The 45,620-nt window shown below is 29.1% G+C and carries 39 protein-coding genes; 35 read left to right on the top strand and 4 right to left on the bottom strand.

Going from position 1 to position 45,620, the window contains the following annotated elements:
• Positions 1-367: 367 nt before the first annotated feature.
• The 6 genes from tig to yihA all read left to right on the top strand — a co-directional run bounded on the left by tig (position 368) and on the right by yihA (position 7,464).
• Entirely contained in the window at positions 368-1,654 is a 1,287-nt protein-coding gene (gene tig / locus BUB51_RS02280) for a trigger factor (protein ID WP_073195086.1), read from the top strand.
• A gap of 24 nt (positions 1,655-1,678) precedes the next feature.
• Positions 1,679-2,263 carry an ATP-dependent Clp endopeptidase proteolytic subunit ClpP gene (clpP, locus tag BUB51_RS02275; RefSeq protein WP_035163694.1) on the top strand — a complete coding sequence of 195 codons (585 nt, stop codon included), beginning with the start codon at positions 1,679-1,681 and terminating at the stop codon, positions 2,261-2,263.
• A 19-nt stretch (positions 2,264-2,282) separates the two neighbouring features.
• Positions 2,283-3,560 carry an ATP-dependent Clp protease ATP-binding subunit ClpX gene (gene clpX / locus BUB51_RS02270; protein WP_073195084.1) on the top strand — a complete coding sequence of 426 codons (1,278 nt, stop codon included), beginning with the start codon at positions 2,283-2,285 and terminating at the stop codon, positions 3,558-3,560.
• Positions 3,561-3,663: 103 nt separating this feature from the next.
• The gene (locus BUB51_RS02265) at positions 3,664-4,479 is read left to right on the top strand and encodes a CPBP family intramembrane glutamic endopeptidase (protein ID WP_073195083.1); all 816 of its coding nucleotides are present in this window, start codon (positions 3,664-3,666) and stop codon (positions 4,477-4,479) included.
• A gap of 53 nt (positions 4,480-4,532) precedes the next feature.
• Positions 4,533-6,887: an endopeptidase La gene (gene lon, locus BUB51_RS02260; protein WP_073195081.1), complete on the top strand. Its 2,355-nt coding sequence runs from the start codon at positions 4,533-4,535 to the stop codon at positions 6,885-6,887.
• Positions 6,877-7,464: a ribosome biogenesis GTP-binding protein YihA/YsxC gene (gene yihA, locus BUB51_RS02255; protein ID WP_073195079.1), complete on the top strand. Its 588-nt coding sequence runs from the start codon at positions 6,877-6,879 to the stop codon at positions 7,462-7,464. Before lon ends, yihA begins: the two co-directional genes overlap by 11 nt.
• 563 nt (positions 7,465-8,027) lie before the next feature.
• Here the strand turns inward: yihA and BUB51_RS02250 are convergent.
• A complete protein-coding gene (locus BUB51_RS02250; protein ID WP_073195077.1) occupies positions 8,028-8,888 on the bottom strand; it encodes a DMT family transporter in 861 nt (286 codons plus the stop codon).
• A gap of 162 nt (positions 8,889-9,050) precedes the next feature.
• Here BUB51_RS02250 and BUB51_RS02245 point away from each other — a divergent pair, with 162 nt between their 5' ends.
• Positions 9,051-9,437 (top strand): ATP-binding protein, encoded by a 387-nt coding sequence (locus tag BUB51_RS02245; protein ID WP_159430371.1) that lies wholly within the window; start codon positions 9,051-9,053, stop codon positions 9,435-9,437.
• Positions 9,438-9,511: 74 nt separating this feature from the next.
• Here the strand turns inward: BUB51_RS02245 and BUB51_RS02240 are convergent, their stop codons facing one another.
• Both BUB51_RS02240 and BUB51_RS02235 read right to left on the bottom strand, forming a co-directional pair.
• Positions 9,512-9,718: an ATP-binding protein gene (locus BUB51_RS02240; RefSeq protein ID WP_073195075.1), complete on the bottom strand. Its 207-nt coding sequence runs from the start codon at positions 9,716-9,718 to the stop codon at positions 9,512-9,514.
• Positions 9,719-9,781: 63 nt separating this feature from the next.
• Positions 9,782-10,666, bottom strand: a complete 885-nt coding sequence (locus tag BUB51_RS02235; RefSeq protein WP_073195073.1) for a helix-turn-helix transcriptional regulator — start codon at positions 10,664-10,666, stop codon at positions 9,782-9,784.
• Positions 10,667-10,879: 213 nt separating this feature from the next.
• Between BUB51_RS02235 and yiaY the strand changes: the two genes are divergently transcribed.
• From yiaY to BUB51_RS02085, 25 genes are all read left to right on the top strand, one after another.
• Positions 10,880-12,034: an L-threonine dehydrogenase gene (gene yiaY, locus BUB51_RS02230; protein ID WP_073195071.1), complete on the top strand. Its 1,155-nt coding sequence runs from the start codon at positions 10,880-10,882 to the stop codon at positions 12,032-12,034.
• A 148-nt stretch (positions 12,035-12,182) separates the two neighbouring features.
• Positions 12,183-12,728, top strand: coding sequence for an HD domain-containing protein (locus BUB51_RS02225; protein WP_073195069.1), 546 nt, complete (start codon positions 12,183-12,185; stop codon positions 12,726-12,728).
• Between the two features lie 18 nt (positions 12,729-12,746).
• A complete protein-coding gene (locus BUB51_RS02220) occupies positions 12,747-13,145 on the top strand; it encodes a secondary thiamine-phosphate synthase enzyme YjbQ (RefSeq protein ID WP_073195068.1) in 399 nt (132 codons plus the stop codon).
• A 59-nt stretch (positions 13,146-13,204) separates the two neighbouring features.
• A complete protein-coding gene (locus tag BUB51_RS02215; RefSeq protein WP_073195066.1) occupies positions 13,205-14,092 on the top strand; it encodes a hypothetical protein in 888 nt (295 codons plus the stop codon).
• 216 nt (positions 14,093-14,308) lie between these two features.
• Entirely contained in the window at positions 14,309-15,988 is a 1,680-nt protein-coding gene (locus tag BUB51_RS02210) for a formate--tetrahydrofolate ligase (RefSeq protein ID WP_073195065.1), read from the top strand.
• Positions 15,989-16,003: 15 nt separating this feature from the next.
• A complete protein-coding gene (locus tag BUB51_RS02205) occupies positions 16,004-18,049 on the top strand; it encodes a urocanate hydratase (protein WP_073195063.1) in 2,046 nt (681 codons plus the stop codon).
• A 67-nt stretch (positions 18,050-18,116) separates the two neighbouring features.
• Positions 18,117-19,013: a glutamate formimidoyltransferase gene (ftcD, locus tag BUB51_RS02200; protein WP_073195062.1), complete on the top strand. Its 897-nt coding sequence runs from the start codon at positions 18,117-18,119 to the stop codon at positions 19,011-19,013.
• A 4-nt stretch (positions 19,014-19,017) separates the two neighbouring features.
• Positions 19,018-20,298: an imidazolonepropionase gene (gene hutI, locus BUB51_RS02195; protein WP_073195059.1), complete on the top strand. Its 1,281-nt coding sequence runs from the start codon at positions 19,018-19,020 to the stop codon at positions 20,296-20,298.
• Positions 20,283-20,900, top strand: a complete 618-nt coding sequence (locus BUB51_RS02190) for a cyclodeaminase/cyclohydrolase family protein (protein ID WP_073195057.1) — start codon at positions 20,283-20,285, stop codon at positions 20,898-20,900. Before hutI ends, BUB51_RS02190 begins: the two co-directional genes overlap by 16 nt.
• A 259-nt stretch (positions 20,901-21,159) precedes the next feature.
• Positions 21,160-22,548, top strand: a complete 1,389-nt coding sequence (locus tag BUB51_RS12695; RefSeq protein WP_083599479.1) for an S-layer homology domain-containing protein — start codon at positions 21,160-21,162, stop codon at positions 22,546-22,548.
• 341 nt (positions 22,549-22,889) lie between these two features.
• Positions 22,890-23,105 (top strand): hypothetical protein, encoded by a 216-nt coding sequence (locus BUB51_RS02165; RefSeq protein ID WP_073195055.1) that lies wholly within the window; start codon positions 22,890-22,892, stop codon positions 23,103-23,105.
• Positions 23,106-23,278: 173 nt separating this feature from the next.
• A complete protein-coding gene (locus BUB51_RS02160; protein ID WP_073195050.1) occupies positions 23,279-24,343 on the top strand; it encodes a radical SAM protein in 1,065 nt (354 codons plus the stop codon).
• Positions 24,340-25,131, top strand: coding sequence for a PqqD family protein (locus BUB51_RS02155; protein WP_073195048.1), 792 nt, complete (start codon positions 24,340-24,342; stop codon positions 25,129-25,131). Before BUB51_RS02160 ends, BUB51_RS02155 begins: the two co-directional genes overlap by 4 nt.
• A gap of 108 nt (positions 25,132-25,239) precedes the next feature.
• Entirely contained in the window at positions 25,240-26,658 is a 1,419-nt protein-coding gene (locus BUB51_RS02150) for a methyltransferase (RefSeq protein ID WP_073195047.1), read from the top strand.
• 50 nt (positions 26,659-26,708) lie between these two features.
• Positions 26,709-28,397, top strand: coding sequence for an ABC transporter ATP-binding protein (locus BUB51_RS02145; RefSeq protein ID WP_073195045.1), 1,689 nt, complete (start codon positions 26,709-26,711; stop codon positions 28,395-28,397).
• 1 nt (position 28,398) lies between these two features.
• Positions 28,399-28,731: an SdpI family protein gene (locus BUB51_RS02140; protein ID WP_073195044.1), complete on the top strand. Its 333-nt coding sequence runs from the start codon at positions 28,399-28,401 to the stop codon at positions 28,729-28,731.
• A gap of 139 nt (positions 28,732-28,870) precedes the next feature.
• Positions 28,871-29,278 (top strand): hypothetical protein, encoded by a 408-nt coding sequence (locus BUB51_RS02135; RefSeq protein WP_073195042.1) that lies wholly within the window; start codon positions 28,871-28,873, stop codon positions 29,276-29,278.
• Positions 29,279-30,136: 858 nt separating this feature from the next.
• Positions 30,137-31,525 (top strand): S-layer homology domain-containing protein, encoded by a 1,389-nt coding sequence (locus BUB51_RS12690; RefSeq protein WP_083599476.1) that lies wholly within the window; start codon positions 30,137-30,139, stop codon positions 31,523-31,525.
• Positions 31,526-31,858: 333 nt separating this feature from the next.
• Positions 31,859-32,062 (top strand): SdpI family protein, encoded by a 204-nt coding sequence (locus BUB51_RS13665; protein WP_083599475.1) that lies wholly within the window; start codon positions 31,859-31,861, stop codon positions 32,060-32,062.
• Between the two features lie 5 nt (positions 32,063-32,067).
• Entirely contained in the window at positions 32,068-32,202 is a 135-nt protein-coding gene (locus BUB51_RS13545; protein ID WP_278293804.1) for a hypothetical protein, read from the top strand.
• A 230-nt stretch (positions 32,203-32,432) separates the two neighbouring features.
• Complete coding sequence (locus tag BUB51_RS02105) at positions 32,433-32,690, top strand: PqqD family protein (protein WP_073195039.1); 258 nt, start codon at positions 32,433-32,435, stop codon at positions 32,688-32,690.
• A 45-nt stretch (positions 32,691-32,735) separates the two neighbouring features.
• Positions 32,736-34,097 (top strand): radical SAM/SPASM domain-containing protein, encoded by a 1,362-nt coding sequence (locus BUB51_RS02100; RefSeq protein ID WP_073195037.1) that lies wholly within the window; start codon positions 32,736-32,738, stop codon positions 34,095-34,097.
• A gap of 291 nt (positions 34,098-34,388) precedes the next feature.
• A complete protein-coding gene (locus BUB51_RS02095) occupies positions 34,389-36,134 on the top strand; it encodes an ABC transporter ATP-binding protein (protein WP_073195036.1) in 1,746 nt (581 codons plus the stop codon).
• Between the two features lie 27 nt (positions 36,135-36,161).
• Positions 36,162-36,422: a radical SAM protein gene (locus tag BUB51_RS02090; protein WP_073195034.1), complete on the top strand. Its 261-nt coding sequence runs from the start codon at positions 36,162-36,164 to the stop codon at positions 36,420-36,422.
• A 122-nt stretch (positions 36,423-36,544) separates the two neighbouring features.
• Positions 36,545-37,729, top strand: coding sequence for a YibE/F family protein (locus BUB51_RS02085; protein WP_073195032.1), 1,185 nt, complete (start codon positions 36,545-36,547; stop codon positions 37,727-37,729).
• A 63-nt stretch (positions 37,730-37,792) separates the two neighbouring features.
• Here the strand turns inward: BUB51_RS02085 and adhE are convergent, their stop codons facing one another.
• Positions 37,793-40,384 carry a bifunctional acetaldehyde-CoA/alcohol dehydrogenase gene (gene adhE / locus BUB51_RS02080; RefSeq protein WP_073195030.1) on the bottom strand — a complete coding sequence of 864 codons (2,592 nt, stop codon included), beginning with the start codon at positions 40,382-40,384 and terminating at the stop codon, positions 37,793-37,795.
• A gap of 513 nt (positions 40,385-40,897) precedes the next feature.
• On the opposite strand from adhE, the gene BUB51_RS02075 reads away from it, so the two are divergent.
• From BUB51_RS02075 to BUB51_RS02065, 3 genes are read left to right on the top strand one after another with little or no spacing between them, the layout of a single operon-like run.
• On the top strand, positions 40,898-43,975 hold the full coding sequence (locus tag BUB51_RS02075) for an AAA family ATPase (RefSeq protein WP_073195028.1): 3,078 nt from the start codon (positions 40,898-40,900) through the stop codon (positions 43,973-43,975).
• A complete protein-coding gene (locus BUB51_RS02070; RefSeq protein ID WP_242945534.1) occupies positions 43,968-44,837 on the top strand; it encodes an aminotransferase class IV in 870 nt (289 codons plus the stop codon). Before BUB51_RS02075 ends, BUB51_RS02070 begins: the two co-directional genes overlap by 8 nt.
• A 14-nt stretch (positions 44,838-44,851) precedes the next feature.
• Complete coding sequence (locus BUB51_RS02065) at positions 44,852-45,352, top strand: D-glycero-alpha-D-manno-heptose-1,7-bisphosphate 7-phosphatase (RefSeq protein WP_073195026.1); 501 nt, start codon at positions 44,852-44,854, stop codon at positions 45,350-45,352.
• Positions 45,353-45,620: the final 268 nt, after the last annotated feature.

Raw genomic sequence — 45,620 nt, 5'->3', positions numbered from 1 at the left:
GTCTACAGGCTTCCCAGTTATTCAAGTAAATGTTAAAAAATAAAATTTTAGTAAAAACAAATTTTTTACTGGAAATTTGATGCGAAATCTCTGCAGAAATGAGACAATAATAGACATTGAAAAAATTTTTATGATATAATATAGTGGTTCAAGATAGTAGTGTGAGACTGTAATTAAACGATTCTGCCTATATCCATTACGGAAATTATATCTGAAACTATCTATAATAGTTTTTATAGTAATTATTAATAAAAGAAATATAAATTCCTATGGATTATAAAATGGCATTATAAGGCAATAATTACTAATTGAGGACAGAAAATAAAAACTACATAATAATAATTAAAAGGGACGAGGAGGAACGATAATGAATTCAGAAATCATTAAAAAGGAAAATTATAATGTAACTCTAAAAATTGAAATCGATGAGAAAAAATTTAAAGAAGGAGTTCAAAAAGCTTATTTAAAGAACAGACATAAGTTCAATATACCGGGTTTTAGAAAAGGTAAAGCTCCAAGAAAGATTATAGAGGCTAGATACGGAGAAGGAATATTTTATGAAGATGCTATAAACATTGTTTTTCCTGAAGCATATAATGAAGCAATAAAACAGCATAATCTAAAGCCAGTAGATAGACCAGTGATTGATATAGAGCAAATTGAAAGTGGTAAGCCTGTAGTATTTACAGCAGAAGTAATAGTTAAGCCAGAAGTTAAGTTAGGCGATTATAAAGGTATAGAAGTTGAAAAGATAGAGTATAATGTTACAGAAAAAGATGTTGAAGATGAATTAAAATCAATGCAGGAAAGAAATGTTAGATTAGTAGAAGTAACAGACAGACCAGCAAAAGAAGGAGATATATTAACAATCGATTATGAAGGATATGTAGATGGAGAGAAGTTTGAGGGAGGTACTGCATATAATCAGATATTAGAAATCGGTTCAGGCAAATTTATACCTGGTTTCGAAGAACAATTGGTTGGAAAGAATAAAGATGAAGAATTTGAAATAAATGTGAAGTTCCCAGAAGAATATCATGCAAAAGATCTTGCTGGCAAAGATGCTACATTTAAAATAAAGATACATGAAATTAAAGAAAAAGATTTACCTGAATTAGATGATGAATTTGCAAAAGATGTTAGTGAATTTGATACTTTAGATGAATTAAAAGAAGATATTAAGAAGAGATTAGAAAAACAGGCTAAAGATATAGAAAAAGCTGAAAGAGAAAATAAAGTGATAGAAAAAGTTATAGAGGCAGCAGAAGTTGATATACCAGAGGTAATGATTGATAACGAAGTAGATTATCAATTAAGAAATTTTGAGTTTACTTTAAGATATCAAGGATTAGATTTAAATAAATATTTAGAGTTGACAAATACTAAAGTAGAAGATTTAAAAGAAAAATTCAGACCAGAAGCTGAAAAGACAGTAAAAACGGAGTTAGTTTTAGAAGCGATAGCTGAAAAAGAAAATATAAAAGAAACAGAAGAAGATTTAGACGAAGAATTAAAGAAAATTGCTGATGGATACGGACAGGATTTTGAAAAATTTAAGAAAAATATTAGAGAAGAAGAGTTAGAATACATTAAAGAGGGTATAATTAGAAGGAAAACAGTTGAGTTTTTAGTGGAAAATGCTAAATTCCAGTAATCTTTTTAACCGGGAGGGATAATGATGGCATTAGTGCCAATTGTTGTTGAGCAGACTAATAGAGGAGAAAGGTCGTATGATATCTATTCTAGACTATTAAAAGAGAGGATTATCTTTATAACTGATGAAATTAATGATGCAACTGCGAGTTTAGTAGTAGCTCAATTATTATTTTTAGAAGCAGAAGACCCTGATAAAGACATTCAACTTTATATAAATAGCCCGGGGGGTTCTATAACTGCAGGTTTTGCAATTTATGATACAATGCAGTATATTAAGCCTGATGTTTCAACAATATGTATAGGAATGGCAGCCAGCATGGGAGCATTTTTACTTGCGGCTGGAGCTAAAGGTAAGAGATTTGCACTTCCTAATGCTGAAGTTATGATACATCAGCCTTTAGGAGGAACTAGAGGTCAGGCTGAAGATATTAGAATACATGCTGAAAGAATAATTAAAATGAGAGAGAATATAAATAAGATTTTAAGTGAAAGAACAGGGCAATCATATGAAAGAATTTCAAAAGATACAGATAGAGATTTTTTCATGTCAGCATATGAAGCAAAGGAATACGGATTAATAGATGATGTAATAACTTTTAGGAAATAACATTAAGAGAGGTGTCATAATGTCAAGATTTGATCAGAAACAGCTTAAATGTTCTTTTTGCGGAAAAACTCAAGACCAAGTAAGAAGACTAATTGCAGGACCTAATGTATATATTTGTGATGAATGTGTTGAGCTATGCCAAGAAATAATAGATGAAGAATTTGAAGAAATAATGGAGTTCGATTTTAATGAACTTCCTAAGCCAAAAGAAATAAAGGAAATATTAGACCAATATGTAATCAAACAGGATAGGGCAAAAAGAGCATTAGCTGTTGCGGTATATAATCATTACAAACGTATAAATAGGAGAACTGCTGATCAAGATGTTGAATTACAAAAGAGTAATATTGTATTAATTGGTCCTACAGGTTCTGGTAAGACACTGCTTGCTCAGACTCTTGCTAAGATATTAAATGTTCCTTTTGCTATAGCTGACGCTACTTCTTTAACTGAAGCAGGGTATGTTGGAGAAGATGTTGAAAATATTTTGCTTAAACTAATACAAGCAGCAGATTATGATATTGAAAGAGCAGAAAAAGGTATTATTTATATAGATGAAATTGATAAAATAGCAAGAAAATCTGATAATCCATCAATTACTAGAGATGTTAGTGGTGAAGGTGTTCAACAAGCACTTCTTAAAATTTTAGAGGGAACAATTGCTAGTGTGCCTCCTCAAGGGGGAAGAAAACACCCTCATCAAGAGTTTATACAAATAGATACTACTAATATCTTGTTTATAGTTGGTGGAGCATTTGATGGGATAGAAAACATAATACAGAAAAGGATAGGTAAGAAGTCTATGGGCTTTGGAGCCGAAATACAGAGCAAGCAAGTGAAAGATGTAGGAGAACTGTTAAAACAGATTGAGCCTGGGGATTTATTAAAATATGGACTTATTCCAGAATTTGTGGGAAGAATACCAGTTATAGTTACATTGGAGCAGCTTGATAAAGAGGCTTTAAAAGATATTCTTACTAAACCTAAGAATGCTATTGTTAAACAATATAAAGAACTATTTAAAATGGATGATGTTGAGCTTGAATTCGATGATGAGGCGTTAGAAGTAGTGGCTCAAAAAGCTATTGAAAGAAAGACTGGTGCTAGAGGTTTAAGGGGTATTTTGGAAGAAATTATGTTAGATATTATGTATGAAATACCTTCTAGAAGTGATATTAAAAAATGTATTATTACTAAAGATACCATTTTAAATAGATCTAAACCTACTTTTGTTTTAGCAGAAAAGAAAAAGAGAAGGGCTAGGAAAAAACAAGAAAACAAAGAGTCTGTATCATAAAATGTCCGCTTATGCGGACATTTTTCATATTTAAGACTTATTTATAATTGAAAGATATATTATTTTTGATAAAATATTATTGTATACTTCTGGGGGGATTTGTGTGGATGTATTGTCGTATCTGAAGTTTATTTTTTCAATACTTTTAATAATAATTCTTCTAAAACAATATGTCGAAATGTGGATTCTTTTGGACAAATTAAATCGAAAAGTGTTAAAATATATGCTACCTATTTGTGAAATTCTTCTTCTGTTTTTTTATGATGGGCTTTTCTTATTCCCTTCTGTTGTGGTATTCTTAATTTTGATATATAAGTTTAATATATTGGATAATAATATGTTCAAAACTTTTTATCCTATTAATAAGCATAAATTTAGCATAAATATTAGTTCTATTTTACAGATTATATTTTTATCACCATTTTTATTTTTTATATTTCAAGCAATAATTAGTTTTAGTTCGAATAATGGTGGGAATAATTTAATTTATCAAAAACAACTTATTGACTATCTAACGTTTTTTGTATTAACATCTATAATAGCCCCAATAGTAGAAGAGTTTACTTTTAGAGTTTTGATATATGATAATTGGCTTTCAAGTTTATTTAATAAAAAGATTGTTGCCGTATTAATTTCTTCTGTCATTTTTGCATTTACTCATTTTGATTATAAAACATATATTTATACATTTATAACAGGTGCATCGTTATGTTTTATCTATGATATTTATGGGTATTTATGTTCAGTAATTTTACATATGCTTTTTAATACATATTCTTTTCTAGGCATGTTAGGCGTTAATATAGAGTGGAAAAAATTATTTATAGCATCTTTTATTTTGCTAGCTATATCAGCTATAAACTATAATGGGAATTATGGATTAAAAATTTTGCGGAAAAGAAAGAATATAGTTAGATAGATATAAGTTGCGACTATATATTATTCATTTGTATATTTAAAGGAGTTGATATTATGGAAGAAAATAAGGTAGTAAACAGAAAAAGAGTAATACCTCTTATCCCGTTAAGAGGACTTTCTGTATTTCCATATATGGTAATGCATTTTGATGTTGGTAGAGATAAATCTATTAATGCTTTGGAACAGGCTATGGTAAATAATTCACTTATTTTTCTGACATCTCAAAAAGAAGCTAAAGTAGATATGCCGTCATCAGAAGATTTTTACCATGTAGGAACAGTGTGTAAAATTAAGCAGATGCTAAAACTACCAGGAGATGCTATTAGAGTCTTAGTTGAAGGAATTAATAGAGGGAAAATCACAGAAATTTTAAAGGAAGAACCATATTTTGAGGTTGAGATAGAGGAGTTTATTTATGATACTGAAAAGGAAAAAGATATAGAAATAGAAGCTATGATGAGGCTTGTATTAGAAGCCTTTGAGGAGTATGTCAAAGTTGGTAATAAGGTTTCTCCAGATGTAGTGATTACAGTTTCTGAAATTAATGAACCGGGAAGATTAGCAGATGTTATAGCATCTTATATTCAATTAAAACCGGAGGATAAACAGAAAATACTAGAAGCATTCGATCCTTATAAAAGATTAGAAACTCTATACATAATCTTAAAGGAAGAAATAGAAGTATTGGAAATTGAAGAAAAGATATATCAAAGAGTCAGAAAACAGATAAATAAGTTGCAGAAAGAATATTATCTTAAAGAGCAGTTAAAAGCTATACAGAGAGAATTGGGAGAAGACGACGGAATAGAATCCGAAGTTGAGGAGTATAAAAAGAAAATAAATAAAATAAAAATGCCAAAAGAAGTAAAAGAAAAGGCATTAAAGGAAGTGGATAGATTATTGAAATTATCTCCTGCATCAGCGGAAAGTGGTGTTATAAGAAATTATTTAGAATGGATTATTGAGCTTCCTTGGGATAAGAAGACTAAAGATAGAATTGATATTAAAAAGTCTAGAGAAATATTAGATGAAGATCATTATGGGCTTAAAGATGTTAAAGAGAGAATTCTTGAGTACTTGGCTATAAGACAGTTGGCAAAGAATATGAAAGGACCGATTTTATGTTTAGTCGGACCTCCTGGAGTTGGAAAGACTTCAATTGCCAAATCTATAGCTAGGTCTTTAAATAGGAAATTTGTCAGAATGTCTCTTGGTGGAGTAAGAGATGAAGCAGAAATTAGAGGACATAGAAGGACGTATGTAGGAGCTATACCGGGTAGAATAATATCCTCAATGAGAAAAGTAGGTTCAAAAAATCCTGTATTTTTATTTGATGAAATAGATAAATTGAGCAGTGATTTTAGAGGAGATCCAGCATCGGCATTATTAGAAGTTTTAGACCCTGAACAAAATAATACATTTACCGACCATTATTTAGAAGTACCCTTCGATTTATCAAAAGTTATGTTTATAACAACAGCGAATACGACATCTACAATTCCAAGACCATTACTTGACAGAATGGAAGTTATAAGGATATCTGGTTATACAGAAGAAGAAAAGGTACAGATAGCAATGAGGTATTTACTGCCTAAGCAGATGAAAGAACATGGATTGAAAAAAGAGAACTTAGTAATATCAGAAAATACTATAAGAGATATTATAAATAAATATACAAGAGAAGCTGGTGTTAGAAATCTTGAAAGAAATATAGCTAATATATGTAGAAAAGTTGCTAAAAAGATAGTAGAGGATAATGTAAAAACTGTAAGGGTAAATAGCAGCAATTTGCATAAATATTTGGGTATACCTAAATTTAGATATGAAAAGGCAGCTGATGAGCATCAGGTGGGAATAGCAACGGGATTAGCTTGGACTGCATTTGGTGGAGAAACTTTATCTATTGAAGTCAACTGCATGAATGGAACAGGTAAATTGCAGCTTACAGGACAGCTTGGCGATGTGATGAAGGAATCAGCAATGGCGGGCATAAGTTATATCAGATCAAAGGTTAGCGAATTAGGTATAGAAGACGATTTCTATAAAGAAAAGGATATACACATTCACGTTCCAGAAGGAGCTATTCCTAAAGATGGACCATCAGCAGGTATAACAATGGCTACTGCTGTAATATCTGCATTATCGAACATTCCAGTTAGAAGTGATGTAGCCATGACAGGCGAAATTACTTTAAGAGGTAGAGTATTGCCTGTAGGTGGAATAAAAGAGAAGGTTTTAGCAGCACACAGAGCAGGTATTAAAAAGGTTATTTTACCTTTTGATAATAAAAAAGATATGGAAGAAATACCTGATAAGGTTAGGAGAAAATTAAAATTTGTATTAGTTAAGAATATGGATGAAGTATTAGAAAATGCTCTAGTGAAAAAGGATGATGGAAATGAAAATTAAAGATGTGAAACTATTAATTACAGCAGTAAATGAGAATCAATATCCAAGTGAAGGGGTAGCAGAAATAGCTTTAGCCGGAAGGTCTAATGTAGGAAAGTCTTCGCTTATTAATGCTTTGATTAATAGAAGAAACTTTGCGAGGACTAGTTCTCAGCCAGGGAAAACACAGACAATAAACTTTTACAGTATAAATGAAGAACTAAGATTAGTAGATTTACCCGGATATGGATATGCTAAAGTTTCGGTAAAAGAGAGAGAAAAATGGGGAAAAATGATAGAAAATTATTTAGTAAATAGAAAATCATTAAAAGAAGTTTTTCTTCTTTTAGATATCAGACATGCTCCGGGTGAGCACGATAAGATGATGTATAATTGGATAAAATCATTTGGGTATAAAGGAATAATTATAGCTACCAAAGCAGATAAAATTGCTAAAGGTAAGTGGCAAAAGCATATATCGATAATAGCAAAAGAGTTAGGAGTAGAAGATAAAAATTCAATAGTACCATTTTCTGCAACTAAAAAGGTTAATGTAGATAAGGTATGGGAGATTATTGAAAATATTTTGGTAGAGTAAATTATTAAATAATAGTTTTTATGTAAATAAAATCAGACACCTTCTGAGAAAACATTAGAAGGTGTCTGATATAATTTAATCGTTATTTTTTTATCGATATTGTAATTATTTAAAAAATTCAAAACTGATTCTGCTATTGCATATTGTTGTTCAAAGGATACAGGTTCTTTATCGTTTATTATTGTTACTTTAACTAATATATTGCCGTATGAGAAGATATACTCATTTATTTTTTTATATGTAGATGAAGGAATAGGAATAGGAATATCCCCTACACTTTTTATATATACTAGATCTTTTTCCAATTGAGCATTAGTGTTATTAAAATATATTTTTTATACATAATATCACCTATTATCTATTTTACTATAGGGGATTCTGTATAAGTAAATATAAAATACCAATTATTCTTCTGAATTTCATAATTTTGGAAATTAATTTTGAATTCATAGAACCCCCCAATTTGAAATTTATGTATTTTAATATAATATTAAAATAATTTAACGCTGATGTAAATAATAAACAAAACAACATATTTGTGATTGATGTAAAATTAAATATTTTTATTTAGCTTTACTAAACTTTGTTTCGCTAACAATCATTCCTGTAAGAATGAGTATACTGCCTAAAATTGCTCTGGCTGTCATAACTTCGTGAAGAAATATATAAGCAAAAATAGCAGAAAAAATAGGTTCTGCTGTATATATTAAAGCAGCATGTGTGGGAGATGTAAATTTTTGCACAGTATTTTGAACTATGTATGCTACAGATGTAGCTAAAATTCCAGTGATAAATATGGCTATCCATACATCTGTAGATTTAGGAATGATAAAATCTTCTATAGATAGAGAGAAAATTAAACTTAATATCCCGACTATACCTATCTGTGTAATAGCTAAAGCTATTGGGTCAACTTCTATTGTATATTTTCCAACTAGTATTATCTGAAAAGCAAATGCAACAGCACATATTAAAGTATAAAAATCTCCTATATTGAGAGATAAATTTGAGTTAAGAGTCATAAATCCAAGTCCAAGCATTGCTAATAATACACCGATTACGGTCGGCATATTTGGTGTTCTTTTTAGAATAATTGCGGAAAAAATTGGTACTAAAACTACGCAAAATCCAGTTATAAAACCGGATTTAGATGCTGTTGTATATGTTAAACCAACAGTTTGGAATGCATATCCAGCAAAAAGAACTATACCTATAATAGACCCTAAGAATAAAGTTCTTTTATTTAAATTTTTCATATTTTTAAAGAATATCAAAGAAGAAGCGATAAAAGCAACGAAAAATCTAATGGCTAAAAAATTGTATGTAGAAATATCTTTAAGAGCATTTTTAGTTGTTACAAAAGTAAAACCCCAGACAATTGTTACTAATAAAAGAGCTAAATCTGCTTTAAGTTGCTTTGACATATTGACCCCTCCTAAAAGCTTATATGGTACATTATATCATAAAAATTTAGAATTTTATTTTATAATAACCAAATTTTAAAACTTTGATTAACTGCTTGTCTATATGGGTATAATAGTTTTGGCAAAGTTATTAGTAAAAATAATTAGATGGGTGTGGTTATATTGGACCTAATAATTAATAAAACTATTTCAAGTGATTTGTATAGAGTTAAAAATATTTTAGATGAAATAATTAATAAAGTTAATATGGTTATCTATGATGAAAATATAATGTTTGATGTAAAACTTATCTTAAACGAACTTGTAGTAAATAGTATTGTTCATGGGAATAAGCAAGATAAATGTAAGATAGTCAATGTTTATATAAAAATACAGGATGAATTAATTAGGATTGAAGTAACCGATGAAGGTAAAGGTATTAATTATAATATCGATGAGTATGATCCTATGAATTTAAAAATTAATGGAAGAGGACTTGTAATAGTCAATGGATTAAGTGATGAATTTTATATTGAAAAAAATAAAGTTATATCTATTAAATATATTTGAAATAGAACTGAGTGATTAGAGTAGATTGGTTAAAAGGCTAATATAGGCTTAGCATAGATGCTAAGCCGGTTATTTTATTTTTCGACCATTTCAACAGCCCTGTGAGGACAATAATTTACACATTTACCACAGCCGATACAAATATCGGGATCTACTTCGGGAGTAGATGCTTTAAAAAATCCTACTCTTTTTTGTTTAACAGCGTTAACTGGACATACTCTAACTACAGGACAAAATGGTGATTGGTCGCATTTGCTTGGGTTAATTACTGCTTTTTTCATAGGTTATTCCCTCCTTACACATACCCCGTACAGGTATATATTATAACATATGATATAAAAGATTTAAAGAGAGAAATTAGAATATGAATTATTTAAATTTAAGTTTTTCTGATAAAAAGTTTTCTTATACTGTTTTGGAGTAATACCGTATTTATTTTTGAATAATTTTATAAAATGAGAAATGTTTTCATATCCGACACTGTATGCTACTTCTGTAACGTTATGTTCTTTTAAAAGTTCTTTTGCTTTTGATAGCCTAATATTTTTCAAATAGTCTTTTGGTGAAATTCCCATTATTTTTTTGAAATACAAAGAGAAGTTCGACTCGGACATATTTAAGTTCCATGCTATATTTTTTATATTTATAGGTTGATTATAATTTTCTTCCATGTATTTGACAGCTTTGTAAACTGGATTTTTATATTCCGTATTTAATATTAGGCTGGCACCTTTTATTTTAAATAGGTTATAAATAACTTCTTGAGCGTATAAATCGATTAGGAATTTTTTGTTTTTATCGCTACTATTATAGAGGTTTATGATTTTGGATATGCCTTTTTTTATTTCATTGTTATTATTAGAGATAAATAAATTGTTTTGAATTAATTTACCCGTTTCTATTTTAAAATCTATAGATATTTTGTTACTTATATCGTAGATTAGATTATTATTAAGTTCTAAAACTACTGCTTTAGTAGGCGTATCTATTTCCATTTCAACGCTAGAGTATGGAGGCAACAATATAAATTGATTACTGTTGTATTTAAAAGTCTGATTGTTATTAACCTTAACCTTTTTTTCACCTTCGATAATTGTACAGAGCCTGTTGTATTCATATGACTTATATTTGTCTTTATACTTATCGGAAAAATTATAGTAAAAAATTCTCAAGTATTCTGTTTCAAATCCGTCTATGCTTTCTAAGTTCCTATCAAAGCTGGTTAACACTATTTATCACCTCTATTGCTGCAATTTCGGTAGGTTAAATTATATCATAAAATAAATTCTATGTTAATTATTCGCCAATATACGATTATTATGTGTATTTTTAAAAATTTAGATTATTTTTTAAAATTTTGAGTTAGTTTTTTTAATAATGAATATTGTATTATCAAATTATAGAAAATATTTTTAGAATAATAGTTTTCGAGGAGGATAAAGATGGATAAGACATTCAGATTTTTTATGCCACCTGTGAGTTTAATGGGACCTGGTTGTTTAAAAGAAGCAGGAGCAGAAATAAAGTCTTTAGGGCTTAAAAAAGCTCTAATAGTAACTGATAAAGTACTAGTAGAGATTGGATTAGTAAATAAATTAACAGAAGTACTAGATAAAGAGGGAATAGAATACGTTATTTACGATGGTACTCAACCTAATCCAACTGTAAAAAATGTAGAAGATGGATTAAAATTGTTGAGAGAAAATAATTGTGATTTTATTATATCTTTTGGTGGAGGTTCTCCTCATGATTGTGCTAAAGGTATAGGTTTAGTTGCTACAAATGGAGGTTCAATTAAAGATTATGAAGGTGTAAATAAATCAACTAAACCAATGTTGCCTTTAGTGGCAGTAAACACAACTGCTGGAACAGCAAGTGAGATGACAAGATTTTGTATCATAACAGATGAAGAAAGACATATAAAAATGGCTATTGTTGATTGGCGTACGACACCTAATTTAGCAGTAAACGATCCTCTATTAATGTTAGAAATGCCTAAATCATTAACTGCTGCTACAGGAATGGATGCTTTAACACATGCAGTAGAAGCCTATGTGTCAACAGAAGCTACTCCTATAACAGATGCTTGTGCATTAAAGGCGATTGAATTGATTTCTCAGTATTTGAGAAAAGCGGTTGAAAATGGTCAAGATCAAGAAGCGAGAGATAAAATGGCTTATGCTGAATTTTTAGCTGGTATGGCTTTTAATAATGCAAGTTTAGGCTATGTTCATGCTATGGCTCACCAGCTAGGAGGATTTTATGATTTACCACATGGAGTATGTAATGCAGTATTATTACCTCATGTTCAAGAATATAATGCTAAAGTAGTACCTGAAAGATTAGCAGATGTAGCTAAAGCTATGGGAGAGAGTATAGAAGGTTTATCAGCAGAAGAAGCAGCTAAAAAAGCAATAGAAGCAATTAAAAAATTATCTGCTGATGTAGGTATACCATCAGGCTTGAAAGAATTAGGAGCTAAGGAAGAAGATATTAAGACACTTTCAGAAAATGCATTAAAAGATGCATGTGGACTTACAAATCCAAAACAGGCGAGTTTAGAAGAAATTATGGAAATATATAGAAAAGCGATGTAGTAAAAATAAAATTGAGACAATGAACCAAAAAAGATGAATTAGGTTCATTGTCTTATTTTTTTCTAAGTTTAAACAATTAATTTGCATTTTTACGGGTATTATGGGTATTATCTAATATATAAATATGCAATAAGGAGCGATAATTATTATGATTGAGCGAGCTATTGAAGTAGCAGCTAAGGCTCATAAAAATCAAACTAGAAAATGTACAGATATTCCATATATTACACATCCATATACAGTAGGCATGATGCTTTTAAAAGAAGGATTGTCTGAAGAGATAGTTGCTGCTGGAATTTTACATGATACCGTAGAAGATACATCTATTACATTAGAATTTATACAAAAGGAATTTGGCAATAAAGTAGCTAAAATTGTAGAGGGGTGTTCAGAACCTGATAAAACACTATCATGGGAAGATAGAAAAAAGCATACTATTGAATATTTAAAAACAGCTTCATTTGAAGAACAGGTTGTTTCATGTGCAGATAAATTGCATAATATTAGTACCATGTATGAATCATATAAAAAAATGGGCGAAAAAATATGGCAGCGATTTAAAAGAGGGAGAGATAAACAAGAATGGTATTATAGAAGTCTAGTGGACGTATTGTGCACAGAAGAAAATTTAAACAGCTGTATAATTCTTTTTGAGAAGTTTAAGAGGATGGTTGACAAGATGTTTGATAAATAATTTTGAGGGGTGATTTTTTTGATAGAGACTTTACAGATAAAGACAGAAAATCATACAGAATTTGTAGATATAACAGAAAGAATACAAGAGATAGTAATAAATTCAAAAGTCAAAAATGGTGTTTGCTATATTTTTGTACCACACACAACGGCAGGGATAACAATAAACGAAAATGCTGACCCTGATGTAAAGTCTGATATGTTAATGGAGCTTAATAAGATAGTACCATTTGATGACAATTATAAACATATCGAAGGAAATTCTTCAGCACATATAAAAGCTAGTTTGTTGGGTTTTTCAGAGACAGTTTTCATAGAAGATGGGCAGTTATTATTGGGTACATGGCAAGGAATATATTTTTGTGAATTTGATGGTCCGAGGGTTAGAAGGGTTTATGTAAAAATTATTGAAGATTAGTTAATAAAAAACATTAAAAATAGGATAATTAGGATATACTAACTCTGAGGTGATTTAAGTTGAGAAAGACATTAAAGTTTAAAAGAATAATTTTTGTCTTAATACTTATTTTAATAATTTTGCCGGTTAGTATATCCTGTAGCAAACAACAAGAAAAAACGCTGCCTAAGACAAATGATAAAATACCTAATTCACTGAAAGCTATGGTAGAAGATGTAGATAATATATTTAATGAAATAGAAAAGATAAAAGAAGAAAAAGAGAATATGATTAAATATAAAAAAATAGAAGAGAAAAAAGAAGAAGAGGAAAAATATAGACAGCAGAAAGACGAAAAGCAAGATGAGTCAAAAGACAAGATGGGGCAATTGGAGAAAAAAACTGAAGAAGTAAAAAAAGAGACAGATATGGAAGAGAAAATAGAAAAAGCGTGGGAAGGGGTAAACAAAATAATCGTTAATGTCCATAAAAAATGGAATGATTATGAACTAGACGTTGTAAAAGATGGTATAAGAGAAGAAGATATAAGGAAGTTTGAAGAAGCTCTTGATAATTTGACAATATCAGCAAAAGATAAGAATGAAATTAAATCTTTATTTAATGTAAATAGTGTAACTTTGCATATTTCGAATTTTTTAAATGTGTATAAGGGAAATCCTGATGGTGAGATTGTAAAACTGAAATATAATATTAGACAGATACATTTGTATGGAGAAATTAATGAATGGGATAAGGCTATAGATATGTCTAAGTATTTAGAACCTATTTTTGAAAGACTTAGCCAAAAAATAAAATTAGATAAAAAAGATGAAAAACTTAGAGAAAAACTAATAATATCTATACGTGATTTAAAAAGTGTAATAGATAAAAGAAATATTGAATTATTAAAGATTAAGAGAGATATAGCACTTCAAAATTTAGATAATCTAAAAGAGGCAGCTAAATAAATTAGGATATTTTAAAAACGTTTCGCATAGGCGGAACGTTTTCTGTTATTTGCAGTAAGTTATTGGATTGTTTTTTTAAAATTAGACGAATTAGAGACGATAAAATATTATAATAATAACTAAAGATGGATAAGCAAAATCTTAAAGGATTTTGTCTATATTTATTACGATTATATGTAATTTAATAAAGAACTATAAAAAGGAGAGGGTGGGGAAATGGTTAAAGTACCAAGCGATATCGAAATTGCACAGAATGCTAAAATGCAGCCAATCACAGAGGTTGCAAAAAAATGCGATATTTTAGAGGATGAATTAGAACTATACGGAAAGTATAAGGCAAAGGTATCATTAGATGTATTAAAAAGGTTAGAAAATAAACCGGACGGAAAACTTATATTAGTTACAGCAATAAATCCAACTCCAGCAGGAGAAGGAAAAACTACAACAAACATAGGATTAAGCATGGGATTAAACAGGATAGGTAAGAAAGCTATAACAACACTTAGGGAGCCTTCATTAGGTCCTTGTTTTGGTGTTAAAGGAGGAGCAGCAGGTGGAGGATATGCTCAAGTAGTTCCAATGGAAGATATAAACTTACATTTTACAGGAGATATCCATGCAATAACTACAGCACATAATTTATTGGCAGCATTACTTGACAACCATCTACATCAAGGGAACAAATTAAATATAGACCCTAGAAGAATTGTTTGGAAAAGGGTACTTGACATGAATGACCGTGCATTAAGAAATATCGTAGTAGGATTAGGCGGAAGAGCAAACGGAGTTCCTAGGGAAGATGGATTTGATATAACTGTTGCTTCTGAAATTATGGCAATCCTTTGTTTAGCAACCAGTTTAGAAGATTTAAAAGAAAGAATAGGCAATATGATAGTAGCATATACATATGACAATAAACCAGTAACTGCAAACGATTTAGATGCTACAGGAGCATTGACAATATTACTTAAAGATGCAATAAAACCAAATTTAGTACAGACATTAGAAAATACACCAGCATTTATACACGGAGGACCATTTGCAAATATCGCACACGGATGCAACAGTATCATGGCAACAAAACTCGCATTAAAATTGGCTGATTATGTTGTAACAGAAGCAGGATTTGGAGCTGATTTAGGTGCAGAAAAATTCTTCAATATTAAGTGTAGATTTGCAGGATTAAAACCAGATTGTGCTGTAATAGTAGCTACAGTAAGAGCACTTAAGAATCATGGTGGAGTGCCAAAAGATAGATTAAATGAAGAAAACCTTGAGGCTTTAGAAAAAGGTTTTGGAAATCTTGAAAAACATATAGAAAATGTTCAGAAATTTGGCGTTCCAGTTGTAGTAGCTATTAATGAATTCCCATCAGATACTGAAAAAGAGTTAAATCTATTATTCGATAAATGTAAAGAGGCTGGAGCAGAAGTAGTTCTATCAAAAGTATGGGCAAAAGGCGGAGAAGGCGGAATTGAGCTTGCTAAAAAAGTTGTAGAAACTATAGAAAATAAACCTTCTAACTTCAAACCTCTATATGATGTTAATTTACCAATAAAAGAAAAAATAGAAATAATAGCTAAAGAAGTTTATGGTGCAGACGGAGTTGACTTTACTAAGAAGTGTGAAAAACAAATTAAACAGATAGAAGAATTAGGATTGGATAAGATGCCTATATGTATGGCAAAAACTCAGTATTCATTATCAGATGATCCAACATTAAAGGGAAGACCTACAGGCTTTAGAGTAACTGTTAGAGAAATAAAAGTATCCGCTGGAGCTAAATTCTTAGTAGCTTTAACAGGAGATATTATGACAATGCCAGGATTACCTAAAGTACCTGCAGCTAATAATATGGATATATCTAAAGATGGCGAAATAACAGGATTATTCTAATAAGGGAGGGATAAAATGATATCAAATATTGATATTTCCAAGGCAATGACTATTAAATTAGAGGATATGTTTGATGAATTACCAGAAATGCCAAAATTTGTCGAAGGCATAAGAAGAGCACCTAAGAGAGAATTTACGTTAACACAAAAAGAAACAGAATTGGCATTAAAAAATGCATTAAGATATATACCTGAAAAGTGGCATGAAAAACTTGCCCCAGAGTTTTTAGAAGAGCTTTTAACTAGAGGTAGAATTTACGGTTATAGATTTAGACCTGAAGGAAATATAAAAGCAAAACCAATAGATGAATATAAGGGTAACTGTATAGAGGGAAAAGCATTTCAAGTTATGATAGACAATAACCTTGACTTTGATATAGCTCTTTATCCTTATGAGCTTGTTACTTATGGAGAAACAGGTCAGGTTTGTCAGAATTGGATGCAGTATAGACTTATTAAAAGATATCTTGAAGTAATGACTCAAGAACAAACATTAGTAATAGAATCAGGACATCCATTAGGGCTTTTTAAATCATCACCGGAAGCTCCAAGAGTAATAATTACAAATGCTTTAATGATAGGTATGTTTGATGATCAAGAAAACTTTAATAGAGCAGCTGCATTAGGAGTTGCAAACTATGGGCAAATGACTGCTGGTGGATGGATGTATATAGGGCCTCAAGGTATTGTCCATGGTACTTATAATACAATACTTAATGCAGGTAGGATTAAATTTGGATTATCAAATGATGCAGATTTAAGCGGACGTTTGTATGTAACTTCTGGATTAGGTGGTATGAGTGGAGCTCAAGGTAAGGCGGCCCAGATAGCTAATGGTGTAGCAATTATTGCTGAAGTTGACTATTCGAGAATACAGACTAGATATGAGCAAGGATGGGTAAGTAAAGTAGTAGACAATCCAGAAGAAGCATTCAAACTAGCTAAAGAATATATGGATAGAAAAGAAGGTATTGCAATAGCTTTCTATGGTAATATTGTAGATTTATTAGAATATGCGGTTGAAAATAATGTAGATATAGACCTTCTTTCCGACCAAACATCATGCCATGCAGCATATGATGGAGGATACTGTCCACAGGGATTAACATTTGAAGAGAGAACAGAACTTTTAAGAACTAATAAAGCTAAATTTAGAGAATTAGTAGATAAGTCATTAAGACGTCATTTTGAATTAATAAAGACATTAGTTGATAGAGGAGCTTATTTCTTTGACTATGGTAATAGCTTTATGAAAGCCGTATATGATGCAGGAGTTAAAGAAATATGTAAAAATGGTGTAGATGAAAGAGATGGATTTATATTCCCATCATATGTAGAAGATATAATGGGACCGCTTCTATTCGATTATGGATATGGTCCATTTAGATGGGTTTGCTTGAGTGGTAAGCGTGAAGATTTACTTAAAACAGATAAAGCTGCTATGGAATGTATAGACCCAAATAGAAGATTCCAAGATAGAGATAACTATATATGGGTAAGAGATGCAGACAAGAATAATTTGGTTGTAGGTACTCAAGCTAGAATATTATATCAAGATGCAATGGGAAGAACGAGAATAGCTCTTAAATTTAATGAGATGGTGAGAAAAGGTGAAATTGGACCTGTAATGATTGGAAGAGACCATCACGATACAGGAGGAACAGATTCACCATTCAGAGAGACATCTAATATAAAGGATGGCAGCAACATAATGGCTGATATGGCTACACAATGTTTTGCAGGAAATGCAGCAAGAGGTATGAGTCTTGTAGCACTTCATAATGGTGGTGGAGTAGGAATAGGTAAAGCTATTAATGGCGGTTTTGGATTGGTTCTAGATGGAAGTGAAAGAGTAGACAATATAATTAAAAGGGCTATGCCGTGGGATGTTATGGGCGGAGTAGCGAGACGTGCATGGGCTAGAAATGAAAATTCTATTGAAACTTGTATTGAATATAACAGAATGAATGAAGGAACAGATCATATTACAATTCCATATATTCCTGATGAAGATTTAATAAAAGGGCTTGTTGATGAAGCGTTTAAGAAAATGAATAAATAATCTGTATGAGGGGCGTTAAGTCCCTCATACTGCTGATAAGAATTTAAACTTAAGGAGGAATGCAGCGATGAAAAAGATAATAGAATGTGTACCTAATTTTAGTGAAGGTAGAGATTTAGAAAAGATAGAGAAAATAGTAAATCCGTTCAGAGGGAAAGATGGAGTAAAACTTTTAGATTATCAAAGAGATGAGGACCATAATAGATTGGTTGTTACAGTGGTTGGAGAGCCAGAACCTCTTAAAGAAGCAGTTATTGAGGCAATGGGAGTTGCTATTCGTGAAATTGATATGACGAAGCATCAGGGACAGCATCCAAGAATGGGAGCTATAGATGTTGTACCTTTTATACCTATTAAAAATGTAAGCATGACAGAAGCTATTGAATTATCAAAAGAAGTAGCTAAAGAAGCTGCTGAAAAGTATAATTTACCTATATTCTTATACGAAAAATCAGCTACGAGACCAGAAAGGCAAAATCTTGCTAAAATAAGAAAAGGCGAATTTGAGGGTATGGAAGAAAAACTCAAAGATCCAGATTGGAAGCCAGATTTTGGACCAGATAAAGTTCATCCAACAGCTGGAGTAACTGCTGTAGGAGCAAGAATGCCTCTAGTTGCATTTAATGTTAATCTATCTACAGATAATCTAGAAATAGCTAATCAAATAGCGAGAAGAGTTAGACATATAAGTGGTGGACTAAGATACTGCAAGGCCATAGGGATAGAACTTAAAGATAGAGGAATTGTCCAAGTTTCAATGAATATGACAGATTATACTAAAACAGCACTTTACAGAGTTTTTGAACTTATAAGAATAGAGGCGAGAAGATATGGCGTAAATATAGTTGGAAGTGAGATTATTGGTCTTGTACCAATGGAAGCGTTAATTGATACTGCTGTATATTACCTTGGTGTAGAGGATTTCTCGATGGAGCAAATTCTAGAAACTAGAATAATGGAGTGATTACATGAAAGGTAATATTATTATAAAAAATGCCAACGAACTTGTTACTTGTAGTGGTTTTAAAGCTAAACAAGGTAAAGAGATGTCTGATTTAAAGATAATTAATGATGGGGCAGTAGTAATAGAAAATGGAATTATTAAAGCAGTAGGAAAGACGAAAGAGATACTTAAACAGTATAATGAAAAAGATTATAAAGTAATAGATGCAGCTAATAAAGCTGTACTTCCGGGGTTCGTAGATTCTCATACTCATTTTGTATTTGGAGGATACAGAGCGGAGGAGTTTTCTTGGAGGCTTCGTGGAGATAGCTACATGGAAATTATGAAAAGAGGCGGCGGAATTGTAAGTACAGTTAAAGCCACTAGAGAGGCTTCTTTTGAAGAACTATTCAAATCAGGATTAAAGAGGCTAGATTCTATGCTTTTTTTTGGAGTAACAACAGTTGAAGGAAAAAGCGGCTACGGATTAGATTGTGAAACAGAGCTTAAACAGTTAGAAGTAATGGATAAACTTGACAACACACATCCTATTGATATAGCAAAAACTTTTTTAGGTCCTCATGCAGTGCCAAAAGATTATAAAGGAAGAGAAGATGAATTTATAGATTTTATGATAGATGAAGTACTGCCTGTTGTTGCTGAAAGAAAATTAGCCGAATTCTGTGATATATTTTGCGAAAAGAATGTTTTTTCTGTTGAGCAGTCTAGAAGATATCTTAAAAAAGCTAAAGAATATGGATTTAAATTAAAAATTCATGCGGATGAAATTGTGCAGTTAGGAGGGGCTGAATTATCGGCTGAATTAGGGGCTGTTTCAGCAGATCACCTACTGCAGGCATCAGATGAAGGAATAAGACAGATGGCTGAAAAAGGAGTTGTTGCTACGCTTTTGCCTGGTACTGCATTTAGCTTAAAAGAGCCTTATGCTAGAGCTAGATATATGATAGATCAGAATTTAGCGGTTGCATTGGCTACCGATATGAATCCAGGTAGTTGTCATACGGAGTCAATACCACTAATTTTTGCATTAGCTACTCTTTATATGAATATGACTATTGAAGAAGCTATTACAGCACTTACTATTAATGGAGCTGCTGCAATAGACAGGGCTGATAGCATAGGTAGTATAGATGTAGGTAAAAAAGGAGATATTATAATTCTTGAGTTTCCGTCATATAAGTACATACCATATCATATCGGAGTAAGTACTGTTGAAAAAGTAATTAAAGACGGTGTTTTAGTTTTTAATAAGGAAGAGGGGGCAGCATTATGTTACAAGATTTAAACCTTAAGGAATTTTTAGAAAAAACAGCTTCTAAATCACCTGTTCCGGGTGGAGGAAGTGTAGCGGCTTTGAGTGCTTCTTTATCAGCTAGTTTGATTGAAATGGTTGGAAATTTGACTATAGGTAAAAAGGGATACGAAGATGTAGAAGATGAAATGAAAGAGATAGTTAGTATTTGTTCTAAATACAGAGAAAAATTTGTTAACGATATAGACAGAGATTCAGATGCTTTCAACAAAGTAATGGCTGCTTTCAAATTACCTAAGGATACAGAAGAAGAAAAGGCAGCTAGAAAAGAGGCTATACAAGAAAGTTTTAAAACTGCTGCATTAGTGCCTCTTGAAGTAGCTGAAGATGCTTTCAAGTTATTAGAATTTGCAGCAAAGGTTGTAGAAAAGGGTAATAAAAATGCAGTTACGGATGGAGCCGTTGCGGCTATGATGGCAAGGACTGCAGTTCTTTCAGCCTTATATAATGTAAAAATAAATTTAGGCTCTATAAAAGATGAAGAATTTGTATCTAAAGTATCAAAACAGGTTGAAAGTTTAGAATCTCAAGTAAATAATATAGAAAAAGAAATACTCTCAAAAGTTAAGTTGTAAAGATAAACTTCGGGCTATAAGCTCGAAGTTTTTTTACATTTATTATAGGACCTTATAGAACAGCAAAAAAAAGAGATATACACCAAAAGTGTTTATAGTTTTTTTATAAAAATACCCTTATATTATATAAAAATATTAGAATAAAAATAATCAACCATTTTTAAAAATTTATACAACTTTAGTCTGTAGTAATGTTACAATATATGTGTAAAACGAGGTAATAAATAGAATTAAAACTAATGAAAGGAGAAATGCATAAATGAAAAAATATGTTACTTTATTAATGATTTTAGTGTTAGTAATGGGTATAATACCTATTCAAACTTATGCTGCTGATGGAAGTGAACAGGGATTAGACCTACAAAAAATATTCAAAGAAGTTATAAATAAAACTGCTGATTATTTTAAGCAAATAGCTAATAGATTTTCAGACATGGGTAATCATTGGGCTAATGTAACAGTTGGGAAATTAGTAGAGTTAGGTATACTAGATGGTTATGGAGATGGTACATTTAGACCTAATAATACTATAACTAGGGCAGAGTTTGCAAAAGTAGTAAGAACATCATTAAGGTTAGATACAATAAAAGGGAATAGTTTTAATGATACAAAAAAACATTGGGCTAAAGATGAAATACATACATTAGTGAAAAAAGGTATTATTTTACCAAGTGAATATGGAGATAATTATGAGCCAGATAAAAACATTACAAGGATAGAAATGGCAAAAATGATAGTAAGAGCAGTTGGACTTGATGAAAAGGCAAAAGAATTAGCAGGACAAAAGACAAAATTTAATGATGATAATACTATCAAGTCAGAAGATAAAGGATACATAATTATTGCTAGTCAAAATGGAATTATAAATGGTTATCCAGATAATACATTTAAGCCAAATGGTGAGGCTACAAGAGCAGAGGCAAGTCAAATGATTGTAAATATGTTTGATGCTTTAGATAGAGGTATTAATGCAGGAGAGGAAAGCAACTCACAAGAAGATACTTCACAAGAAATAAAATATAGCAAAAACTTATTAAATACTAAATATGTTAATGCTGATGAATTTGAAATTGATGAAAATGGACAAATAATTATACAAGGAAATGAAGTAAAAGGAGCTTTAATAGACAACCTAGATGAAAAAGTTATTAAAGTGGCTAGTGCTTTAGTAGAAAACCCATACAAAGAAAATTATGTTAAAGTGAAATATTTTGAAGATGATGAAGTTCCTGCTGTTATAATAGGATTTGCAGAAAATAAAGCCCAAACTAATATCGGCCTTTATATGTTTAGATTTTCTTTCGCTGAAAAACAATTTAAAGATATAAGTATATACGATAAAAGATTATCATCAAAAGCTACAATTCGATTAACATTAGGCAAATTATTTGATAGAAATACAGAAGATGGTTTTGTTGACCCAGAATATAGAGAGAGATTAGAAAAATCACTTATAGCTTTATTTGGGGAAGTAGGAAAGGATATAACAGATTATGCAGTAGAAAAACTCCTTGAAAAGAGAAAAAAAGGTGATGGTGCTTTAAAAGGAGTATGTGAAACAAAAACATTTGGCAATATACAAGTTGATTATTGGAATCACCCAATTTTATCTGACCCAAATATAAATCTATATTTTACTATTAAGTAATGAAAGATAAAATTTTCAGCTATGTATTATATAACCGATTAGAGAAACTTCTCTAATCGGTTTGTATGTGTGAGGCATACATAACAAAACAAAGTACAAAACGGTTTGAAGGTTTATATAGTAAATGTGGTGGATATATGAGTAAAATGTTTGGTGGGACTATTATTTTAATGGAGAAAAATGTAGAAAAATGTCGGAAAATAATAACATAATTACTATTGATTTCTCAAAGTGTTTTATTATACAATGAATGTGTTATTGTATGTAGTAGATATAGGGCTGTGATTAGGTATTATAAATAAGAATTAGAACTGATAGAGATAAATGAAAGGGGGAGGCGTGTGAAAGCTTCAAAAGGACATGTAACTCCAAAAGTTACAGGGACTGGGGATGTCGTTGCTCCAGAAGGTTTATTTCTTGGTTTAGTTAATGTAGCTGTTGCTTTTAATGCTATTTGGGCAGCAAATGTATATACTCATGCAAATGCAAATGTTGGAGCTAATGCTAATGCAGCTGTTAATGCAAATGCAATTTATAATGTTAATACTATGGGATAATTAAATAAATTTACAGCCCTATATCATTATTAATTGTGTCTATAGTTTTGCAGAAATATAAGAAGGAAGAATATATTATATTTTAAGTTTTTTGGAGGGAGTAATTTTAAATTTAGTATTTTTGAATAAATTGAGATGTTTGACTAAAAAAAGGAATATTAAGGAGGTATAGTGTGGAACAGAATGTTGTTTCTGATTCTATTACAGGATTTAAATACGCACCTAATTTAAAAGATGATTATGAAGGATTAAGACAAGTTAATGGACCTATGATGGTGTCGTTGGACGTTACTAGTAGATGTAATCTTTCTTGTATTCATTGTTTAAATGATAGTAGTAATAGAGGAAACTCAGTATATGAGGAAATGAATGATAGAGATATTCTTATGGTAGTAGATCAAATAATCGAATTAAATCCACACACTGTTTGTATTTGTGGAGGAGAGCCATTGTTAAGAAAAAATTTATTTGATATTATAGATAAATTTTCACAAAAAGGAATATTTGTTAGTATGGTTTCAAATGGATTTTTGATAGACAGCGAATGTGTTAATAAACTTAAAGAATGTGGACTAAAATTTATTCAAATCAGTTTAGATGGTGTAAATAAAAAGCAACATGATTATTTTAGGAGTGTACAAGGTTCTTTTGATAGAGCAGTTTCAGCAATAAAACTATTAGTCAAAGCAGGATTTAATGTAGCCGTATCTTTTGTACCCAATAAATTAAATCATAAAGATTTTTATGAATATGTTGATTTTGTAAATAAATTAGGTGTTATTTCAGTAAGAGTAATGCCATTTCTTCCACTTGGACGAGGAAATAAATTTGGTAAACTACTTATGTTAAATGAAGAGGAATATTTCTATTTTCAACGAAAAATTTTTAGGTGTGCAGAAATATACAGAGGGAAAATGGACGTAGAATGGGGAGATCCATTAGACCATTATATACGAATGAAAAATAATTATAAAGCTGGGTTGAAGACATATTGTGTTGAAATACGTGCTAATGGAGATATATTTTTTTCAACGTATATGCCTATCAAAATTGGCAATTGTTTAAAAAAGTCTTTAAAAGAATATTGGTTAAATGGTCTTGATAATGTTTGGGGAAATCCAACTGTTATTCAATGGGTAAATAAAGTGAAAAATATATATGATTTTGAAAAGTTAGATCCTCAACCATATTTCGATACGCCTATAGAAATAAAATTGGATAATGGAGGGAGAATATGATTCTTCAAAAAAATAAAAATGACTTTTTACATGTAAGAAATGAGAAAAAAGGATACGTTTCTATTTTTAATCATAATACAAGAACAACTACTTTTTTAAATGAAACGGCCTATGAGATTTTAAAACTTGTTAATGAAGGGAAAAATTATGAGGAAATAGTATCTATATATAATAGTAAGTATGGTATGGGAGAAAATTTAGAGGAAGAAGTTCTTAATACATTATATAGTTTAAAATATAGGAAATTGATAGAGTTTGAAATGGAGAATAATAATATTAGTGAAAATGATATACGAGTAGCTGGAGAGAAAGATTATTCAGAAATTTCGAAATTAATCAAAAAGAATTTTATTAAACCAAATAAATATATTTATATGGCTGCTGATAATGAAGTTTATTATAATGAGGAGACTATAAGAATAAGACAATTTAATAATTATGAATATAATATTGTAGCAGTAGAGAATGCACGTATTGAAGCTGTTTTAACTATTGCACCGCCTCGTAGTCAATTTTTTGGAACTAGTTTGATTACTGGGATATTTTTCAGTCCAGATATGTCAGAAGATAAATGCAAGCTATTATTCACAAAATTGCTAGAGAAAGGTAAAGAGTATTTACTAGGCGATATAAATAAAATTAGAATACATATACCAGATACAGAAAATTTAAGAAATAAAAAAGAATTAATTTATCTTTTATTAGAAAATGGTTTTATAAATGAAGCTACACTTAAAAATGAAATTTGTAAAAAATACGACCTTATTTTTTATACACTTTTTATATAAGTTTTAAGTATTATATTTAAAATTATTTGAAAATTAACAAAAAATATAATTTTCTATAGATTATAAAAAGACGGATTTAGTAACGTATTTTAAATGGGGGAATGCAGGATGATAAAAATACAGGATAAATATGTTAATAATTTAAGAGAAATTCTTGAATTAATTGATTATAAGTTTATTATAAGTAATGTTCGTGGTATTTATAATTTTATTGACCCTTGGTTTGCAGATGTAAAAACAGGGGAGAGGGTACTTAAATGTATACCATCTTATTTAAGAAATATATTTGAATTTATGCTTTTGGGTAAATCGATGAATGTAAAAGAGCTAGAGGAGATTATAGGAAAGAAACGAGTTACTCTGCTTTTAGAATCAGGTTTAGCATATTCATTTGAAGATCAGATTAGATTAAATGATTATACTGTGATCGTTTATCAGCAATTATATTTTTTAGTGGATTTAAATTGCAAATATGAAACATGTCAGGATAAATACCCCAATACTTATATTGGTTATGATAGTTATCGTTTAGGAGAAAATATACTATTTAAGCGAAATACTAAAGTTTTAGATTTATGTAGTGGTTCTGGTATTCAAGGAATTTTAGCAGCTAGATCTGCATCGGAAGTATATTGTGTAGAATTAAATCCAGTAGCAGCTAATATGGCTATTTTTAATGTAAAACTTAATGAACTAGAAGATAAAGTAAGGATTATTGAAGGAGACCTTTTTAATGAAGTTAAGGGTCAAAAATTTGATATTATATATAGTAATCCACCATTTATTCCAATGATTAAAGGAGTAAATTATCCAATTTGTGGAGATGGTGGAGAAGATGGTTTATTTATAGTACGTAAAATTATAGGCGGATTACAGGAACATCTTAATGAAAATGGAGAGTTTATAATGTTTTGTCAAATGCTTGGAGATGAGGAGAATATATTCTATTTAGAAGAGTTGAAAAATAATTTTTATGATAAAAAATGGAAAGTCGAAGTAATATCGACTGATCGTATGTATTTGGGTTTTCAAAATAGAAGTGTTACAGAGCTTACAAAAATGATAAATCCTGATATTGATAAAAATATTGTTATTAGTAGATTGGAAAAAATTTATCGCAGTATGAATGCAAAATATCTTTATACAACATTGATTAAGATTAAACAGAATAATAAACTAAATAATATTGATATTAATCTGTTTAAATTATTTAATGATGTTCATTATGAAGATCGTATGATTGTAAAAAATAATTTGTCAATAGAACAGAATAAGGAACAATTTATTGTATGTTCTAATGGAAAGATATTAGCGCAAATAGATAGAGAAACAAAGGATTTATTAATGTTGTCTGATGAATTTAAAGGAAAGAAATCTATAGAAGAGTTAGTTGATATATTGATAGAAAAGAAAAATTTATTAGTTTCAAATGAAAAAATTGATTTGTCAAGAGAAAAAATTATAATGGATACGTTATCAGTTTGTAAGATTCTTCAAGAATCGAATGTAATTGAAATACTAAAATAGCGAGGATTGATCAGCGGTATTTGAGATTATTTTACAGGAGATAGATATTGATGAATGTGTTTATGATGAAATTTTTGAAAAAATATAAGTTGCGCATTTTTGTAGAAATAGTTTTGTCTCTTTTCTTTTTTATTATGTCTTTAATACCAGCATTCCTTATAAAGATTTTGATAGATTTTATTGTAAATGGAGATAAAAATTCTATACAAACTACTCTTTTTCTATTTTTATGTCTGTTTTATATTGTTAACAGCATTTTGAATTATTTTGCGAATGAATATTTTGTTTTAACGCGACAATATCTTTTGTATGATATTAGGATTAGTTTACTTGATAGTATTTCTAAAATAGATTATTTACAGTATCAGAAAATAAAAATAGGAGAATTACTATATAGTATAACGAGTGATGTAGCCAATATAGGTTTGTATATTGATTTTCTGATTTCATTGATTGTAAATATTTTAAAGATAATTGCCTTGATAGTAATATTATCATTCATAAGTGTCAAATTAATTTTGTTTTATTTACTTATAGTTCCGATATACATTTTATTAGTATATTACTTTAAGAAAAAGATAATATTATTTAATTATCAGGTCAAGCAAATGGAAGCTAAAATGACAGAAGAATTTCACGACTATTTTGAGAAAAATATTATTTATAGGGTATTCTCGGTAATCAGGATTAAATTATTAAAAATAAGTGAGTTTTTGCATTCGATAATAATATTTAATAAAAAGGCTATAATGGTAGAACGATCAGCGTCAATAGTTACTGGGAGTATAACAGGACTTTGGTCAATCATTTTACTTTGGATTTCTAGTATACTTATATTAAATAAACAGATTACTTTAGGAGAAATGGTTCTTTATTTTAATCTTTCGAATTATTTATATACACCGATAGATGCATTAGTAAATCTTTTTTATTCATTTCAAAGTATGAATGTGAGTTATAAAAGGATTGCAAATATTATGTTATTGTCAACGGAAGATTATAGTGAGAATAAAATTGAGATATCTGATGTTTGTGATGTAGAATTTGATGATGTTTCTTTAATAGTAGATGATAAAGTTATATTAAAAGATATTAATTTTAAGACATCTAGTAAAAAAATTTTTATAATTGGTTCGAGTGGGTCTGGGAAAACAACCCTTATTAATATGTTAATAAAGCTGATAAAACCAACTAAAGGAAATATAAAAGTAAATGGAATACCTATAGAAAAGATTAAAGATTATACAAAATTTATAGGAGTATGTTTTGATAAAGAATATATTATTAATGATACTGTTTATAATAATATAAAATTTTATCGTAATATATCATCAGGATTTTTAATAGATGAACTTATAAATCTTTTAGAGTTAAATGATTTCTCGGATATATTTAAACAGCAGGATATAGAATCTGTTATTAGTAAAAATTTTTCTAAAGGGCAAAGACAAAGAATTGCACTTGCTAGAGCTTTGTATAGTAAGCCTAAAATTTTGGTACTGGATGAAGCGTTATCAGGAGTAGAGTATTCAATGGAAAAGAGAATATTAGATAAAATTGATCAATATTTGCCTAATAGTTTGAAGATTATTTCTACTCACAGAATTAATCTTATTAATGATGATGATATAGTAATTTATTTAGAAAATGGAAGATTAATATATTACGGCAAATTTTCTGAAATTAAAAAAGTAGATATGAGCATAAGTTATAAAAGTCGGAGGGGAGGGGGAGATTAGCTTGTTTTTATACTATTTAAATATCATTATAAGTTTTATCTATGCTTTAGCTGGATTGTTGCTCATAAGAACAATAGCGAATAAATCGCCAAATCTTTGGTTTGGTATTCGTAATAAATATACATTGTCAAACAAAGAAATATGGAGAAAAACGAATAGATCAGGTGGTATAATACTTATAATTTCAGGGTTGATATTATTGATACCTAATTTATTTATAGGACCAAGTAATGAAAAATTCTATTTATGGTTTACGTTAATTTCGCCGATAGCAGTTATAGCTATTTTAGGGATAGCAACGTGGATTATTTCTAAAAGATTGTCTGAAGAATAAAAACTTCGGGCTATAGGCTCGAAGTTTTTTTACATTTAAAGGTCGAAATATGGAAGATTGTGTTGGGAAAATATGATTGACGTTTCAAAAAAATACTGCTATGCTGAATATAAATTTATATAAATTGGGAGGGGATTTTGTGGGATTAGAAAATAGAAAATATTTCAGAATTATGAATTCTTTTTTATTATTAATATTAATTCTAACTTTAGTTTTAACTGGTTGTAATAAAAGAGGAAATAATTTTACTAATAATGCTATAAGAGATAAAAATGTAAATAGCGAAAATAGATTACCAAAAAAGATAGATAAAGATAAAAAAGATGAATTAGAAAATATTAAGACAGAATGGAAAGAAATAAATAAGAAAATAGATAGAATGAAAAAAGAAGTTACTAATAAAAAGGGGAATTTGGGAGAAGATGCTATTAATAATGAAAATATAAAGAATTTAATAGAACAATATGAGAAAGAAGCAAAAACAATGGAGGAAATAAGTGATAAGTTAAACAAAGAAATAGAGAAAAATTTAAATAGTAAAGAATAGGTAATATTTTTTAATAAAGATAGATATTTAGGAGATATGGATTTGATGAAAAAGTTTTTTATTTATTAATTATAATAGTATTAGTTTTAAGTATGATAGTGCCAGCTTATGCAGATAGTAATCATAAATTACAAAAAGATGATATTATTAAGCCTAAGCCAATGTATATTGCACATATCTGTCATACTGAACCGTCACATGATTTTTGTGAATTGGAAGTATTATCAGACCCTCCATGTCAATGTCGAATATATGTTATTAAATGTTGTTGTGGAACAATCATGACCCGGATACAAAATTACTGTGAAGAACATCAACCATAAATAAATTTTCATTTATAGCATTAAAATAATTCTTAACTATTATATTTAAATTATAACCTTGTTATATACATTTAGAAATTAGCTGTATGTTTTTATTAGAAATGATAGTATAAACATAATAATATATATAATTAGAGCATATAAAATGGATGATAAAACTTTTCAATCTATTAGATGAAATGTTCTAAATGAAAGAGCAATATTATTATGCACTTATTAAACGCCTTTTTTTTAAAATATGAGAATTATATTTTTAGTAGGCATTTTTGGTAAGTGCATTATTTTTTTTGAAAAAAATAATGCTGGAAATTACCATTCCAACATTTATTATAGAACAGCAAAAAAAAGAGATATACACCAAAAGTGTTTATAGTTTTTTTTATAAAAATACCCTTATATTATATGAAAATATTAGAATAAAAATAATCAACCATTTTTAAAAATTTATACAACTTTAGTCTGTAGTAATGTTACAATATATGTGTAAAACGAGGTAATAAATAGAATTAAAACTAATGAAAGGAGAAATGCATAAATGAAAAAATATGTTACTTTATTAATGATTTTAGTGTTAGTAATGGGTATAATACCTATTCAAACTTATGCTGCTGATGGAAGTGAACAGGGATTAGACCTACAAAAAATATTCAAAGAAGTTATAAATAAAACTGCTGATTATTTTAAGCAAATAGCTAATAGATTTTCAGATATGGGTAATCATTGGGCTAATGTAACAGTTGGGAAATTAGTAGAGTTAGGTATACTAGATGGTTATGGAGATGGTACATTTAGACCTAATAATACTATAACTAGGGCAGAGTTTGCAAAAGTAGTAAGAACATCATTAAGGTTAGATACAATAAAAGGGAATAGTTTTAATGATACAAAAAAACATTGGGCTAAAGATGAAATACATACATTAGTGAAAAAAGGTATTATTTTACCAAGTGAATATGGAGATAATTATGAGCCAGATAAAAACATTACAAGGATAGAAATGGCAAAAATGATAGTAAGAGCAGTTGGACTTGATGAAAAGGCAAAAGAATTAGCAGGACAAAAGACAAAATTTAATGATGATAATACTATCAAGTCAGAAGATAAAGGATACATAATTATTGCTAGTCAAAATGGAATTATAAATGGTTATCCAGATAATACATTTAAGCCATGTGGTGAGGCTACAAGAGCCGAGGCAAGTCAAATGATTGTAAATATGTTTGATGCTTTAGATAGAGGTATTGATACAGGAGAAGAAGGCAACTCACAAAAAGATACTTCACAAGAAATAAAATATAGCAAAAACTTATTAAATACTAAATATGTTAATGCTGATGAATTTGAAATTGATGAAAATGGTGAAATAACTATACAAGGAAATGAAGTAAAAGGAACTTTAATAGACAACTTAGATGAAAAAGTTATTAAAGTGGCTAGTGCTTTAGTAGAAAAACCATATAAAGAAAATTATGTTGAGGTGAGATATTATGAAAGTGATAATGCTCCTGCTGTTATAATAGGATTTACAGAGAAGGAAGTTTTCGCTAATATCGGTCTTTATATGTTTAGCTATGCTTTTACTGAAAAAAAGTTTATGGATAATAGTATATATGATAAAAAATTATCTTCAAAAGCTACAATTCGTTTAAGTTTAAAAAGTTTATCTGGTGAAACTGCTAAAAATGGATTTGTTAAACCAGAGTATAGAGAGAGATTAGAAAAATCACTTGTAGCTTTATTCGGAGAAGTAGGAAGGGATATAACAGATTATGCAGTAGAAAAACTCCTTGAAAAGAGAGAAAAAGGTATGACTGCTTTAATAGGAGTATGCGAAACAAAAACATTTGGTAACATACAAGTTGATTATTGGAATCATCCTATTTTAACAGAACCAGATATAGTTTTATATTTTACTATTAAGTAATGTTAGATTAAATTTTCAGTTATGTATTATATAACCGATTAGAGAAATTTCTCTAATCGGTTTATATGGTGTGCTGGGCATGCATAACAAAACAAAGCACAAAACGGTTTGAAGGTTTATATAGTAAATGTGGTGGATATATGAGTAAAATGTTTGGTGGACTATTATTTTAATGGAGAAAAATGTAGAAAAATATCGGAAAATAATAACATAATTACTATTGATTTCTCAAAGTGTTTTATTATACAATGAATGTGTTATTGTATGTAGTAGATATAGGGCTGTGATTAGGTATTATAAATAAGAATTAGAACTGATAGAGATGAATGAAATTTGGAGATTAGCTTGTTTTTCTACTATTTAAATATCATTATAAGTTTCATTTATGCTTTAGCTGGATTGTTGCTCATAAGAACAATAGCGAATAAATCGCCAAATCTTTGGTTTGGTATTCGTAATAAATATACATTGTCAAACAAAGAAATATGGAGAAAAACGAATAGATCAGGTGGTATAATACTTAAATTTCGGGGTTGATATTATTGATACCTAATTTATTTATAGGACCAAGTAATGAAAAATTCTATTTATGGTTTACGTTAATTTCGCCGGTAGCAGTTATAGCTATTTTAGGGATAGCAACGTGTATTATTTCTAAAAGATTGTCTGAAGAATAAAAACTTCGGGCTATAGGCTCGAAGTTTTTTTGCATTTAAAAGTCGAAATATAGGAAATTGTGTTGGAAAAATGTGATTGACATCTCAAAAAAAACCTTTTACAATGAATTTAGATTTATGAAGTATAAGAAATAGATTTGATAATAGTAGAATAAAAAGTAGCAATTGGGATTTTTATACTATGTAAAGATATAATATATAGAGGGGTTTATAAAAGGAGGATAACTAAAATGGCATATTTTAAAAGTGATAAAATAATAGAAAAACCGATAGAAAATTATATTGCTGTATTAGATGTTGATTCGGAACAATGTTACAAGTTGGAGGATGTTGCTAAATTTATATGGGAAAACATAGAAAATAATGAATTTGAAAATATTTTACAATTAGTATCGAAAGAATTTTCTTGTGATAAAGAAAGTATAAGAGGGGATATTGAGGAATTTATAGAACAATTGTTAGAAAAAAAGTTGATAGTAGAATTGTAGTTTGGCTACCTAATTTGATAAAAGGTTATATAAAGAGAGGTGCCGATGGTGGGTTTTAAAAGAACTCTTTTATGGGATATTACACCAGAATGTAATTTAAGATGTAAACATTGCTATAATGCTGAAAAGTATTTCGGTGAAAATAGGAAAAATGATGTATTAAGTTATAGTCAATGTATAGATGTGATAAATAAATTAGTTAAAGGTGGTTTCGATCATATACATCTTTTAGGTGGCGAGCCCCTAATGAGAAAAGATATCTTTGATATTATTTCTTATGCAAACTTGAAAGGGGTTACAGTAACAATAAATACTAATGGAGCTTTATTAGATGAACAAAATATTGAAAAATTGATAGAAAGTGGAATTAAGCAAATAAGTATAAGTTTAGATTCTACAGATCCTCAGATTAATGATAATATTAGAGGTGTTGGAACGTTTAGGAAAGTTATCGAGAATATTGCACTTTTAAAAAGCAAATTGAAAAAAAGTAATAAATATGTATTAATTCAAATATCGACAGTTATAATTAAAAATAATGCAGAAGATATTATTAATTTTCCTAAAATACTCAAGGAATTAGGTATTAATGTATTAAATGTATTATCGTTGTATAAATGTGGAAATGCAAATAGAAATAAAGAACTTTTATATGATTTAAATATCGAACTTAGAGCTATTAAGAGGCTAATAGAAGTGAAAAATAGAGTTTATCCGGATTTGTTTTTACAGTTAGATTGTAAACCTATAGTAGCAAGATATTTGAACAGGGTTTTTGGTAAAAAATATATAGAAGAGAATAAATCGGTATGTAGAGCTGGAGAAAGTATTTGGTTATTAGAACCAAATGGAGACATCTATCCTTGTGGTTCTTGTAATTTATCAACAGCAGAAGCTTGTAAGAGAGAAGGGAAACTTAAAGGTAAACCTGTAAATATATTAGAGTTAGAATATTTTGAAAATATTGAAAATCATATTTTTTACAAAAGTTTTAGAAAATTAAAAGAAGAAAATAAACATAATAAAAGATTATGCAAAGTATGTGAATTCAATTCTATATGTGATGGTGCATGTCCTCTAAAGCTTGAAGATGAATATAGTATATGTGATGTTATAAGTCAAGAAGAACAAAGATATTATGATAAGTTGAAATTTAATAGATATAAAATATGTGAGAACGTATTAACTAAAATTGATGATAAAGAGAGTGTTTTATTTCGAATGGACGAAGGTGTTGTGAAGAGATTCAACAACTGGAAATCTTTAGTACTTAAATATATTGAGAATAATGAGGGAATAAAAGATATTTATTCTGAATTATTAAGGAGTGGATATAATATTTCTGAAATTGAATTGTCTAGATTTTTATTAGATTTAAAATGTTTTGGTTATATAAAAAGATTGTAGATTTAGTAGAAAGTATTAAAGATTTAAGTTAACTTTAAATTAAAGATAAAGAGAAAATAAAAGATTAAAGAGGGAGGTGAGCAAATGTATAAACCACCAAAACTTAAAGTTATAAGAGTTGGACTTACACATATAGTAATTGGCGCTAGATCAGGAATGGGAATGTGTAAAGTTACTTATGTAGAAAAATAACAAAAATTTTTAATCGGCATGCAGTAATTAATTTTGCATGCCGATTAAAAGATAAAAAGTAACTTAAGATTAGGATTAAATATAAAGGGGATATGATTCATGAGTTCTTCAAGTACACTTAGTAAAGTATTGAAAATTTTTAAGTTATGTAGAGAATTCTGGGGCAAGGCTATAGTATTAGCTATTACTTTAGTATTGACTAGTTTTTTATCTGCTTATCCCATTAAATACATAGAGAAAATAATAAATATTGCTACGAGTTCAGCCCAAGATAAAGTTAAAGCTTTTTTCTTGGCGGGTTGTGTTTATCTATTATTACATGTGTTAAATATAATATTTAGAGCTTTATTTGAATATTTAAATGTTTATTTAGAAACGCAAATTGGACATAAAATAAGAATTGAATTATTTTCAAAACTTCAAAAAATTCCATATAGAGTTTATGTTGAGAATAATACTAGTGATTTAATGGTTAGATTGATAGAAGATAGTAAAATAACAGTAAGTGGGATGTTGAAACCATTGACTTTTATAATCAGGGATATTTTAATTTTCATTTTTGGATTTTATTATATGTCAAGAATTGATTTGCAAATCACTTTAATAATGGTTCCAATAGGAATTGTTTTATCTTTGCAGGCAATTAAAACGGGGCCTAAGATAAATAAATTGGCCGAAGATGAAAGACAAGCGAATTCTTTATTGTGGGGAAAATTTTCTGAAGGAATAAAAGGGATTAAAGAAATAAAATCTTATTGTCAGGAAAAGAGATTTAGTGAAGAAGTGTCTAAAAAAAGTATAAATATGAACAAAAAGATATTGAGTCTTCAGAAATTTGTAATAATTACTAGTAATATTAATAGTGCATTTTTTATGGGAATAATTGCTTTTATTATGATATTTGGAGGATATAAGGTAAGTATTGGGACTCTATCTATTGGAGGACTTACTGCTATTATGATGTATAATGGACTTCTTATAGATCCTATGATTAATTTTTTTTCGTTTTATCAACAAATGCAGCAAGTGTTTGTAAGTTCAGATAAAATTTTTTCTATTTTAGAAGAAAAGGAAGAAAACAGTGGAGAAATTCACTATAAATATACTTTTGAAAATAAATTAGAAATAAAAGAATTGACTTTCAAATATAATGATAAAATTGCTTTAAAGAATATTTCATTAAATATATTTAAAGGAGAAAAGGTTGCTTTTGTAGGATATAGTGGTTCGGGGAAAAGTACGCTGTGTAAGTTACTAATAAGGTTTTATGAACCTGACAAAGGGCAAATAATTATCGATGGTTATGACATAAAGAATATAAGTTTAAATAATTTAAGAAAAATATTTGGGATAGTTTTTCAAGATACTTTTTTATTTACAGGAACTTTAAGAGAAAACATACTGTTTAGTAATCCACAAGCTACAGAGGAGGAGTTAAATGAGGCTTTAAGGATTGCAGGAGTAGATTCGTTTCTTGAAAAACTTCCATTTGGACTTGATACTCCTGTAGGCGAAAACGGATTTAATTTATCTGGAGGAGAGAGGCAAAGAGTTTCTATTGCAAGGACAATATTAAGAAATCCTGATATAATTATTTTGGATGAATCGACATCTTCATTAGATCCGATTACAACATCAAAGGTTATAAAACGTATTGTAAAAAAATATGAGAACAGAACAATAATATTTACTGCTCATAAATTAACGACTATTTCTAAGCTGTGTGACAAAATATATGTATTTAAAGATGGTGAAATTGTAGAAGAGGGAATACATGACGAACTAATTAATAGAGATACATTATATAGAAAGATATATAATGCTCAGTTTTTAAAATCTTCATAAATATATAAGGTGGGGTGGGGAAGTATTATGTCTAAAATATTAGTTTGGGATATTACGGATAAGTGTAACTTAAGATGTACTCATTGTTATAATGCTGATATGTATTTTAGTAAAAAGGTTAATTCATTAACTTTGTCAGATAAAATAGAGGTTATAAAAAAAATAGCCGATAATGGTTTTGATAAATTAATGTTATTAGGAGGAGAACCACTTATTTGTGAAAATCTCGATCATATTTTAAAAGCAGCAAATAAAAATTCTATAAAAGTATTTATAACGACGAATTAGAAATTTAGCACTTGAAAATTTTTTAGGGCGATAGCCCGTTGTTTTGTAATTGCTTTTGTTGACTAATAGGTCAAAGTGATTTAATATTGTTTTATAACATATTTTTTAAAAGGGGTGTCAAAATGAGTATTTATGACAGCAGGCGATTATCTTTTATTGTTGTATTGTTGACTGTATTTATTCTGATATTTAATACAGCAAGTGTCTTTGCTGATGGCAATGACGGTAATTTCGAAAACGAAATGCAAGACATTAGTCAAGAACAATTAAAACCTGTGCATGGAAAAGTGGTTGAGATATTGTCAGATGAAATTGAGGAAACTGAAGGTTATGATCAAAACTATGAAATGCGCCATCAGAGAGTAAAAGTAAAAATCACGAGCGGAAAGCATAAAGGAGAAACTATTATTGTAGATAATTATATTGATGAAAGAATAGTTTACAATATTATTGTAAATAAGGGCGATAACGTACTTTTATTTTTAGAAGAAGATGAAAATGGGAATATTTTGGTCGGATATATAGGTGAAATTGCAAGAGATAAATATTTACTTTATTTAGTTATAGTTTTTATACTTCTTTTAATATTAGTTGGTGGGTTTAAAGGCTTTAAAACTGTAATAACATTAGCTTTAACAATTTTAGCAGTTGTTAAAATACTACTACCTTTGATATTAAAAGGGTATAGCCCTGTGTTAGTATCTATAATTGTTAGTATAGGTGTAATCATTATAACTCTATTAATTATAAGTGGAATAAATAAAAAGACATTATGTGCTATAATAGGTACTGCAGGAGGAGTATTAATTGCCGGTCTAATAGCATTAGGTATCGGTACAATGGCTAAACTTACTGGATTAGGTAATGAAGAAGCGCAAATGCTTATGTTCATTCCTCAAAATATAAGTTTTAATTTTAAAGGGTTACTTTTTGCAGGAATTATATTAGGTGCATTAGGAGCTGTAATGGATGTAAGTATGTCCATTTCATCAGCTATGTACGAAATGCAATCTGTTAATCCAGAAATTAGTACAAAAGATTTAATTAAATCTGGTATGAATATGGGACGAGATATTATGGGAACTATGTCAAATACTTTAATATTGGCATATGCAGGTGGAGCAATCCATTTAATGCTTCTATTTTTAGCATATAATTTTTCATTTGTTGAAATAATAAATAGAGATATGATTGCTTCGGAAGTTGTTAGGGCATTAGCAGGAAGTATAGGACTTATTTTAACTATACCGCTGACAGTTTTAGTGTCGGGGACAATAGGAAGGGACAAAAATTATAAATCGATTTAATAGTTAAATGTAAATCAAAATGAGGTAGATGATTAATCATCTACCTCATTTTGATTTATTGTGTTATTTTTTTATTTCTCCAAATGCATTTATATACATTTGTTTAATTTCGCTAATTAAAGGATATCTTGGGTTAGATACAGTACATTGATCGTCAAATGCCTTTTCGCTCATTTCATCTAATGTTGCAAAGAATTTTTGTTTAGAAACTCCAGCTTCTCTTATAGTCTTTGGTATATTTAATTTAGCTTTTAAATCATCAATAGCCTTAATCAATAGTTCTACTTTTTCATCATCTGTATTTCCACCTAATTGTAAATAGTCAGCAATCCTAGCATATCTCCATTTAGCATTTGGATATTTATATTGTGGGAATGTAGCTTGTTTTCTAGGATTATCTACTGCATTGTATCTAATAACTTCATTGATTAATAGAGCATTTGCTATACCATGAGGTATATGATGCATAGAACCTAGTTTATGAGCCATTGAATGGCATACGCCTAAGAAAGCATTAGCAAATGCCATACCTGCCATAGTTGAAGCATGAGCCATTTTTTCTCTAGCTTTTATGTTATTTGGACCATCATTATATGCTTGAGGTAAATATTTAAATATAAGTCTAATAGCTTCTAAAGCCATTCCATTAGTATATTCTGAAGCACATACAGAAACATATGCCTCTATAGCATGAGTTAATGCATCAATACCAGAAGCTGCTGTTAATCCTTTTGGCATATTCATCATAAGCTCTGCATCTACTATAGCCATATCTGGAGTAAGCTCATAATCGGCTAATGGATATTTAATTTGAGTTCTTTCATCTGTTATAACTGCAAAAGGAGTTACTTCAGAACCTGTACCTGCTGAAGTTGGTATTGCTACCATCATAGCTTTTTCACCCATTTTTGGGAACCTGAATACTCTTTTTCTTATATCCATAAATCTCATTGCTAAGTCTTCAAATCTAACTTCTGGATGCTCGTACATTACCCACATTATTTTAGCAGCATCCATTGGTGAACCTCCACCTAAGGCTATAATTGTATCAGGTTCAAAACTTCTCATTTCTTCAGCACCTTTTTTAGCAATAGCTAAAGTTGGGTCTGGTTCTACATCGAAGAATACTTTGAAATCTATTTGTATTTCTTCTAACACTTTTGTAATCTTATCAACAAAACCTAAATTATAAAGAACTTTGTCAGTTACAATAAAGGCTTTCTTTTTATTCATATCTTTTAATTCTTTTAATGCCATTGCTAAACAGCCATATTTAAAGTATATTTTTTCTGGCACTCTAAACCAAAGCATATTTTCTCTCCTCTCGGCTACGTTCTTTATATTTAAAAGGTGTTTTACCCCAACATTTTCTGATACTGAGTTTCCACCCCAAGAACCGCAGCCTAGAGTTAAAGAAGGAGCAAGTTTGAAATTGTATATATCTCCTATAGCACCTTGAGAAGAAGGCATATTTATTATTGTTCTTCCAGTTTTCATTACTTCGCTGAACTTTGCAATTCTGTCTTTTGATTTAACCTGATCAGTATACAATACTGAAGTATGTCCAAAACCTCCAAGTTCAACAAGTTTTTCAGCTTTATCAAGAGCTTCTGAAAAACTTTTTACTTTGTATAGAGCAAGGATTGGAGATAGTTTTTCGTGTGCAAAAGGTTCGCTAGCTTCTACAGATTCAACTTCTCCAATAAGGACTTTAGTGTTTTCTGGAACTTTAATTCCTGCCATTTCAGCTATTTTATATGCTGATTGACCAACTATATTTGGATTTATAGAGCCGTTAACTAAAATAATTTTTCTGATCTTATCTATTTCATTTTTCTTTAATAGGTAAGCTCCTCTTTCTGAAAATTCCTTTTTAACTTCATCATAAACATCTTCTATAACTATTACAGATTGTTCAGAAGCACAGATAACTCCATTATCAAAGCTTTTTGAAAGGAGTATTGAGTTTACTGCCATTTTTATATGTGCAGTTTCGTCTATTATAGCAGGAGTATTTCCTGCACCTACACCTATAGCTGGTTTACCTGATGAATAAGCGGCTTTAACCATACCTGGTCCACCAGTAGCAAGGATTAAATCAGATTCTCTCATGGCACATTGAGAAAGTTCTATAGAAGGTTCATCTATCCAGCCTATAATTCCTTCTGGAGCTCCTGCTTTAACTGCTGCTTCTAATATTATTTTTGCAGCGGCTATTGTTGATTTTTTTGCTCTTGGATGAGGTGAAAATATTATACCATTTCTAGTTTTTAATGCGATAAGAGCTTTAAATATTGTAGTTGAAGTTGGATTTGTAGTTGGTACAATTGCAGCTATAACACCTATTGGTTCTGCAATCTTCACAATACCAAAAGAGTTGTCTCTTTCAATGATACCACAAGTTTTTTCATCTTTATATTTGTTGTAAATATATTCAGATGAAAAATGGTTTTTTATAACTTTATCTTCAACAATTCCCATACCAGTTTCTTCAACTGCCATTTTTGCAAGTTCAATCCTAGCATTAGTTGCAGCTATTGCAGCTTGTCTAAAAATTTCGTCTACTTGTTCTTGAGTATAAGTAGCGTATTTTTTTTGAGCTTTTCTTATTTCTTTTAATTTTTTCATTAAATCTTCTACATTTTTAACAGACATAATTGCCACCTCTCTCTTGAATTTTAAATATATAATTATAGTTAAAAAATTAACAATAATATACTAAAAAAATAATATGATGCTTTTATATATTTAACAGGTATAAATACACTCCTTTCTTACTAGAAATCTAAACCATAAAGATATGGTTAAAAAATTAACAATAGAACGCCAAAAAAATAATCCATATTGTAATTCACAGATATTCTATAATAAAAATCTAAAAGAACAATATAGTTAAAAAATTAACAATAAATCATTAAAAAAACAATATGTTTTCACATATTCGACAGCGAAAATATAAAAGTTTTAAAAAAGAATCACCCATATATATAATATCATAAACTTTTATAGATTCAAGTATTTTTTAAAAAAATTTTTTAGATTAAAAAATATAAGTTTGATTGCAGCTTTAAAGAGGATTTTAATATGTTTAGTCGAAATATATTCATAACCTAAATAAAATCAAGAGATATAATTTGTTGGATTATTAAAAAAGTGGAAGTGGGATTTATGACTCCGATATGTGTAAAGTTATTTGATATTCCTACTGTAATAAAAGATGGTAAAAAAATAACATTTCCTTTAAGAAAAGCAGAAGCTTTATTTTACTATTTAGTAGTAAATAAAAAAGCAACTAGGGATGAACTAGCTTCTCTTTTGTGGGGAGAACTTTCAGAGAGGAAAGCAAAGAAGAATTTGAGAAATACAATGTATAAGATAAGGAAATCTTTTGAAATGGATATTATTATATCTCCGCAAAAGCATATTGTAATGTTAAATCCTGATATAGATTTAAATATAGATTTAGATATTTTTTTATCTGATAGTGATAATGATATTGAAGCGTACTCAGGAGAATTTTTAAAGGGATTCTTAGTTAAGGATGCTCAAAAATTTGACGAATGGTTGATAAATACAAGAGAGAAATTTAAAGAAATATATATATCGAAACTTTATAAAAGGATAAACGAAAGTCAATTAAAACAAGAATATGATTTAGTTGAAAAGTATGCGAAATTATTGATTGAAGCTGATGAATTTGATGAAAAGGCACATAGAATTTTAATTAAGCTTTATAGCAGTAAAGGAGCTTATAATAAGGCAATTGATATTTATAATAAGTTATTAAAAAGGTTAGCCAGTGAATTAGGAATAACGCCTGAATCAGAAACTAAACGGCTTTACGAAAATATTTTACTTATGAGAGATTCAAAGGAGAAGGAGGATTTAAGTAATAAAGAATTTTTTTATGGAAGAAATGAGGAACTTCAATTTTTAGAGAAAAATTATAAAGAATTTGTATACGGTAAAAGTTCGAAGTCAGTCCTTATAATAGGAGAAGCTGGAATAGGTAAAACTAGGCTTAAAGATAAGTTCTTAAGTATGATAGATAAGGAAGATGTATATATAATTGAAGCTAACTGCTATCAAGTGGAAGAAGACTATCTGCTTAAACCATGGAATACTATACTTGATAAACTTATTAATATTATCAAAATTGAAAATATAGATGTTCCAGCCCTATGGAAAAATATTATTTCTTGTATATTTCCTGTATTTGCAGATGAATCAGTTCAGCTCAATATAAATCCAGTAGAAAAAATAGACAGTTTAAAGTATCAAGTTGTTGAAGATGTAATTTTAAGCATTTTCAAAAAGGTTTCCAGAAAAAAGAAAATACTGCTTATATTTGAAGATTTACATTGGATGGATGATATGAGTTTATCTTTACTCAGTAAGCTAATTTTACATGATGAAAATAATAATATAAATTTATTAGGGACTTTAAGAAATGTATGCAGTTATAAGATTGAGAGGTTTACAGCGCTTTTGATTAAATATAATAAATTGGAGAAAATTTTTCTAAGTAGATTTACAAAAAGTGAAGTAGAAGATTTTTTAAGTAAGGCTCTTCCGGGGCATAGATTTACTGAAGAATTAAAAAACAGGATTTATGAGGAGACGGAAGGAAACACTTTTTTCCTAGTAGAATTTTTAAATACGGTAAAAGAAAAAGGAAATATAAATTTTATGACTTCAAAAATTCAAGATATATTAAAAAGCAGATTATTGGGTATTTCTGATGATGGTAGAAAAATAATAAATATTATTTCGCTATTTTTTGATGAGGCAAGTTTAGATATTATAAAAGAAGTAAGTGGAAAAAGTGAATTTGAAATCATTGAAATTATTGAAGAATTAAAAAATAAATATATAATCAAGGAGATAGTTCAGGAAGATAAGATAAGTTATAAATTTACTCACCAGAAATTAAGGGAATTTGTATATTTTGAACAATCTCAGACTATGAGAAGACTGCTTCACAATAGGATTGGGTCTATATTAGAACGTAATTTAAAGAATAATAACAGTGATATGCTTTTATATCCGAAAATTATATATCATTTTTCTAATGGAGGCAATAAGTTAGCTACTTTAAAGTATAGTATAAAGAATGTTGATAGATATTTAGATTTTAGCCATGAGCTTTTCCCTGAATTAACAAATGTACCAATTAAGGATAAAGGATATTTATATATAACAAAAGATAAGGCTATTAAGTATTTAAATGATATTGAAAAGTTACTTGATGAAGTAAAGAAAAAGGAAGGTTTAACTGAAGATATTATAAAACTAGAGATAGCGTTTTTTCATATGAAGGGTAGATATTTAATAAGAGAAGGTGAGTATGACAGAGGAATTGATTATATAAAGAGAGTTATAAATAAGTCTATTGAGGTTGGAGAATATAGGTATGCTCTGAAAGGTTATAGACAGATGATATATTATTCTATTCAAACTCATAATAGCGATACTATGAAAAAATATCTAGATTTAGGATTAAAACTTGCTAGACAGTTAGAATATAAAAAGGATATAGCTATTTTATTAAGGCTTAAAGGTGTAAATAAAATTATGTCTGGTGAATATAAAAAGGCTGAGGAGTTTTTGAAGGAATCTATAAGGATGTTTACAATACTTAATCAAGATGAAGATAGATATTCACTAAATATAGCGGCTGCCTATAATTATATAGGTGAGATAAGAAGACATAATATGAGCTTTTCAACGGCTCTTACGTTTTATGATAAAGCTATTAAAATTTGTGAGGATAAAAAAGTTATAAGAGGACTTACAATATTCACAACAAATGCGGGGCAAGCGGCTTATGATATGGGGGATTATCATAGAGCTAGACAGTATTTGAGAAAGGCGTTAGATGTATATAACCATATTGATACACTTTGGGGACGTTCAACGGCTGAAGGCTATATGGCACTTTTATATATACAAGAAGGTAAATATAAAGAGGCGTTAGAAAGTCTGAAAAGAGCTGATTATTTTTCTAAAAAGTTAAAAAGTCCTTATGAATTAGGACTTATATATAGAGTTAAAGCTGAGATTAGAAGTAAAATGGGGAAAAACCAGTTTTTAAACGATATATTTAAGGACTATTTGAATAAAGATTTAAAATACTATTGCGATTGCGGTATAGAGCTTTTAAAAAAAGTCAGGGAGAGTTATGAAGTCGATATTTTAAAGGCTTTAAGGAAAGAATTAAGATTTGATGAGAAAGTATATGATTAAGATGAAAAAATGTGAGGTGTTAGATATGTTAAATGAATTATATTTAGATTTTTGTATTGTTAATGGTAAAGTTTGTTCGGTTAAAGAAGTCAATACTGATTTAATAAATTCACCATCTATATATGAGGTTATTAGAGTTATAGATGGTGTTCCTTTGTATGTGGAGGAGCATTTGATGAGAATGAGAAAATCGGCTCAATTACTTGGATTTAAAATAAAAAAATCAGATGATGAAATATTATATGAAATTAAAAAACTGATTGCTGCAAATAATTTTCCCAATTTAAATATAAAATTGGTATTTAGCGATCTTGATAAAAGTAATCATATGTTTTTAGCATATTTTATAAAGAGTTATTATCCAGAAAAAGAAGTATATGAAAATGGTATACATACAATTCTTTTTAACATTGTAAGAGAAAATCCTAATGCTAAAGTAGTAAATATTGAGTTTAAAGAAAAAATAAAAAAAGAGTTAGAAGACAGAAATGCATTTGAAGCTCTTTTGGTTAATGAAGATGGGTATATTACCGAAGGCAGTCGTTCTAATATATTTTTTGTTATAGATGATAAAGTATATACTGCACCTGAAGGTGATGTTTTGCAGGGAATAACTAGAGAAAAAGTATTAAAAATTTCAAAAGAGCTTGGAATAGAAATTATAGAGAAGAATATACATATTGATGAATTGAAAAATTTAGATGGGGCTTTTATGACAGGGACATCTGTAAATGTTTTGCCTATAAAAACTATTGATGAAATAAAGCTGAATTCTGTTAATAATAAGATAATAAAAGAAATCGGTTTAAGTTATATTAAGGATATGGAGAATTATATTGAATCTAAGAAAAATTTGTTCTAGGAGTGATTTCATTTATGAAAGCTATATTTTTAGATAGAGATGGAGTTATAAATGATAATAGTAAGCATGTAAATAGGCCAGAGGATTTAATAATTTATGAATCGGCTAAAAGAGGGTTAAAAAAATTATATGATGCTGGATTCACACTATTTATAGTTACTAATCAGGGTGGTGTTGAATTAGGTTATATAACAGAAGAAGATTTAAATAAAATACATAAAAAACTTATAGAAAAGCTTAAACCGTACTGTCAGATTAAAGAGATTAAATTCTGTCCTGATTTCTATAGAAAATCAGAATGCAGGAAGCCTAAACCGGGAATGATTTTAGAACTTGCTGAAAAGTATAATATAGATTTGAGCCAGAGTTGGATGATAGGGGATATGGATACAGATATTATTGCAGGGTTGAAAGCAGGTTGTAAAACTGCGAAAATAGGAGATGCATATGAAAAAGCGCATATAAATGGCAGAGATTTAGACGATGTAGCTGAAAAAATATTATCTGGAGTATAAAAGAAAGAGGATAGATTATCTATGTAAGCAGGTTTAATAAAAATCTTTACAAAATAGAGTCAAGGAGTTATTCCTTGAATCAGACTGCTTATAAACTTATATTTTTCAATATTTATGAAAATGAAAGCGAATGCTTGAAAGAATTTAGTTAAAAAACTAGATGAAAATTTTGAAGAAAATCCGTAGGTTTGACAGGAGGTCAAACCAGCATCCTACAAGACAGGATGTCTTGATTAGGTGCGTTAGGATTTTCTAAAAATTTGAGCCT

Source organism: Caloranaerobacter azorensis DSM 13643 (assembly GCF_900129995.1).
Classification (GTDB): Bacteria; Bacillota; Clostridia; order Tissierellales; family Thermohalobacteraceae; genus Caloranaerobacter; species Caloranaerobacter azorensis.
Note: the sequence above shows the minus strand (reverse complement) of the source record. Positions and strands in the feature narration are given on the sequence as shown.

What these genes read in the sequence shown, in the direction of transcription:
- tig (WP_073195086.1), top strand. Translation starts at nt 368, where the DNA reads ATGAATTCAGAAATCATTAAAAAGGAAAATTATAATGTAACTCTAAAA.
- clpP (WP_035163694.1), top strand. Translation starts at nt 1,679, where the DNA reads ATGGCATTAGTGCCAATTGTTGTTGAGCAGACTAATAGAGGAGAAAGG.
- clpX (WP_073195084.1), top strand. Translation starts at nt 2,283, where the DNA reads ATGTCAAGATTTGATCAGAAACAGCTTAAATGTTCTTTTTGCGGAAAA.
- lon (WP_073195081.1), top strand. Translation starts at nt 4,533, where the DNA reads ATGGAAGAAAATAAGGTAGTAAACAGAAAAAGAGTAATACCTCTTATC.
- yihA (WP_073195079.1), top strand. Translation starts at nt 6,877, where the DNA reads ATGAAAATTAAAGATGTGAAACTATTAATTACAGCAGTAAATGAGAAT.
- BUB51_RS02250 (WP_073195077.1), bottom strand. Translation starts at nt 8,888, where the DNA reads ATGTCAAAGCAACTTAAAGCAGATTTAGCTCTTTTATTAGTAACAATT.
- BUB51_RS02240 (WP_073195075.1), bottom strand. Translation starts at nt 9,718, where the DNA reads ATGAAAAAAGCAGTAATTAACCCAAGCAAATGCGACCAATCACCATTT.
- yiaY (WP_073195071.1), top strand. Translation starts at nt 10,880, where the DNA reads ATGGATAAGACATTCAGATTTTTTATGCCACCTGTGAGTTTAATGGGA.
- BUB51_RS02225 (WP_073195069.1), top strand. Translation starts at nt 12,183, where the DNA reads ATGATTGAGCGAGCTATTGAAGTAGCAGCTAAGGCTCATAAAAATCAA.
- BUB51_RS02210 (WP_073195065.1), top strand. Translation starts at nt 14,309, where the DNA reads ATGGTTAAAGTACCAAGCGATATCGAAATTGCACAGAATGCTAAAATG.
- BUB51_RS02205 (WP_073195063.1), top strand. Translation starts at nt 16,004, where the DNA reads ATGATATCAAATATTGATATTTCCAAGGCAATGACTATTAAATTAGAG.
- ftcD (WP_073195062.1), top strand. Translation starts at nt 18,117, where the DNA reads ATGAAAAAGATAATAGAATGTGTACCTAATTTTAGTGAAGGTAGAGAT.
- hutI (WP_073195059.1), top strand. Translation starts at nt 19,018, where the DNA reads ATGAAAGGTAATATTATTATAAAAAATGCCAACGAACTTGTTACTTGT.
- BUB51_RS02190 (WP_073195057.1), top strand. Translation starts at nt 20,283, where the DNA reads ATGTTACAAGATTTAAACCTTAAGGAATTTTTAGAAAAAACAGCTTCT.
- BUB51_RS12695 (WP_083599479.1), top strand. Translation starts at nt 21,160, where the DNA reads ATGAAAAAATATGTTACTTTATTAATGATTTTAGTGTTAGTAATGGGT.
- BUB51_RS02155 (WP_073195048.1), top strand. Translation starts at nt 24,340, where the DNA reads ATGATTCTTCAAAAAAATAAAAATGACTTTTTACATGTAAGAAATGAG.
- BUB51_RS02150 (WP_073195047.1), top strand. Translation starts at nt 25,240, where the DNA reads ATGATAAAAATACAGGATAAATATGTTAATAATTTAAGAGAAATTCTT.
- BUB51_RS02145 (WP_073195045.1), top strand. Translation starts at nt 26,709, where the DNA reads ATGAATGTGTTTATGATGAAATTTTTGAAAAAATATAAGTTGCGCATT.
- BUB51_RS12690 (WP_083599476.1), top strand. Translation starts at nt 30,137, where the DNA reads ATGAAAAAATATGTTACTTTATTAATGATTTTAGTGTTAGTAATGGGT.
- BUB51_RS02105 (WP_073195039.1), top strand. Translation starts at nt 32,433, where the DNA reads ATGGCATATTTTAAAAGTGATAAAATAATAGAAAAACCGATAGAAAAT.
- BUB51_RS02100 (WP_073195037.1), top strand. Translation starts at nt 32,736, where the DNA reads ATGGTGGGTTTTAAAAGAACTCTTTTATGGGATATTACACCAGAATGT.
- BUB51_RS02095 (WP_073195036.1), top strand. Translation starts at nt 34,389, where the DNA reads ATGAGTTCTTCAAGTACACTTAGTAAAGTATTGAAAATTTTTAAGTTA.
- BUB51_RS02090 (WP_073195034.1), top strand. Translation starts at nt 36,162, where the DNA reads ATGTCTAAAATATTAGTTTGGGATATTACGGATAAGTGTAACTTAAGA.
- BUB51_RS02085 (WP_073195032.1), top strand. Translation starts at nt 36,545, where the DNA reads ATGAGTATTTATGACAGCAGGCGATTATCTTTTATTGTTGTATTGTTG.
- adhE (WP_073195030.1), bottom strand. Translation starts at nt 40,384, where the DNA reads ATGTCTGTTAAAAATGTAGAAGATTTAATGAAAAAATTAAAAGAAATA.
- BUB51_RS02075 (WP_073195028.1), top strand. Translation starts at nt 40,898, where the DNA reads ATGACTCCGATATGTGTAAAGTTATTTGATATTCCTACTGTAATAAAA.
- BUB51_RS02070 (WP_242945534.1), top strand. Translation starts at nt 43,968, where the DNA reads ATGATTAAGATGAAAAAATGTGAGGTGTTAGATATGTTAAATGAATTA.
- BUB51_RS02065 (WP_073195026.1), top strand. Translation starts at nt 44,852, where the DNA reads ATGAAAGCTATATTTTTAGATAGAGATGGAGTTATAAATGATAATAGT.